The following is a 57,162-nucleotide window of genomic DNA, read 5'->3' on the forward strand; positions in this document are numbered from 1 at the left end:
CCGATGCATGGCGTAACAGCCTAGACCACTATCAAGAATTCGTTATCATCGTTGCACTTGACTTGAAAATTGAGGAATTGGATTTAAAAGTTGAAAGACATAGATCAGGAATGACATTAGCGTCCCAATCGATAAGGATCCCGCTGCCACTCGCTGCCCACCATACGCAAAAATGACAGCTACAGCTCCAAAGAGTGCTAATAACACAAGTGGAGAAGAAACGGCCTGCAGCCAATCGGCCTTTAGCGCTGAATTGTAAAGCCCTTGAAAGAGGCCACTGGCTGATGACGAGGCTTCTTCCTCTGCCGTACTGGCTTTTATTAACTCCGATTGTCGAAAGGTGGCAGTTAAGAAGGCATTTGTTCTCCCAGTCTGTTTCTGTAACCGCTCAGCATACTTTTCTGCAAGATTTGAAACAGGGACGACGACTAAAAGGACGACAGGTAGGCAAGCAACCAGTACCAGACTAAGGCGAACATCAAGCAAAACCAAGGCAATTAATGATCCGATGATAGTCACCACGCCTGCAATGAACTGAGCTAGGGTGCCAGAGAAAAAAGTACGAATACTATTGGCATCATTGATTACGTGAGACGTAAGATCTCCACTTTGTTGATGATCGAGGAAGGACATGTTGGCGTGAATTAAAGTATTAGTGAGGCGCTCACGCAGGGTTTCAACTTGTCTTTCTCCTGATTTAGCCATCAGATAGTCTCCAAGCACGACGAATCCAGTTTGAAACAGGAATGCAGCTAACAGAATACTGGCGTTGAAAAAAAGTTGGGGCTTTGGACCATCAATCAGTCGCCTGAGTAACAGGGGAATGCTCACACCAACTAGACTGGAAAACACTGTAACGGCTGCTGCAGTGATTACTAATAGATCGATTCTTAAGACTTTATTCATGGGACCTGCTTCTTTCCAAGGGCCGTCGGGATTAAATGACCCATCTATAGTTCCCCAATCAGGGATAGAACGTGAGAGACAGAAGTTTGATGGCTACTATAACTTTGATTCTATTTGAAGTTCATTAGTTAACTCGCGCAGTTGAAGATTAGGCAAGATAAATTTAACAAGGAACAGAAACAGAGCAGCATCGGTCAGCTGATCTTTAAAGATCAGCTCATAACAGATTGCGAGTAAGATATAGTATCCGCTTTTTAAGGAAGCCATTTTTCGTAAAGCGTTGGAATCACGTAGGTTTGCCTCCTTTTTACAAATATGAGTGTATGATAATTCCAGCGGCTTCGGCTCGGATTGTACAGTTATCCGACAATTTGTGAGGAGGATTCGACGTGACACATGGACAATTAATCAAACAGCTAAGAAGGGAACGCGGATTAACACAGTCAGAGCTTTGTGAGGGCCTTTGTAGTCGGACTACATTAGCAACATTTGAGACGCGTGGTGTAAGGATAAACTTTGAACTTATGCAGCAACTCTTAAATCGACTTAATGTCACATTGAATGAATATGACTTCTTGTATCGAAAAGGAGTGCTGGATCAGAAACACGAATTAGGAAAACTTCTAGAACTAAACGACAATAAACAGGAGGCCAAAAAGGCAACTCGCTTGCTTTACGCTTACTTCATTGATACAAAAGATCAATACTACTATTGCCTGTTTGCGGAGCGAGAACTGCTGAACAGTATCTATTTTGATGGCCCGTACCAAACTACAGTTGAAGAAATAGCAACTAATCTTCATCAATACCTAGACCGTGTTCCCACATGGGGACGATTTGAAATTGGCATCTTTTCATCCTGCATGTTCGTATTTTCTACAGAATACATACTTGCTGTACAAAAAAATGTAATTCCACGCGCAGCCGCCTTTCAGGAAGACGTCTATCTCTCTACAGATATTGAAGTTCTAGTCCTGGACGGGATTGCTTTGGCTATCAATCGTGATAGTTTAGACCTGTTCCAAGCCTTCTCCGATCAGCTAAATATCCTCAGTCAAAGACAGCTGGTGGCATCTGAGATTAAAATTCTAAGTCTGGTAATCGATAGCTGGCGCTTGAAGGACCAAGATTCACTAACAGACAGGCTTAGGATGATGAAAGAACTTGGCTTTCCAAAATTTGCCGCCCAGTGCGAGGAATTTTTCGATAAGCATCCAGCCAGTTGACAGTCACGACGCAAAATAAGCATGCTGAGCGATATCGGTAATATCTGCCTGCATGCTGTCTCTTCTTTTTGATTTTCGATTGCGGTCAAAGCCCAATGCTATGGCCAAGAAGTACCCAGTGGTTACAAAGCACAAATGAAGTATACGGGCGGTGTAAACTATTTCATAACAAAAGAATCCCACTAGGACATATTCTGGGCTGTCGCTCAGCCTAAAGAACCCTAGTGGGGTTTAAAGAGTTTACCCTGCATCGTTCAGCTATCCGCAGTTAGCTCGTTATACGCCTAGCGTTTGGAATACATTGGGACTAATGGTCAAGATTTCAATCAAGCGACGCGCAGGTGCAACCGGGACCGTCCTACCAGCTTCACACGCTTTAACAGCTCTAGGAGATGCGGCTAGCTTACGCTCAAGATCTCGCTGTGAGACGTTTAAATTCTTCCGATTTCTTTGATCTCCTCTGCGTTGTACTCCGACGGTCTAGCAATGTTGACCGAATGAAAAGTCATCCGCAAAACATCACCCTTGTCATAGCACTTCACTGTGCAAGACGCGTTGTTTTATGTTGCGCCATCATTCAGAATGCCCCCAGCAGAAGGGCCACCCCCATGCCGGCGAACACAAGCCCGATGAAGAAGCTGTAGGCCAGCCCGAACGGCGAAAAGGTCGCGGCGTTCGGGTCCGTGCGCCGCGTCAGCGTGTGCCGAAACCGGAAGCTCAGATAAACTTGCCAGGCGCCCAGTAAAATCAGCGCGATGCCTGCGATAGTTTCCCACATGATCATCACTCCCTTGCCCGTGGTGCAAATTTAAAACTGCATGAAGAACGTCGCAATGCCGATCCCCACAAACATGACGCCTAGGTAAAAGCTGTCCGCCAGCGCCAGCAGCGAAAACGAGGAGGTCGACGCATCCCCGTGCTTCGTGACATGATGACCATAGCGCTTGCTAATGTAAATCTGCCAGATCCCCAGCAGGACGAACAGCACCCCAACAATTCTTTCCCACATGTTACTTCCTCCTTCTAACGACCCAAGCATAGTGCTTTTTAGAGCCGTTAAATCAGTCCTTAGTCGCAATTTTGCCCAGGCCTAGGGCGGAGGAAAGCCGGCTTATTTTACCGGCTCAACAACGCCAAAACAGGCCCGCACAGCGTACTGCGAGCCTGTTTGGAAATCTTTTCAACTGCTACCGGTTCATCGCCCCGGCGTGGTTCATCAGCGCCTTCACCTCGGCGTCGGTGTTCAGATTGATGTCGCCTTGGATCGTCAGCTTGAGGACCGAAGCCGCGAGTGCGTAATTGATCAGCGGCTCGCCGGTCAGACCTTGCCGCATCGCGTGCAGCAGCCCGGCACCGAACGCATCCCCGGAGCCGACGCCTTCCATCACGTGGAGATGGTGGGTAACGGCGCGGCTGAGCGTCCCATCCTGCAGCAGCAGCGCGGTCCAGTCCGAGTCCTCAACCGAGCGAATGTCGCGGAGAATCGAGCCGACGGTGTGGATATTTGGATACTGGCGCTGGACCTCGCGCATCGCCGCCTCAAAGTTGGCCACTTGCTCGATGCCGCGAGTCTCGTCGCCGTCGAAGGCTTTGATCCCCAGCGTTGCCTCGAAGTCCTCGTCGTGAGCTAAGACCACCGACACATGCGGCAGCAAGGTCTTCATCGTCGCCTGCGCCTGCTTTGGCGTCCACATTTTACCCCGGTAGTTGGTGTCCAGCACCACGGTGATGCCTTGCGCCTCGCAGTACTCACAGGCTGCTTGAAGGGCGCTGGCCATCGCCGGCGACAGCGCCGCCGTGATACCGGAAAAGTAGAACGTGTCGACGTCTTCAAACAGCTTCGGCCAGTCGAACTCTTTCGCCTGTGCCAAGGCAAAACTGCTGCCGGCGCGGTCGTACACCACGCTGGTCGTACGCACGCTGGCCCCTTTTTCAAAGTAGTAAATCCCCAGGCGCGGGCCGCCGCGCAGGATGCGCGTGGTGTCGACCCCATAGCCGCGCAACGTATACAACGCCGCGTCACCCAGCGGGTTTTGGGGCAGCTTGGTCAAAAAGGCCGCGTCCTCGCCCAGCAGTGCCAGGCTGGCGGCGACATTAGCCTCGGCGCCGCCGTAATTGGCCTCAAAGCTGGTGGTCTGGATGATTCGCTCGTTGACCGGCGGCTTCAGGCGCAGCATGATCTCACCCATTGTCAGAACTTTTGTCATGATGATCCTCCTTGATTGCAAAAACCGGTGCAGGCGCAATCACGCCGCACCGGTTTTCCTCATTGTGCGTCCTGACCGATGACCGCAAGCTCGGTCAGCGCCGGGAAAAACTCGGTGCCAAGCGCGCGCTTCAAGTCGGTGAGCCGGACCCAAGTGACCGTCTTTGCCTCAAACGAGTACGATTGCGGTGCGGCCGTTTTGGCCATCTTCAGCGGCAACTGGCTGCCGTCAGAGAACATGGCGGTCCCGGCCGTCCAGTACGTATCGTGCGGATAGTCCGCCCGCAGCGTCAGGATCAGCGTGTCGATCCTGACCGGCCGGCCGAAGTCGACGGTCAGCTCGGCGTCCTCGCGCTGGTCGATGCCCCATGACTGGAACGGAAAGTTGCCATGCGACTCGTTAGCCACGTAGCCATCGATCGCATTGCGGGCAAAGAACACGTACTCGCCGCGCGTCTCGGCGTTGGCCGACGCGTGCGGAAAGGCGTGGTCGGCGCCGCGCAAGTCGTGGCTGTTGACCGCCAAGTTGCGCCGCGCGTGGATCTCATCCGCGGTGGCAAAGCGGACACTGGCATAATATCTGTGCTCGGCAAACGCACCGTCAGGGTATGGCCATTCGCGTTGGTCATTAAACGGGATTGAGTAACGCCAAGTCTTCTCGGTGACGTAAATCAGGGCCGGGCTGAGCGCCGAATCAAGCTGCACGACCAGGTAGGCCGGCGCCTTATCAACCTCGACTTGATAGTAGTCGCCACGCTTGTACCCATGCTGAAAGACCAGGTAGGCCGCCGCACCAGGAGTCGCCGCCTGTTCAAGGTGACCGCCATTGTACAGACCAAACTTCAACGTCTGCATGCTGCCACCTACTTCAGTTCATCCATTGCGACTTGATCCATGTCATCGTAAGTCTGGTTCTCACCGCACATCGCCCAGATGAAGGCGTAGTTCGTGGTGCCAACCCCGCAGTGGATAGACCAGCTCGGGTTAACGACCGCGGATTCATTGGTCATGACCAAATGCTTGGACTGGCTTGGCTGCCCCATGAAGTGGAAGACGCGGGTGTCTGGCGTTGGGAATTCAATGTAGAGATAGGTTTCCATGCGGCGGGCGTGCGTGTGCGCCGGCATGGTGTTCCAAGAAGAGCCCGGCTCCAAAACGGTGTAACCCATTTGCAGCTGGCAGGTGTCCATTTGGCTGGCGTCAATGTACTTGTAGATTGTCCGCTTGTTCATGTGTTCCTGGTCGCCGATTGGCTTCTTCAAGGCATTGGCAAACGGCAGCTTTTTGTCCGGATAGGTTTTGTGTGCCGGCGTGGAGACGGTGTAGAACTTGGCCGGATTTTGTGGGTCCTTTGACGCGAAGACCACGTGCTTGTGCCCCATGCCGACGTAGTACCCGTCGTGGGTGACCATCGGCTGCTCGTCGCCATCAATCGTGATCGTCCCTTCGCCGCCGATGTTGATCACACCGAGCTCGCGGCGCTGCAAGAAGAACTCAACGCCGAGTTCCTTGCCCAGAACGATCTCCAGCGGCTCGGTGGTTGGCGTCACCCCACCAAAAATCATGCGGTCATTGTAAGTGTACGTCAGGTTAATATCACCAGGCGTGAACAGATGCTCGACCTGGAACTGGTCACGCATCTCGTCAGTCGAGTAATGTTCAATGTCCTTGGGACTATGTGCGTAGTTTGTTTTCATTGAAAAAGCCATGGTTGATTTCTCTCCTTAGAAAAATGATTGATGTGAGCCCACAAAAAGGGCCGCGATACTGCCAGCATTCAGTTTGCACACTGCACTGGCGGATGAACTTAAGCGCGAATTTCCTTGAGCTTAGCAGCATACTGTTTTGCGGTCGCCGTGACGCCGGCAAAGTCGCCAGTCTTAGCCGCTGCGGTCAGGTTGGAGCCTGCCCCGACAACGGTGACGCCGGCCTTGAACCAGTCGGCCATGTTGTCCAGCGAAACGCCGCCGGTCGGCATGATCGACGCGTTCGGGAACGGAGCCAGCACCGCCTTGACCATGCCCGGTCCAGCCACGGAACCAGGGAACAACTTGACCAGGTCGACACCGCTTTCCAGTGCGTGCTGGATCTCGGTCGGGGTCAGGCAACCTGGGGTGTAAGGAATCGAGTACAGATTGCAGACCTTAGCTACTTCTGGGTTGAAGCTGGGACTGACGATAAACTCCGCGCCGTCGATGATCGCGATGCGCGCAGTGACCGCGTCCAGTACGGTGCCGGCGCCGATGATCACTTGATCATCATCGGCGTACTTTTCGGTCAGCTCGGTGATGGCCTGATCGGCATGCGGCACGGTAAAGGTCAGCTCGATGCCGGTGACGCCACCGGCGATGACTGCATCGGCCAACTTGACGGCTTTCGCTGCACTGTCCTCACGGATGACGGCAATCACGCCGGCTTCCTTGATGCGATTCAACAACTCCACTTTTTTCATTGAGATCCTCCTATACGACGGCTCGCGTCGCCGTTTTGATAAACTGCGTTAATCCCGCCTGATCCGGGTAGCCGTCGTTATCGCTGGGCGACTGAACACCCAGCGCCCCGATGGCGTTGCCGCGCTCAGTGGCCGCCGCCCAGTCCAGCCCTTCTAGCCGCCCAGTCAGCACGCCCAGCGCAAAGCCGTCGCCGGCGCCCACCGTATCGACGACGCGGTCAGCGACAAACCCCGGGACAGTGCCATGCGCGCCTTCACGCGTCTGAAAATAGGCGCCACGGCTGCCGAGTTTAATGACCACGACTTGGGTGCGCGAGCTTTGGTCAAAGTAAAACTGCGCGATGGCCGCCGGCGTTTGCGCGCCTGTCAGCGTGCGGCCTTCCTTGAGCCCCGGCAGCACCAGCGTGGCCTCCTGGGCCAGGCGGTTGAGTGTTTGCCGCATCACGGCCTCATCCGGCCACAGCGCCGGCCGCAGGTTCGGGTCGAAGCTGATCGGCACGTTGGCCTGGTGCAACCGAGTGATCAGTGCCTTTAACGTTTGGCGACTGGTGGCAGAAACGCCGGCATATATGCCAGTCAGATGCGCAAAACGCGTGGCCGTCAGATCCAGCGCTGGCAACTGAGCCGCGGTGAGGTTCGCGGCGGCCGAATCCTGCCGCATGTAAAACGTGGCCGGGTCGCCGACTGACGTTTTTTGCTTGAACATCACACCGGTCCAGTGCGCAGAGTCGACGGCGATATGATCAGTCTCGATGCCTCGCGACGCCAGTGCCTGTGTGATGAACTCGCCATTGGGCCCGGCACCGACTGCAGTCAGGTAATCCACTGAATGGCCAAGCCGGGTGGCGCCCACGGCCACATTAACCTCAGCACCGGCCAGGTACTTATGAAAATGGGTGGCCTGCGCCAGGCTTTGGTCTTCGTCTTCTGAGGCGAACAGCACTAGCGGCTCGCCGATCGTGACGATTTCTGCCATTTTGTCACCTCGCGAACGGAAAAATTAACGAACCAGGTAGCCGCCGTCAACTGGGATGATCGCCCCGTTGATGTAGCTGGAAGCATCACTGGCCAGGAACACGGCGATGCCCATCAGTTCGTAAGGCTCTGCCCAGTGGCCAGCCGGGATCCGGTCGAGGATCTCCTTGTTACGATCTTTGTCGGCGCGGATCGGCGCGGTGTTTTCCGTCTTGATGTAGCCAGGGGCAATCGCGTTGACGGTGATGTTGTAGACGCCCAGCTCAGAGGCAAAGGCCTTGGTCAGACCGGCGACCCCGTGCTTGGAGGCAGTATAGGAAGGAATGAACTTCCCGCCTTGGAACGACAGCATCGAGCCGATGTTGATGATCTTGCCGTACTTCTGCTTGGCGAAGACCTTCGCGGCGGCCAGACTCATGTGGTAAACGGCACTGAGGTTGATCGCGATGACCTGGTCCCAGTCCTTATCCTTGGATTCGAGCAGCGGGTTGCGGCGGATCATCCCAGCGTTGTTGACCAGAATGTCGATGTGGCCCATTTTTTCAACGGCCTCGGCAACGACCTGCTCGGCCACACCAGCCTTCGTCAGGTCGACGTCAGCGAACTCGACTTTGCGGCCGCGCTTTTCGATCAGGCGGCGGGTGTTGTCCCATTCTGCTGTCCCGAACGTCGGGATAAAGATGTCGGCGCCGGCTTCCGCCATGGCCACCGCGTAACCCTGGCCCAGCCCGGTGTTGCCGCCGGTGATGACGGCCACCTTGCCGCTCAAATCGAACTTGCTCATCTTAAACTGGTCAAGTTCGGCCTCGTGCTTCTTGATTTCTTCTTCTGTCTGATGGATCTCTGCCATTAAACTCAGCTCCTATCGTTTTAGTGTGAAAATATCGTTTCTTTATAGGAAACTCTATTTCCAAAAACAATCAACACCGTCAATATACGGCATCGCGGCTGATTTTGCAAGCGATTACCCTCCGCCACCGCAAAAAAATAGCAAGGCCGCAGCCTCGCTGATAAAATGCTGATGGTTAAAGCGCCGCCTCAATCGCGTGCTGTGTGTTGAGCATCAGGCGCACAAACTCCGTCCGCCGCTCCTTGGGCAGCCGGTACTTCGGTGTCGAAATTGAGAAAGCGCCATACAGCTGGTGGTTCTTGTGAATGGTGGCGCCCAGGCAGAAGACCTCGGACTCGTTTTCCTCGTTATCGATGCTGACGCCGGTTTGCTGGATCTGCTTGAGATCCGCTTGCAGCTTGGTCTGGCTGGTAATGGTGTACGGCGTCAGCGGCGTTAGCTTGGTCGCGTCAAAATACTTTCGCAGCTGACTTTGCGTGTACGTGGCCAGCACCGCCTTGCCCATCGCAGACGAGTACAGGTTCATGGTCCCGCCGATGATGGATTGGAGCTTGATCGAGGTGGGGCTTTCCAGCTTTTCGATCAGCACGATCTTCGAGTCGCGCAGCACGCCGAGGTTGATAGTCTCCCCAGTCTCGTCGCGCAGTTTTTGCAAAAACGGCCGCGCCGCCCCAGCGATATCAAAGCTGGCTATGGCTTTTTGCGCATACGCGATCATCTGCGTGCCAATGTAGTAGCGCTTGGTTTGGTCGTCGCGGCGGACCATCCCCAGCTGGTTCATCGTGGTGAGAATCTTCTGCGCGGTCGGCTTGGCCATCCCCAGCCCGGCGCTGATTTGCGCCAGTGATGGCGCGTCCTGCGTGTGCAACAAGTAGTCAAGAATCTCGTTGGCTTTAATTAAAACCGTTCCGTATGGTTTCCCAGTGTTTGATTCAGTCATCTGGGTTGCCCCCTCTGGTGTTTATTATTTGGAAACTACGAGTATTCTATACACATTTTAAAAAATTAACAAGTCTCCTTGCCGGCCATCACGCGCTCAGTTGGACTACCAGCTTGGCAAAACAATGGTCTTTCCTCAGCCGAGGAGGCTGACAAAAGGCCATTGATCAATCCTTTGAGTGTTTAATGTTTCAAAAAGTCCTCCCGAATGGGCGTGAAAGAATCCAGCAACTGACTGTCATCTTCCAGCGGAATGCAGCCGTGATAAAGATTGGCCGGAAAATAGATGCCGTCACCGGCCTTGACCACTTGAATGTCGTCATGATCCGGATACTTAATGACGAACTTGAAGGCGCCCTTCAATACGTATGTCGTTTGCACATGCGGATGGTTATGGACCGGAATCTCAGAATCAGAATCAAGCCCTTTTTTGAAAAAAATTCGCGCGTTCATTAACTGGTCCCCATACGCTAGGACTTGGCGCGAGGAGTTCTCGTCAATTTGATCAATGGGTAAGTTTACTTGCTTGAAGAACATGACTAACCGCCTTCCATTGGCTGACCTTAGGCTTTGCGTCCACAATCAGCTAGACATGGGTTCATTATAGCCGAACGTGTCGACAGCCTAATAGCGAAACTGCCAGCTGGTCTTCAGTTGGTAAGGACTGCCTGGCATGAGCGTGATGCCAGACCAATCCTGGCCGCTCGGCGGGGCAACTTGCGCCTCGAGCGTCACCCCACTGTGCCGCTTAAGATGGCTGGCGACCCCGGTTTCTTCGTCCCAGTGATTACCCGTATAGACGACCACAGCTGGCGCAGAGGTTGTCATGTCAACTGACCTGCCACTGTCCCCAGTTAACGTTGCCGCCTTATCATTTTTGAGCAAAAACGGATGATCGAACCCTGCGCCTCCTAAGACCTGTGGCATAACATCACCTAGTCTTTGCCCCTGCCGAAAATCAAACGGGGTCCCCGCCACTGGTTGCCAACCGCTCATGGGCAGATGGTTTTCAGCCAACGGTCCGTAATAGTCGCTGGCCAGCTGCAGCGTGGTCTGATCAACCGTGGAGCCTTGGCCATCCAAGGCAAAGTACACATGATTCGTCGCATTGAAAAGCGTCATCTGATCGGTCTCAGCGGTCAATTCGTATTGCAGCCGGTCCTGATCGTCTAGGGTGTATGTCACGGTCACCTTCAAGTTACCTGGAAACTGGTTATGCCCGGCAAAGTCAACCAGGGTAAACGTGACCTGATCGGCTTGCGATTTTTCGCGATAGGCGACGTTCCACGCCTGCATGTCGATGCCATCCGGTCCGCCATGAATCGTATTATCGCCTTCATTAGCCGGCAGTTCGAGTGATTTCTCGCCCTGATGCGGCCAATTGTGCCGCCCAGCAAATTTCGTTCCTTACTGTAGTCCTCTGGTGACGCCAACGTCAGGATCACATCGGTCTTTGTGTCGCCGTCTGGAACCATTACGCGCTCAAGCGTTGCCCCATAATTCAACACCTTAACCACCATCCCGTTGCGATTAGTCATCGTCAGCTCGTACAGCGGTTCTCCTTTAAACACACCGTACCGCCTCATCACGACTGTCATGTCTTCTCTCCTCCTATCTTTTTTGTCATTATCCTATTCTGTGCGGCTTTATTAGATTACGAATGGCAACTAAAGCCGCCCAGCATCGCTAGACGGCCTCAGTAACTAATCTTCAGCTTGCAGCAAACCCGCCGTGATCGGCCACGTTGCCACGTAAACATCGTGATAGAGCTTGTAGTACCGGTTGTACCGCGCCACTTGTGCCGGATTCGGCACATAAGTCGCCGCTTCCTTCACGAACTGCTTGGCACAGTCCTCAAAGCTGGCAAACCAGCCAAGTCCGACTGCGGCAATCATCGCAGCCCCAATACCGGGGCCTTGGTTGTTGGCCAGACTAACAATCTTGAGATTCAGAATATCCGCCTGGATCTGCAGCCAAAGTGGGCTCTGCGCCCCGCCGCCGATCGTAATCGCCGACTTAAAGGTGCGCCCGCTGTCTTGGTAGATTGCGAGCACATCACGAAACGAGAACGTGATGCCTTCGATTACCGCCCGGACAAAATCCGCGCGGGTCTGCCGGCTGTCGATTCCGATAAAACTGCCACGAATTTTGGCATCGGCGTACGGCGTGCGTTCGCCGACCAGGTACGGGGTGAATAACAGTCCGTTAGCGCCTGGCTGCGACGCCGCTGCACTGTCCACTAAAGTACTGAAATCCTCGTCTGGCGCGAAGGTCTTCTTGAACCAGTTCAGGCTGTGCCCGGCTGCCAGCGTGACGCCCATCGAGTAGTGCTGCCCTGGCACGACATGGTCAAAATAATGCAGCTTGCCGTTGTAAGTCGTTTTGGCGTCAGGTTCATAGGTCAAGACGACCCCGGAAGTCCCAATGCTGAGCAGCAACTGCTCCGGGTGCAAGACCCCGGCACCGACTGCCCCGCACGCATTATCGGCCCCGCCGCCAAAGACTTTAACGGTCTTCGGCAGGCCGACTGCTGCGGCGAACTCTGGATCGAGCGTACCAACGCAGTCAGTGGCCTCAATCAGCGGTGGGCAGAGGCTCGCCGGAATGTTGAAAGTTGCGAGGATGGCCGGCGACCAGCGCCGCTTTTCCTCATCCAACATCACCGTTCCTGCGGCATCCGAGTAATCCATTCCAACCGTCCCGGTCATGCGGTAGCGCACATAATCTTTGGGTAACAAGAACATCTTGGCCGCGGCAAAGTTGTCCGGCTCATGCTTTTGGACCCACAGGAGCTTGGGCAGTGTGAACCCTTCCAGCGCCCGGTTGCGCGTGATCTCAATAAATCGCTGACCCATCGTCTGGTTGATCTGGTTGACCTCAGCGGTCGTGCGCGTGTCATTCCACAAAATAGCTGGGCGCAGTGGCCGCATGGCGGACGAAAGTAGGACCAACCCGTGCATTTGACCGGAAAAGCTCAGTCCCGCTACTTGGCTAAGATCAGCTTCGGGCTTTTTCCCCAGGGCGATGATGGCAGCTTTCACCCCGCGGATCCAGTCCTCGGGATCCTGCTCACTGTAACCAGGTTTAGGCTGCTGCAACGGGTAATCTTCGCTCGCCGTCGCCAAGGTTGTCCCGGTTTCATCCACCAGCAGGACCTTGACTGCGCTGGTGCCCAAATCAACTCCAATTACGGTTGCCATGGTGTTCCTCCGTTACTTCAGCGTCTCAATGATGTAGTGGTTCAGCGTGTCTTCAAGTTCTTCCCAGCGGCCGGATTTGGTGGCTGCGCGCAGCTCACTTTGCGGCTTGTCAATCACATACTTGTTCAGCGAATTGAAGTCTTCCTTGCCCGCTTCGATTGAAGCGCCAATACCGGAATCGTAGCTGCTGTAGCGATCGGTGATGAAGTCTTCAAAGACCTTATCCTGCTTCAGCTTCAGTGCCACCTTCAGCCCGGCAGCATAAGTGTCCATGCCCACAATGTGGGAGTAGAACATGTCTTCTGGGGTGAAGGAAGACCGCCGCGGCTTGGCATCGAAGTTCAAACCGCCCTTGTTCAAACCGCCGTTTTCAACGACTTCGTACATTGCCATGGTGGATTCGTACAGGTTGGTCGGGAACTGATCCAGATCCCAGCCGATCAGCTTGTCGCCCTGGTTGGCATCCAGGGAGCCGAGCAGCCCAGCGGAGCGTGCCACGCGGATCTCGTGCTGGTAGGTGTGGCCAGCCAAGTTGGCGTGGTTGCCTTCCAGGTTCAGCTTGTACGTGCCGTCCAGGCCGTATTCCTTCATGAAGGCGATGGTGGTGGCCGCATCAAAGTCGTACTGGTGCATCATCGGTTCTTTCGGCTTTGGCTCGAGCAGCAGCTGGCCCGTGAAGCCGATCGACCTCGCGTAGTCCGCCGCCATGTTAAAGAACTGGCCCAGGTGATCCTGCTCGCGCTTCATGTCCGTGTTCAGCAGGGATTCGTAGCCTTCACGGCCGCCCCAGAACACGTAGTTCTCAGAGCCGACCTTCTTGGCGGTATCCAGGCCTTCCTTGACCTGGGCTGCGGCAAAGGCAAAAATGTCAGCAAACGGACTGGACGCCGCGCCGGCAACGAACCGGGGGTTGGTGAACATGTTAGCGGTGTTCCACAGCACCTTCATGTGAGACGTCTTTTGGTAGTCCACAAACATGTCAGTGATTTCTTCGATGTTCTTGTTGGTTTCACGCAGCGTGTCGCCTTCCGGGGCGATGTCACGGTCGTGGAAGCAGAAGAAGTCAACGCCCAGTTTGTCATAGAATTCAAAGGCCGCATCCACGCGCGCCTTCGCCAGGTCCATGCCAGTCAAGCCGTCCCAAGGGCGAATCGCGGTGCCGTCGCCGAAGATATCGTCAAGCTTTTGGCCGAAGGTGTGCCAGTACGCAACGGAGAAGCGCAGCCAGTCGCGCATCTTCTTGCCGCCGACCACTTCGTCTGGGTTGTAATACTGGAACCCCATCTTTGACTTAAGTGAAGTTGGCCCAATATAACTGATTTTTGAGACATCAGGAAAATATTCCTGTTTTGCCATGTTAAAACCTCCTGTTTGGTTTGTTTGTATAACTTACTAACTACGGGACAAAACTACCACACCCAAAACGCGTAGTCAACAACGATGGCAACGATTTCAGTGATTCCTGAACCGCAACTGTCGGCGTCCCATGCCTAAGACCTGATGCACAATCAGCGCCGTTCCCCCCAGGGTCACCGCATGGTCAACATCCTGGCAAAGTGAAAGCCGGACATGCCCGCCAAACCGCTGCACCTCACGCGCGATTGCTGCCAGCATTGCTGAGTTTTGAGCCACCAGTTTTGAGTTAATGACCACGACTTTGGGATCATAGCTGGCAACAAGATTATGAATCACCATGGCCAGCCTGGTGGCAAAACGGTCAAGTACTTGCTGCATTTTCGCATCACCTGCCACCATCCGCGAGCCCACTTCTTCCTCGGTCAGCGAAGGCTCGTGCAGCGTCTTCCGCAGCTGAGCCATCACCGCATCCTCAGAGCAAAGTGCTTCGATTTTGACTGGTTCCCCGTTGGGAGCGAGCTCAACAAAAGTCCGGCCAACTTCCCCAGCACCGCCTTGTGCACCGCGGAACAGCTGACCGTTGATCACCACGCCGGCCCCAATGCCCTTGTGGATGCTCAAGGCAACGAGATCCTGCTGAGCAGCGGCAAGTTGGGTGAAATCACGCGCATAAAGGGCGGCTAAGTTTGCCTCGTTTTCCAGGAATACCGGCACCTTCAGCGCCTCCTGGAAATACGCCGCAATATCGACATTCTCTGTCGAGAAAAAAGGCGAATCTAGGATCCGGTTGTGGTTGACGATTCCGTGAATACCAATTGTTAGCCCCATCAGGCCGTGGCGAGTCTTGGTCACTGGTTGCCTTTGATAAGCCTCGATCTTAGCCAGCATTACTGCGAGACGCTTCGAGATCGCCGCGCCTTCCCCCCAGAAGTTGTCGCTATGAAGGACCTGCCCATCCAAAGTGCTGACGATCATATCTGTGGCATGAAAGCCGAGATCAAAACTGATGACGTAACCAAAGCGTTCGTCAAATCGATATAAAGTCGGTTTGCGGCCGCCCGCCTGCGAGCCGGTGCCCGTCCCCACTTCTTTTAGGTAGCCAGCCTCAATCAATTGACTGAAAATGTCGGAAACCGTCACCTTATTCAGTTTTAGGTCTTTTGCGACCTGGCTGCGCGAAGTTGGGCCGGTGTTTATCACCGCCTGAAGCACGTTTTTTTCATTGTTCTTTCGTACATCGTTTTTACTAATTTCTGCCATTGCAAATGCCCCACATGTGCTTTTCTTTAGAATGCACGCTTCAGGGCAGGAATGCAACTGACTGCAAACTGAACTGGCAGACTGCCGGTATCGGGAAACGGTGAGCTGACCACTCACATTTTCCTGGCTTTGAGGTGCCCGGTGGGGATTATGAATAGCAACCCAATCCCGCCACTGATGAGCAGTGCAATCGCAGCGTGAGTCAGCTGTGCGTCCAACTGCGCAGCGACCAAAACATATGATGCTTTCCTGTGCTTCAATGATTTAATGGCCTTTGGCATTTACCAGGCTGCGCAACATTATGGCAAACGAGTCGGCAAAGACATCAGTGTCGTTGGCTTCGACAATTCTCCTGCCTCGCAGGTGGTTACCCCACCCTTGACCACTGTGGATGTCGACCACGACCTTTGGGCCAATCGCGTGGTGGAAGAATACTTTCGGCTCCGCAATCACACCTCCCAGCACAACCTGATCCGCATCACCCCGCGGCTTGTGGAACGTGAATCGGTCAAGTTTAACTGACCTTGGATCAGCAAAAACCTGCAGCGGACAGCAAAAAAAGGCGTCCCAGCCAGTGGGTACAACCCCGCTCTGCTGGTACGCCTTTACTGTGTTATCGTGGCTTGGCCGTCGACCCGCGCGTAATCAGCTTTCCGGACAGCACGATACGCCGCGCAATGCCTGGGGACTTGATGCGCGAAATCAGCGTATCCAGCCCCGTTTCACCCATTTCTTCGGTGAAGATTTTAACCGTGGTCAGCGGCGGATCGAGGTACTGGGCCATCATGAGGTCGTTAATGCCAACGACCGAGACGTCTTCCGGCACGCGAATGCCGTGCGTCTGCAAGGCGTTGATCACGCCGACGGCCATCAAATCGTTGCCGGCAAGGATCGCGGTCGGCAGGTCATCACCCCAGTCCTTCAGCTTGCGCTCAGTCAGCGCGCGACCGACTGGCACCGTCAAATTTGAATCGGTGTCCACGGCAAAGTAGCGCTCATCAAAATAACCGTAATAACGCATAATATCGCGATAGGCGTTGATCAGCGGGGTCTTGTAGGTCCGGTAACCGTACATGTTCAGCTGCTCCTGAGCTGAGATCAACGCAATTTTCTTGTGGCCCAAACTAAACAAGTGGTTCAGCGCCAACTCGGCCGCCTGCTCGAAATCACCGTTGATGGTATCCGCATCGACCGTGGGAAAAGTGGTCCCGACAAAGACGGTGTTCGGACTGACGTTAAGAATCTCCTGAACCGTTTTTTCGTCAAACTTGCCGATTGCTAAGCTCCCCTGAACGTCGTTGAGCACGGCATCGTCAGTGGCCGTCGCCCGGATCAGATTGTAACCACGCTGCGCCGCGCGTTTTTCAACCCCCATCCGCATGGACAGGTAATAAACGTCACCCAGCTCCTCGGCCTCAGTCAGCCACTGGAAGAAGGCAATGTTGTTCTGGCGCGGGGGCTTGCTGGCAGCGCGCTTTTTGGCCTGCCGCTTCTTCTTATACTTGGTGTAGTTCAGCTGCTCAGCCGTCTCAAAAATACGCCGCCGGGTCGTGTCTGCCACTGCCAGGCTCTCATCATAATTCAGGACGCGCGATACGGTGCTGATCGATACCCCAGCTTGTTGCGCAATGTCTGTGATCGTGGATGCCATAATTTCCACCCTTTCGAGGCCGTGATGTGGATCGTCGGGTCATAAAGTATGCTTTCAAGTATACATCAGATCGAATCGATTTTTACTAAAAATTTTATACTCAAGCCGGCTGCACCGTGAAGGCGAACTCGCGGTCCACCGCTGCGCTGAGCCGATACGGCGGTTCAACGTCGCTGCCCCATGTGTCGATCCCGCCAACGCCGCGCACCGCGCCCATGATGGTCAGCACAGTTCGGCGCACCGGCGGCAGCTCGTTTGGATGCGTTGCATTTTCCAGCTCGGCCGGCGTGTAAGGGAGGCAACTAAAGGCAAATGGCGCATTGTCCACCATCCCCACTCGCAGGCCAAAGGAGGTCTGCTGGTGGTCCGCATTGTTTTGAGTCGTTGCCCGGGTGACCGTCAGTGCTGAGGTCTGCATGTGCACGCCGCAATCCTGGGGGCGGACATATGGCGTCACTGGCATGCCCGTCACCTGGTAAGTCCCGAACGCCCCGCCGGCCATGCGGTCCGGATAGGTCTCGTCAGATAACCCGGTGTAGGTAAAACCGCTGGCCGGCGTCGGGACAATCAGCCGCCAGCCAAACACCGGCAGTTCCGGCAGCGCCGCGTTGCCGGTGAAGCGGACCCGCACCGTCATGATTCCGCCAGGCCCAACGGTGTACGTCACCGCCACCCTGGTGCTGGGCACAGTGGCCGTTTGGTAAGTGAAGCTGACAGCGACCTGACCCGCCGAAAGCGGTCTTGACCATTGATTATTCACCGGGGCAATCGGTAGCGGCACCGGCTCGCCATCGATGACGACACTTTGCGCGGTCACTGGGCTGAACAGGTCGGCCCCCAGCCACTGCGCTGAGGTCACGTCAAAGTGCATGCCCCGGTCGTTGTCCGTGGTTGCGCGCCAAAAGGCCGGGCGCGGCGGGCGGTAGCACCACTGTCGGCCCCCGTAATTCAGCGACTCCAGGCCGTGCTTATCAAAGGAAAACAGGTATTCAAACCCGGCACCGGCGACCCCCAGCGTGCAGTCGCCAAAGGTCAGGCGTAGTTTAGCTTGTGAATTGGCCATAGTAATAGCGCACCTCCTGCAGGGCCGGTTTCGGTGTCCGGTCCGCAAATACCAGCCCGTCTGCGGAAAATTCGTAATCGGCGCAGCGCTCATCGAAATCGCCGCCGTACTGCATGACCGGCTGCCCGGTCAGGGGGTCAGACACCTCAAGCGCCTGGTCGATGTAGTCCCAGATGAAGCCGCCCAAGAAGTTGGGATACTTTTTCAGTAGTGCCATGTACGAGCCCATCCCCCCACAAGAATTGCCCATATCATGCATGTACTCGCACAGCACAAACGGCTTGCTGGCGTGCTGCAGGTAATCCTCGACCCCAGCCGGCGGCAAATACATCCGGCTTTCCAGATCCGAGATTTGCCCTTCTAGCGCGCGGTTTTGACTGACCCCTTCGTAATGCGTCAGCCGCAGCGGATCAACGCGTTTAAAGTAGGCATTCATGGCGGCAATGTCTGCGCCGGCATAGGATTCGTTGCCAAGCGACCAGAACAAGATCGCCGGGTGATTTTTCAGCGTTTCGTAATTGCTCTGCGCCCGATCCATCACCACCGCCTGCCACTGCGGTAAATCACCAGGCACGTTGTAAGACGGCTCGACTGCACTCATTTTTTGCCACGAGCCGTGGCTTTCGAGATTACACTCGGCCATCACAATGATGCCCGCCTGATCGCACAGCCGATACCACGCCAGCTGGTCCATGTAATGGCAGGTGCGCACGGCGTTGATGTGGTTCGCCTTGAAGGTGGCAATATCTCGCACCATGTCTGCTCTGGTAATCGCGCGCCCGGTTTGGGCCGACCATTCATGGCGGTTGACGCCCGTCAGGATCAAACGCTGACCGTTCAGCGAGACCACGTTGTCCGCCACCGTCAGGGTGCGAAAACCGCACTCGGCAACGGCCACTTCAAGCGCTGACCCATCTTGGTTCAGCGGTTCAGCAGTAATCGTGTACAAGGCGGGCTGCCCCGGCGCCCACAGAGCAGGCGCGCCCACGGGGATGGTAAAGGTCACCTGCGGCTTTGCGGCCGCGGTGCGAGTCGCAATCACCGCCCCCGCTGGCTCCTGCACAGTCAGGCGCACGCTGGCGGCGCCTGCCGGCTCAAGCAGCTTAATCGTCGCCGTCAGCACGCCGGACCCATCGGCCGTCACCTGGGGACTCAGCGCAATGTCTTCCACATGCCCCGCCGGCGTCGCGAGCAGCGTCACCGACCGAAAAATGCCGGAGAAGCGAAACATGTCCTGGTCCTCGATGAACGCCGCCGTACTGCGCTTAAAAACCGCAACTGCCAGCACATTGGGGCCGGCCTGCAAGGCAGCGGTCAGGTCAAATTCCGCCGGGGCAAAGCTGTCCTCGCTGTAACCGATGAAATGGCCGTTCAGCCACAGGTACATCGCCTCTTCCACCCCGCCAAAATGAATGCGGACAGAAAGGCCGGCCCACGCCTTGGGCACTGTGAAGGTTTTACGATACAGGCCAACGGGATTATCCTCAGCCTGACTAAATAAGCCTTTGACCAGTTGCGTTTGCCCTAAGGTGTACGGCGGCCGGCGGAAGTGGCGACCGTCCCACGGGTACATCGTGTTGATGTACTGATTCTGCGCGTACCCCGCAAGTTCAATGTGCTTAGGCACTGGGATCAGATGCGGCAGCGGCCCGTGGTCAGGCAGGGCAAACCCCGCGTCGAAGTCTTTGGCGCTTTGAACAAAATCGAACTCCCACTCACCATCCAGACTGCGCTCAAAGCTGCTGGTGCCTGTCTTCACCGCTTCGGCATTTTCGAACCAGCGGTGATCAGAGTGGGCGGGCAGCTTGTTGACGCGAAAGACCTCCGGATCGTCGAGCCAGGTTAAACTAGGCGTGATCGTCATGGTGAGCCTCCTTAAGTGTCGCCGTGATGGTGGCGGTCTGCTTATCCGCACCGCCGTAATCGGTCAGAATGCGATATGCCTGGGCCGGCTTGCCATCATGATCGCGGTAGCTGACTGGCACCACGCGCGGCGCGGCGGCCCCAAAGTCCAGCTCACAGGTCTGACCGCCACTCGTCAGCAACACCGTATGGCCAGCCAGGGCCGGCTCAACTGCAGTGATGAGCTGCTCAGTCAGCGTGTGGCGGCCCGCCTGAAACCAGGCGTCATCGGTGATCGTGAGCCGCCGCATTTGGACATCCAGCGAAAGCCTGCGGGTCAGCTGTGAAAGTGGCGTCTTTGGGTACAAGGCCGTCAGGTCAAGTTTCAGCGTGGTGCCTTTTTGCTGCGCTGTCGCCTCGTAGGCACCAGGGGTCTGCCCCACGCCGTCAATTAGCGGCACACTGTGCGCCTGCGTGCTTGGCACGAAGTACGCGTAACGTTTGGCATCGTTGAAGTAGTCGCGCGTGTATTCACCACCGCCGACGTCGGTCAAAAACAGCGTCTGGTCTGAGCCAAACACAAAGTTGCCGACATCCAAGTGGTTGTGGCTTTCATCGTTGCGCCCGCCGCGGCCGGCAAACGCCAGCTTCTGCTCAGGATCGCGGACCACGAGCCATTGCACATTTGCAAAATAGCTCGTCTGGGCTGGCAAGCTGGGCTGCGCATCCGCGCTGTCAGGCGTCCACGCCAGGTCACGGCTCAGCTGTGCAAACCGGTAGCAAGTATCATCATCCAAGTGCGCCGCGGCGGTGATGGGCGGTGTGGCGACCTTGAACTCGCGTCGGCAGTAGCCAAGCAGCCCACTGGGCAGCGTCAGCGGCGTGTAATCCGAAAACGGCACGAATTGGTCAGGCGCCAGCTGCGTGCGGGCCGGAAACCCTGCGATGGCTTGCACCTTGGGCCGCTTCAGGTACCGGTCATCCCCCAGAACCGCTTGGTAAAGCGCGGCAAAGTACGCGTAATAGCCAAACCCGTATGCCCAGTAACTGATGCCCTCGACTGAGGCACCGTCGTCACCAAAGCTGCCCAGGTAAGTGTCAAACGCCGTGTCCAACCGCTGCAAGAAGGCCTGCTGCCGCGCACTGGCTTTGGGCATCAAATACAGCGCGGTCATCCCCAGGCTGCCGCCAATCACGGCACTCCAGTTGTTGGCCTTGTGCTGCCAGGACCAATCATGCGCTTCAAACGGGGTGAAAATGCGTCTTTCGATTTGTTCGGCCACGCGCTGCTGGATCTCGGGATCCAGCGTGCTGCCAAGCGCGTGCATGATCTCGGCCAACGCCTCCCCCGTTTCGGCGGCGAACAAATCGATCGTCGTGGCCGAAGCCGCCCCATATGTGGGCCCGGTCAGCGGCATGTGCGCCGGCAGGCCCCAGGCGAATTCATCACAAACCGCCCACAGCACTTCCTGAAGCAGCGCTTTTTTTGCAGGGGTGGGGGCCAGCTGCTGGCTCAGCCCGAGCACGGCAAGCTGGCGGCGGCGCTCAAAGTACTCCCGCTCGTAGCCTAACCGGTCGCCGCTTTGCCGGTACGCCTGCCAGCCGCGGTAATGCAGCGGCTGCACCGTGCCAGCAGCCACATAGGCCGCGGCGGCGGTATTGATTTCATTGATCAAATTATCTTTTAACATGAGTCGCTCCTCAAAAATAGCCCGGCAGGAACCCGCCGGGCCAAATTCGCCAACCGTCAGTCTACCAAAGGTCCAACGCGGTGTGATTCAGTTTCATCAACGCTTCAATGAAGAAGTAGTCAGCATAAATGATTGGGTACTCGTGATGCGGTTCGTGATACTGCGCCGAGCAGCGCTTGACCAGCGCATCGTGATCCTTGTCCCAGTCCACCCCGTCATCAGCCAGCGCCTGCAGCAGTCGCACCGCGGTCCTTTGATAAAGCGGCGCATCCTTGGGTTGATCAGCCGCCAGTTCAAGCAGCCCGCTGGCCGCAATAGCCGCGGCCGACGCGTCCTCGTAGAACGGCGTCAGCGGCTGCCGGAAATCGACCGGGATCCGGCAGTCTGCCGGAATATTGGCAATAAAGTAATTGGCGATGCGCTGGGCGGTCATTAGGAAACTTGGGTCGTGGAAGTGGCGCGCTGCCAGCGCAAACCCGTAAATTCCCCAGGCCTGCCCGCGCGTCCAGGAAGAGCCGTGGGCATAGCCCTGACCGCCCTGGGAGTGCAAGTATGCGCCCGTTTCCGGATCGAATACGAGGATGTGCTTAACTGAGCCGTCACCGCGCACCATCAGCTGTTGGGCCATTTTGGCGTGGGCCAAGGCCAGGTGCTTGAACCGCGGATCTTGTTCGACCTGACTGGCCCAAACCAGCAGCGGCAGGTTCATCATGCAGTCGATGATGGCAAGGTCTGCGCGGTTCGTCCCATCCTCATCATTCCACGCCCGAAAATAGTGGCCAGCCAAGTTGAACCGGCCAGCCATGTTTTCGGCGGCCAAAAGCCCCCGTCGCCGCGCGTCGGGATCTTGGTCATCTTTGAAATGCGCGACCGCCGTTAGGCCCCACTTGAACCCATTGTCGTGGTCTAGGTGATCCACCGCGGTCAGGTTGGCGTCTAGTTTGCGCTCAACGGCGATGGCCTCTTCGCGAAACAAGTCCTCGCCAGTGAGGCGGTTCAGCTGCCACAGTTCCCCACCCCAAAAGCCGTTGGTCCACCAGAACGGGTCCTTTTGATACATGTCGCTAAAGTGCTGCTGGGCATCCGTCGTGTACGGAATGATGCCCCGGTTGCGGGCCACGACCGCCTTCATCTTCGCGCTGACTTGCGCCAGGGTTTTTTCGGCAAACGTCTCTGCGTTGTCCATCTCTTCACCATACTTTCTCAATTTAATCGTTCAGCTCGCGCAAGGTCACGGTCTTCTGAGCGCTCCCGACCGTGAACGTCAGCTGCTTGCCCACCAGCGACATGGCAACCGGCTGCGGTCCCGCCGTCTGGTCATGTGCGGCCCCCAAACAGGCGGCGGCGAGTTGATAATGCCCCGGCTGCAAGCTGGCGGTAAGCTCCGGCAGCTTGGTAAGCGGATAGAGCATGTTTGTGTTCGGTTCCGGCTGCTCGAGCTGGGCCTGCCACTGCGGCGACAAAGCGAGAATCCCCACCGTGCCCACCGCGCTTTGGTAAAACACGCCGGCTTGCGGCAGCGCAACCGGCAGGATCTGACCGCCGATCGGGGCGGAGAAGCTGCCTTCGATCAGGTTAAGCGGCCGGGCCGTTTCGATCACGTGAAGCCGCAGGTGCCAAGGGTACAGCGGCACGATAAAGGTTTTGATCATCACATCTGGCCACGGCTGCCACTTGCCGTACACGTAGTCGCTGTGCACCGCGTAGTCAGCATAGCCGAACACGGTGCGAAAATCGATGGCGGACTCAGAAACGGCCAGGGTGTTGTCAAACGCCCCTTGCTTGGGCAGAACGCTGCCTTTTTTCACGGAAAAGCCAAACGTGGTTGAGTAAACGAACTTTTCGTACTTCGATTCGCCCTGCGCGTGCTCGTGCGAGTGCTGGCCGGCCGTGAAGTCTTGCAGCTCCTGACCGTCGGCACTGTGGATCAGCAGCATGCGCGCGTGCGGATTAAGCGCCCGTTCCGGAAACGCCGGCACGGTTTCAGGTAAGGTCCAAAACGGATCGTCGTCTGGCAGCGCCAGGTGAATGAAACTCTTCAGCGCCCAATACGGTGACCCCGGCGCGTTATAGCCCTCAGCCATCACCAAGTTCGAATAGCCGTAACCGACAGTCAGCAGCCCATCGCTGGAGAAAATCGGCCGGTTGAACCACTGGTGCAGGTTCGCGCTGAGCAGGTACTTCGCCTCGGCAGCGGTCATACCCTCAAGCGGCGTGTGCGCCAGTGCCGCGACCGCCCACCAGCCCGCCTGCGCAAAGCGATAGGTCTGGCTGCGACCAAACGGGACCGCCGTGCCATCCTTGACGAACCAGTCCTTGAACGTCTGCCCAAACACTGCGGCCCGCGCCTTAAACTTGGCAACGTGCGGCTCGCTGGGGTCATACGCCAGTGCGCTGTAGAGGACCTGGTAGTACTGCATCCCAAACGGAATGTAGTAGTCGATTTGGTTCTTGTAGCCGTCAAAGTACCAGCCGTCCGCTAGGTAATAGCTGTCCAGCGCATCAAGGTCGGCTTGCGGCTGACCCTCTGGTATCGTTAGTCCGGCATACTGGAAGAACGTATTGACCAGCACGCGGAAAAACAGCCAGTTGTTCTTAGGAATGGTGTGTTGATTGATCTGGTTCAGCCAGGCGTACAGCTGCCGCTGCTGGGCCACGGGCAGCTGCTGATAAAAGAAGTCCCGCGTCAGGATCAGGAAGGTCGCCAAAGCGCCCATTTCCACAAACAACTGGTCGTAATCTTCCAGCTCACCCCAGTAAAATGGCGAGTCCGGATCGATCCCGGCCAGGATGCCCGCCGTGGCCGGTTCAAAGTACTGCCGGTACTGTTTGGCCCGCGCTGAGGTGCTGCACAGGGGCCCCACGCCCCAAAGTGTCCGCATAAAGCCTTCAACCTCGCGCCGCGGCTCGTTGTAGACGGAACCGGAAACACCCAGGCGCACTCGCCCTTGTTTGCCTTCCGCCGCCATCAGCGCGTACACGGGATCGAGCAGGTCCTCAAGGGCCGCCACCCAGTCGGCGCGGGACTGCAGCGGATTGGTTATCAGGGTGTCATTAAAGTGTGTCATTTATTTGCCTCTTTACTGGGCGCCTTGGCCTGCCAAAGTGCCCGTTTGCCCAGGAATTCACAGTTGACGTACAGCAAGAGACCAAGCAGACCCGGCGTGATCACCATGCCAAACTGGGGCTTGATGACCATCAGGACTGGAATGACCAGGAGCAGGACCGCGTTGGCCAGGGCGATGAACCAGCGCCGGCCGAGGAAGTACAGTCCGCGCTGCCAAATCGCCTTCATCGGCTGATCAGGGTTTCGCACCTGCAGGTAGGCTAGGCTGACGAAAAGCCCGAGGACCGCCGCGATGAGCAGGCTAAACAGTGGTAGCGTGACCCGGCCGATCACCCCTTTTGTCAGGAAGAACCAGGCGTCCGCCCCGAACACGGCGGTCAGACCCCACACCGGGAGCCAGTAGCCCAGGCCCTTGCCGAAGAACCGGATCAGGCCCTGCGCGTAGTCGCGCGCCGGGCTCACGGCCAGCTTTTCGAAGTGGCGGTCGCACACGTACAGCAGCGCCACCACACTCGGGCCAAACGGCACCATGGCCAACCCGAAGAACCCCAGGTTGCGCGGGTCGACGGCCAGAAACAGCGCACAAAGCACTAGCAGGATGTTCGTCAGCGAGAAAAGCAGGCTGACGACTAACACCCGGTACGCCCAATTCATCACCCGCATGAACGGGTTGTTCTCAAAGGTGAAATGCTTCATTGTGAATCCCCTTTTTCCAAAAACAAACGCGCCCTGGAGGCCAAAGGCTCGCCGAGCGCGTTTGCGTATTCGCTAGTTCTTCATCCCGCTCGTCGCAATCCCTTGCACAAAGTACTTCTGCAGGGCCAAGAAGACCAAGGCGACTGGCAGAATCGACAGCACGGAAGCTGCCATGATGTAGGCATATTGCGTATTGTACAGGCCGACGAACATTTTCAGGCCCAGTTGAAGCGTCTTATTCTCAGTGGAGGACAGATAAATGAAGGGCCCCATGTAGTCGTTCCAGGTGTTGACGAACGTGATGATCGTTAAGGACACCAGGGCGGGCTTGGTTAGCGGAAGCACGATTCGCCGGTAGATCCCCCATTCAGACAAGCCATCGATCCGGGCACTTTCAATCAGGGAATCCGGGATGCTTTCGTAGTACTGTTTCATGAGAAACACCCCGAAGGCGTTGAAGGCCTGCAGCAGGATCAACGACATCAGCGTGTCGGTCAAGTGAAACTGCCGCATCATGATAAACTGCGGAATCATGTACGACTGCCACGGGACCGCGATGGTCCCGATGTAGGCGAGAAACAGCGTGTCTCGCCCGCGGAAGTGCATTTTGGTAAACCCGTAAGCCGCAAAGCTCGACGTGAGCAGCTGAATGAACGTAATCACGACACTTAGAATAATCGTGTTTTTAAAGAAGGTCGCCAGCGGTATCTGTTGCCAGATGATTGAGTAATTTTCTGGGTGCCACACCTTAGGAATCCAGCGAATCGGCACCGTGAAGACTGAGTTGTTGTCCTTAAAGGACGCACTCAGCATCCAGATAAACGGGATCAAGGTCAGTAGCGCCAGAAGAATCAGAAGGAGGTAGAGCCCGATCGTTGCGATCACTGAGCGCTCTTTGCGGCTCTTCTTCCGCTTTGCGGCAGCCTGAAGTTCAGTTGATGCTTCCATATCGTCTCCTCCTTCCTATACGCGCTTCTGGTTCCACATGAACTGGATAATGGTGATCCCCAGCACGATGACAAAGAGTACCAGCGCGATGGCCGAGGCGTACCCAAAGTTAAACTTCACAAAGGCTTCCTCGTAGATGTCGTAAACCAGCACATTGGTCGCTCGCCCTGGGCCACCATCGGTCATGACCTGAACCAGATCAAAGACCTTGAAACAGTTAATGACCAGCATGATGGTGACAAAGAACGTGGTCGGTCGCAGGCTTGGCAGCGTCACATTAGTGAACTGCTTCCACTTGCCGGCCCCGTCCATCTCCGCGGCCTCGTACAACTCTTGCGGAACGCTTTGCAGCCCCGCCAGGTACAAGATCATGTAGTAGCCCATGAACCGCCAAATCGACACGATGATGATCGCCGTCAGCGCCCACTGGGAACTAGTTGCCCAGCCTGGTGGGTTGGTGATGAAGTGCCGCAGGAACTGGTTGATCGGTCCCATTGTTGGGTGAAACAGCATGTTCCAGACCACGGCGATGGCCACCAGTGAAGTGACGTACGGGAAGAAGAAGGCGGTCCGGAAGAACTTAACGCCTTTCAACTTCTTGTTGAGCAGGATCGCCAGCCCCAGTGAAATTACCAGAGTGGCCGGGACCACGCCGATCGTATACAGGAATGTATTTTTAAAGGAGATCCAGAAAGTGGTATCATGGATCATTTTCTGGAAGTTACCCAGGCCAACAAACTTCGGCGTGCTGAAGGAATCCCAGCTCATGAACGCCAACACAAACGAGAAGACGACGGGGATCAGCGTGAAGATGAAGAACCCGAGGAAATTTGGCGCGATGAACGAATAGGCGGTCCACCGCTGGCGCCGGGCAAGCCGGCTTTTATTTTTGGTGAGCTTGTCACCAGAAGACGTTACTTGCATATTGGTGCGTGCCAAGCGCGGGGCTCAACACGCCTTCCCCCTCTCCGCAAACTAGATCACTGCTCTTCGGTCTTAACCCGCGACTCCATGTTCTTAATGGCAGTGGTTGGGGTCTCATCGCCGGTCATGATCAGATCATGCTCTTCTTGCAGAATCTTATCGATGGCTGGACCGTCTTTAGCAACCGGGAATTCAACGGCGATCTTGTCAGGACTGAAGGCCTTCTTGGAAAGACTGTCGGTTGGCATCCCTTTGACCCCGAAGTACAGCTTGTTGATGGCAGCGGTCTTGTAGGAAGGCACGATCCCGATCTTAGCCAGCACTTCGGCGCCCTTCTTGCCTGAAGCAAAGTCCAGGAACTCTTGCGCGAGCTTCTGATTCTTCGACTTCTTATTGATTGCAAAGGCGGTTGGTGAACCGAACGTGGTCACTTTCTTAGCGTCAGTCTTCTGTGGGATTGGTGCAATGCCCCACTCAACATTGGTCGTGCCCTTATTGATGTTTTGAATCAGCGCACCCATGTACCAACTACCCATGTACATCATGGCCGTCTTGCTGCCTTCAAACTGAGACTGGTAGGTCACTTTAGTCGACTTCGCGGTCCCGTAATCCATTTGGGCCTTGCTCTTTTGCAGATCCAGGGCACGGTCGTAGTATGGCTTTTCAAAGGCGTACGACGGCTTCAGCAGGTTCTTGCCGTTTTGGGCCGCGGCGATTGCCTGGATGGTTGAACGCCAGATGTGTTGGTAAGTCCCGTACTGACCCTTAGAGGTGTCGGTCAACTGCTTGGCGTACTTCACATACTCGTCCCAGGTCCAAGTGTTAGGATCTGGAATGTTCTTCTCCTTGAAGAGCTTCTTGTTGTAGTAAAGGACCCAGAAGTCGGTCCGGTACGGCTGAGCGTATGTCTTACCCTTGATGCTGTACATCTTATAGGTGTCAGCCGCCGCCTTGGTGTCCAGCTTCTTGATGTGACTGGACTCGTCAACCAGCTGATCACGCAGCGCATAGTTGGAATACGAAAGCAGGTTCTTCATGGTCAGGATGTCGGTGGTGTCGCCTGAGGACATCATCGTTGTCACTTTGGTGTCATAGTCGTCAGCAGGGATATCGACGGCCTGCATATCCACATTCGGGTGTTCTTTTTCAAAAGCCTTGAACAACGCCCCAAATTCCGGGGTCTGATCGTAATTCCAAGTGGTGACTTTCAAAACGGTTTTGCCCTTGCTGTCCTTACTGCCCGAGCTCTTGCTACTGCTGTTGCCGCAAGCGGCCAGTGAAACTGCAGCAACGGCCACGGCCGCAACGGATAACGCTTTACTCCAGAGCTTCATTTGATTAACCTCCGTTTAGTTAAAATTCAGTTCCTTCCCCAACCAAAAATGCCAATAATACCTAGAAGCAGAAACGACGATGTGCGATTCCCTGCAACCCTCGCCTCCTTAGCCGGCTAGCTCGCCTAATGTGACCAGGTGAGCAAGCACGGCACGATTGATACCCGTTCAAATTACCGCGAGGGGAGCCGATCAATCAGGCTGCCCTTGACGAAGCCGTAATACTCACCGTAAACGGTGACGCGGTCCCCCACCTTGAGGGCCGTGGGTTGAAACTGGACCATCACCTGCACTTTGGTCTTGCCGTTCCGCAGGAGCAAGCGATCGTCCTTCTTGACCGTCTCCCCAGCGGTGTCTTTCTTCTGGATCCGGCCGGTGAACTTGACGTAGCTGTTCAGCGGGATATTCCCCTTGCTGAACGCTTGCGTCGAGTACCCCTTGGCTTTGACCCGGAGCCCGCTGGCGGATTTTTTAGTAAAGGTTTGGTTCTGCGTTGCTGCGGCCGAACCGCAGCCTGAAAAAGAAAGCAGCATCAGAAGCGCAAATGCCGAAATGATCGCTTTTCTCACGTGAATCCCCCCGTATTAAAGCGCTTTCTTTCTCGTTCTTATAATAGGTGCTGGGGCAAGCCCTTGTCAACGTTTTTTTACTGAAAAAACCATTCTCATCAACTTTTTACTTTTACCATTAGAAAGCATAAAAAATGTGCCGGCCCTAGGCCGACACTGTATGCTGAATCGATTCTTATGCTGGCTGGTCTTCCGCCGCTGCCTGTTCCACTGGAATTGGCGTATCCACGATTGTCATCTGGGTATCCTTGTCAAAGAAGTGCGCCTTGTTCAAATCAAAGCCCATCTTAACGTGGTCACCAGGACTGTGGAAGTCGCGCGCGTTCACGTTGGCGACGTATTCCTTGTCATCCAGCTTCAGGTACAGCTGCTCCGTTGCGCCCAGCAGTTCGGAGACGACGACATCCGAAGCCAAAACCGCATCCGGCCAAGTATCCAAAAAGGCCTGCTCGGAGTGAATGTCTTCAGGCCGAATCCCGAAGATGATCTCCTTGCCGTTGTATCCCTGATCATTAAGCGTCTTAGCGCGCCCTTCAGGCACCTTCAGGACCAAACTGCGCCCATCCGAAATCGTGCCGTCTTGGTAGGTCACGTTGAAGAAGTTCATGGCCGGGCTGCCCATGAATCCGGCGACAAACATGTTCCGCGGATTCTGGTAGACCTCTTCCGGGGTGCCGACTTGCTGAATCTTCCCAACAGACATGACGACTACCCGGTCCGCCATCGTCATCGCCTCAGTTTGGTCGTGGGTGACATAGATGGTGGTCGTGTTCAGACGCCGGTGCAGTTTGGCGATCTCAGCACGCATGGAAACGCGCAGTTTTGCATCCAAGTTAGACAGCGGCTCATCCATCAGGAAGATCGGCGCATCGCGGACAATGGCACGGCCCAAAGCGACCCGCTGCCGCTGGCCACCGGAAAGATCGGCCGGCTTGCGCTGCAAGAACTCCTGCAGGCCCAGAATATCAGCCGCGTTATCCACCCGCTTCTTGATGTCGTCGCTGGTGTAATGACGCAGCTTCAGCCCAAAGGCCATGTTATCGTAGACGGTCATGTGCGGATACAGCGCGTAGTTCTGGAACACCATTGCGATGTCGCGATCCTTTGGCGGCACATCGTTCATCACTTTGTGGTCGATTTCAAGGGTCCCCTTGGTGATGTCTTCGAGCCCGGCAATCATGCGCAAAGTGGTGGACTTACCGCAGCCAGAAGGCCCGACGAAAACAATGAACTCGCGCTCTTTAATGTGCAGGTCGAAGTCCATGACGGCGTAATCTTCGGCCTTGTCATACTGCTTGTACAGATGGTTCAAATCAATCTCAACCATAGAAAATTCCCCACTTTCGCAATTATCGAACTGTCATTCACGGACCAAACCAACTAACGGGGGGAAGCACCGCTGCCGGCAAGTGCAGCGGTGCATCAAGTGCCCGGGGGAATGGGCAACGTGTCAGGACAGCTGCCACACAGTGCAGCAGCGCGGCTGCAGCGGCAAGTCTGCAGGCCATGCGATCAATCCGTGCCAGGCCGGCTCGGCACGCCAAAATTTGCGCACGCGAATCGTCCTGATTCCTTTATCGCGCATTTTGCCTAAAAATGCAAGCGCTTTTTTACGCAAAAAATTAGAGTGGTTGTTCCCCACAATCAAATCACAGCAGTTGCCAATGCGTAACCACTTGCTGGCCGCGGCGGACAAACAGATTGCATGCCCCGTAAGCCGGGGTGCCATCAGCCAAGAATAGCTTGCGGTCGATGTCCTCACGCTCGGGCTGCAGCGTTAGCAGTAAATTCGTGCCCCCTTGCAGCGCGATTCTTAAGACCCAAGCTTCCGCTGGGGTGGCCTGCGCACCGCCAGTTGCGTATATTGGGGCAAGCTCCAGGATCTCCTGCACGCGCCCAGGCGCGGCAAAGACCGTTGCCTCCTGGCTAAAAGCAGTCAAAGCGGCTTGCCCGGTCACGCGCGTCAGCGTTCCTTCGTGGTTATAGTGGGCCGCAAATGGGCCGGCGCTCGTTGCCGCCGCCATCGTCGTGAACAATTCAGCAGCCGTGCCTAGGGTCAGGTGATGCGGGGTCAACGCTGTCACCTCAAGGTCCGGGCTGATCTGCCAGTGCGTCTGCCAGGTCCCTGGCTGGGCGCCTGCCACCTGATCGGCCATCACCCAAAGCCCATACGCCGGCAGACTAAGCCAGCGTCTGGTCACAATGGCCGCCGGGTCGCTGCGATCGCGATAGACCATCTTGACCAAGGTGCCCGTCGCAAATTCCTGCACCTGTGTGGCCAGCGGGGCACTGACATAGGCGTACGTCCAGCTGGCAGTTGGCTGGCTCAAAGACCGCCCGTTGAGGGTAATGGTGTTGTGCGCAGTCGCGGCCTTCAGTCCGCGGCGTTTTGCCCCGTCGACATAAGTCAGTCGGCCGGGGTCGACCAGCACCGGCTGACCGTTCATAACCAGGTCCACATGCCCCAACGAGGCGTGACCGTGCCCGCTGCCAAGACTGCCGTTAAACACGTGCCAAAAATCGGCCTGGGCGCCCCAATCACTGCGCCACAGGTAGTTGCCAGACAGCGGCTCAAAAAAGGTCCGCGGCAGCGTCGGGCCAGTGGTCGGTTGCGGCCACTGGGTGTGTGCCAGTGCCAGCATCAGATAGTCAAAGCGCGGCGCCATGCGCGCCTGCAGCGCGGTAGGCAGTGCCAGCAGCGCACAGGAAGCGTTGTACAAGCTGTCAATGCGAATCGCGTCCGTGTCGCCCTGCTGCACCAGCGTCAAGTCGGGCCGCAAGAAATGTGCGGCGGCCGTTTGCAGCGCACGCAGCTTGGTCAGCAGCCAAGCTGGGACCGCGCGGTCATGTGCCCGACTTGCCGCCACCACGGTCAGTGCGCTGCGCCAGACCTCGAGCAGATACAGCGGTGATTGCTCCCAATGAACGCCTTGCTCGTTGACCTGCAGATCCAGTTGCTGCGCCAGTTGGGCCTGTGCCCAAGACACCAGCGCTGGCGCGATCACACTGGCATGCGCCGCATCGTAAGTCAAAATGCCCGTGACCTCCAGCACACCCCAGTTGGAAATCAGATCTTTTGGCCGGTAATGATCGTGTAAGTACTCCGCCTGCTGCTGGACCGCCTCGGCAAGTTCGCGCTGCTCGGCAGCGCTCAGCAGCCCCGCCTCAACCAGCGCAGCCACCGGCGCGGTCCAGTTGACCAGCCGGATGCCTGTATCGATCGTGCGCCAAGTCGATTCATCAGCCAGGTTGTGGTCACGCCAATCAAAAATCAGCTTCTTGATCCCACGCAGGTACCCCAGTTCGCCCGTGAGCTGATAAGCGCACAGCAGATCGAGTAAGTACTCCTGCCGCTTCAGCATGTACAGCCACTCCGGATCGCCGTTAGGACTATGCTGCCAGGTCGGCGGATCCATCGTATAAACGGTGGGCGCCGCCTCCATCGCGTACGCGTCTTCAAACGCAAATTCGCCTTTTAGCAACCTTTTGGCATTCTTCAGGTGATACGGATCGATTCCACCGTTTGCCGCCAGTTCCCGCAGATAGGTGGTCCAAGTTTTGGTCATGTTCTCTCCTCCTTGCGCTCCATTTTAGGGGTAATGGATACGCAAAATGCAAGCGCTTTATTTTTTCATCAAAGAAAAATCGCGCTAAAACGCGATTTCTCTTGGCCCGTTCATCTGGCTTAAATCAGCGCCCGCACGCGCTGCCGCAGGTCCGGCACCACTTGGTCTTCAAACCACGGGTTCTTCTTCATCCAGCCGTAGTTCAGCGGCGAAGGGTGCACTAGCGGGAAGTATTGCGGCAAATAATCCTGATAGTGCTGGACCGTGGCCGTCAGGGTCCTCTGGCGGCGCTTGCCCAGGTAGTATTTCTGAGCGTACTGACCAATCAAAAGCGCCAGCTCGGCGTGCGGCATCAGCTTGAGCAGCGGCGCGTGCCACTTTTCCGCAAAGACCTTGCGCGGCGGCAGGTCGCCGGACTTGCCCTTGCCCGGATAATAGAAATCCAGCGGCAGGATGCCGATGCGGCCAGTCTCGTAAAACTCCTCGCGGGTCACGCCCATCCAGTCGCGCAGCCGGTCGCCGCTGGGGTCGTTCCAGAAGCTTTCAGTTTCCTGAGCGTTGCGGCTGGGTGCCTGACTGATAATGAGCAGCCGGGCGGCCGGGTCGATTTTGTACAGCGGCTTGATCCCGGCCGCGGTGTACGCGGCGTTTTGCGGGTCGGCCATGATGGCGTTAAAAATTTCATTAGCGGTTTGCATGCTGATGCTGTTTGGCCTCCTTGCGGGCGAGCTTTTTCGACAGGCCGTGCTTGTTGGGCTTGGCGACGCGCTTGTGCGGCCGCTTTTCCGCGTAAAACACGAAGTAGCCATCGCGCTCGGTCACCTGCACGAAGCCGAAGACGCTTCGAATCTTGTTTTCGTACCAGGTGCGGCGCTTGGTTACCATGTAAAGCTTCCCAAAGTCGGTCAAATGCTGGTGTGCCCCTTCGATGAAACCCTTGGCCACTTTGAAATCCGTGTGGTACGGCGGGTTGGACAACACCGCGTCAAAGGTCTGGCCGTTGAGCTGACCCCAGCCGTCGCTAACCAAAGCGCGCACGCGGACCCCATTAGCGGCGGCGTTTTGCTGCGTCAGCCGCACCGCATCCGGATCGACGTCGACCGCGGTCAGCGCCGAGTCGGGCAGCGTTTTGGCCAGAAAAGTGGCGACGAATCCGAAGCCGCAGCCCAAGTCGAGGATGCGGCTCCCGTTGTTCAGCTGGGCGGCGTCGAGCATCGCCGCCGTGCCGCGGTCCAGGCCGTGGGGCGAGAACACCGTAGCATCCGTTTCAAAAGTGAGTGAGACATCGTGGTAATCGATCTGCATGAAATTCCTTCCATCTCGCTAAATGACGGTCGCGAGATTATCCTTCAGGACCTGCGCCGATTCGGTGAGTCTGGCGAGGTCATCCGCGTTTAAGTCCAACTGTAAAATACGATCCAACCCCTGGCCGCCGAGCAGCACCGGCACGCCGATCGACACGTCGCGCAGGCCGTACTCGCCTTGCAGGTGCACGGACATCGCAAACGCCGCGTGGTCGTCGTTCATGATCGCCGCGGTCAGGCGCGTCAGGCTGGCAGCGATGCCGTAAAAGGTCGCGCCTTTTTTATCGATGATCGAGTATGCCGCCGTTTTGACCTGGTTGCTCAGCGCGTCAAAATCACGCGCCTGCTGGGCCTTCGGGACAAAATCGCACAGCGGCTGGCCGCCGATCGTCGCAAAATCCCACACCGGGAACTCGGAGTCACCGTGCTCGCCCATGATGTACGCGTGCACGGTCCGGACATCGACGTTGTAGCGCCGACCAATCTCCGAGCGCAGCCGGGCGGAGTCCAGCGCCGTGCCCGAGCCCAGCACGCGGTTGCGCGGCAGACCGGACAGACGCAGCACCAGCTCGGTCAGCACGTCGACCGGGTTGGACGCCACCAAAATGATGCCGTCGAAGTGGTTGGCCATGATGTTCTTGGTGATATCCGTGATGATGGCCGCGTTTTTCGCCAGCAGCTGCAGGCGCGTCTCGCCAGGCTTTTGCGCGACGCCGGCCGTGATCACGACCAGGTCGGCGTACTCGACATCGGCGTAGCTCGCCGCGTAAATGCTTTTCTGCGCCACGTACGGCAGCGCGTCGGACAAGTCCTCGACGTCGCCCTGCACGCGGGTCATGTTGACGTCGATGATGCCCAGGCTGCCGCCCACCCCGCTGGTGAGCAGGTTAAAGGCGTAGCTGGAACCAATCGCACCGTCGCCGATCAAGACAATATTGGCTGATTTCATGAGGAATGCCTCCTTATGGACTGAGTGAAGTGACCACTGCTGCATACTGGCCTATAGGCGCCTGGCAGCTATCTCATTGCGTCTTCAGTATACAGGCCGGTACGGGGAAAAGAAAACTTTTGGTGTCGAGCTGCCGCCCTCGGATGGAGGATGAATTCTTTTGAACGCTGCGCTGACAGATGATATAATTGACATAGAAAGAGTGGCGCGCTTGCAACACGCCACTCCTACAGTCAGCCCACAACGGTTGGCGTGAAAATGACGACAAAACGACCGTCACTCAGCCAAGAGTGTTATCGACGGTCGTTTTTCTTGTCGTCAGTCATTGCTTTGACAATGACAATCACTAGAGTGAGCAGGCCGACAATAAAGCCGCCAAACTCAATCATCATCGAGATTGCATCAGCAACGGAGATCAACAAGGCACCTCCCTTCACTCAGCGTTTGTTGGTCGCTCATAGGCCACCACCTCGCAATGTGATTGGATTTGCCAACCGTCATCAACTTTCTGCCGTTCTATCTTATCAGGCCAGCCTCATTCCGCATAGACCCCGATCCAGCGTCGACTATTCGTAACACTAATAATGCGGTAAAATAAAAGCGCATACAAAGACGACCTGTTCACTGTGCTGACTGCATTCTTTCGTCTGTTAAATTCAGACCCCTGTAGCTGTTCAGAAGGAGGAAAAAGGTTGAAAAAAATCCTCGTTGTCTTAACTAACACGACTCAGTTCACCAAAAAGCCCGAAGCCACTGGTCTCTGGCTCGGTGAGGCGACCGAGTTTGTCGACGTCATCGCTTCGCATTACCAAATCGATTACGTCAGCCCGCAAGGCGGCTACGTGCCGCTGGACCCGCGCAGCCTGAAAGTGGCCGACGCCGCCGTGCTCGCGCGGTACCGCGACCGTGAGTTCCAACGCAGCGCCTTGTGCGACACGTTAGCCCCTGGCGTGATCAATCCCACCGACTACGCGGCCATTTACTACACCGGCGGCCACGGCGTGATGTTTGATTTTCCGGAGAACGCGGCGCTGCAAACCATCGCGCAGCAAATTTACACCTCGGGCGGCTATGTGACGTCGGTCTGCCACGGCATCGCCGGCCTGTTCAACCTGCAAAACAACCAGGGCCAGTACCTGATCGCCGGCCGCCACGTGACCGGGTTCACGACTCAAGAGGAAATCCTGTCGCAAAAGCGCGGCCTCGTCCCGTTTTTGAACGAAAAAGTCGCGAGCGACCGCGGCGCCCACTTCGATAAAAAAGTGCCGTTTCGCCCGTTTGCGATCAAGGACGGCCAGCTGATCACGGGGCAAAACCCGTGGAGCGTCAAATCCGTCGCCAACACCTTGCTGCAGGCGCTGGCCGGGACAAATTAAAACCCGCGCCGCAGGATCTGCACGGGTATTGAACCTTTACTGATAGAGACGAGCGGCCTTGCTTGCTTCGGCAAACTTGGCGCCCGCCTTTTTGTTTGCACTTTTCAGGGCAGTGAGTTCCTGGCTGAACACATCGACCTCACCAGTCAGCGCGGCCAGGCGCTTGGCATCGACTGCCAGCTCGCTGGGGTGCAACGCGTGCAGCGCAAACAGGATGTCCAGCCCGACGTTGAGCAGTTGCGGCTGCCACAAATGCTGCAGATGGACCTGAATGCCCTGGCAGACCTCACCCTGGTACTGGCCTGACAGCGGCTTGAACACAGTTGGCCGGTAGTGCACCTGGCCGCTTTGCCCGGCCAGGGTCTGGCTCAGCATTTCGCTGAGTTTTTGGCTGTTCAGCCAGGGCGCGCCAAACTGCTGGAACGGCAGCGCGGTGCCGCGCCCGACCGAAACATTCAGTCCCTCAAGCAGCCCCAGTCCCGGCAGCAGCGCCACGCTGGCCAGCGCTGGCAGCGTCTGCGCCGGGGCGATCCACGGCAGGTCATTTTCCGCCACCGTGCCAGTGACATCCCAGTCCGTCACCGGCACCACCCGCAAGTCGCACTCGATTTGCGAATTCGCTTAGCGCGCCAGCTCGCCAGGCGTCAGGCTGTGTAAAATGGGTAGCCCTGCCACGCCATCAGCAGAAGCCAGCGCCGCCGGCATCGGCGTGCCCTCCGGATCCAGGCGGCCAAGCGGCAGCACGCGGTCAAAGACGACAAACGGCAGATCCGCCTCAGCGGCCGCCCGCATGCCCGCCAGCTCCAGCGCCACACTGGGGTCGAACCGCACGCCCGTACCCGCGATATCGTAGGCCAGCACGTCCACGTCCGCCAGCGCCGCTGTGGGCAAATTGGCGCCGTTCAGGGTCACGACCGGCACCGTCGAACCTGACGCAATCGCGTCCTCCGGGCAGAACAGTTTAACGACTATCCCGAGCGTGTTCAGCACCTGCGCGTCAGGAGTGAAATCCTTAGCGACCCCGGTCTGATTGGTGATCAGCCCAATGCGCTGCCCCTTCAGTGTTTTTTCCGCCATTTTGCTGTTGTCGATCCCGTTGTTGGCCATCAGTATTCCTCCGCATTTTGATAATTCCACCCTACCTCAACCCCGCCCAAAAACAAACCTTTGTGGCCTGCCTGCACCTAGCCGCTCCGAAAAAGATTCGCCTTATACTGCCGGTCATGATTAAATATCACTTAGGCAATGGAGGGGAAAAACATGATGAAATGGCAAAAAATGTCCGCCAAAGCGCGCTGGGTGAGCTTAGGCAGCATTGTGATCGCACTGATCCTACTGATTATCGGCGTTTTCGCGCTGCGAGCTCATCAGCGGCAGAACGATGCCGGCAAGCAGGTGACCCAGGCAATCACCAAAAGCGCGGACTTGGATCGCAAAATCAACGACCACTGGGTCCAACCGAACGTCTATATCACCGCCAACACGACAAGCCACCAGGTGACGGCGCTGACCGCTCAGTCGGCCGCGCTGACTAAGCAAGTCGCACCGTATCGGAAAAACGCGCGCCGCACCGTCGCCAACCAGCTCAAGCAGTTCGACGCTGCGGCCACCAAGCGCAAGCACGCGCTCAAGCTGCTTCGCCGGGCCACCCAGGCCACTGAACGGGTCAATGCCTTGACCAAGCCCAAGGCACTGCAGGGCAAGCAGGTCAACTCAAAGGCGTTGATCAAAGCCGGCACCAACCAGGCCAAAATCGCCAAGGCGACTGAAACCATCGCCACCAGCAGCGCCATCCTCAAGCATACCCTGACCCGGGTGCTGGCGACCTGCACGACCCAGCTGAAGGAGCGCACGGCGCTGGTCGCCGCCACGGCTAAAATCGCCAGCGCGGGTAAGCTGAAAGCCAACCCGAATTACGAGGATCTGGCCGCTTACCTGACCTTTATCAAGCAGATGAAGTACCCAGGCCTGGCCGATCAACAGAAAAAGCTGACCGCGGCGGCCACCAAGGCGCTGGCCAGCATGAACATCAAGGGCATTTCTGAAGCAGAGCTCCAGCGGCGAATCTTCTACGTTTACAGCGACGGCAAAGCCGCGGACGCCGCCTACATCGACACCGCCAACGGCATGACCGGGTTCAGCGGCGACACCTACACAGCCGACATCTGGGGCAATTACGTCGACGCCGCGGGCCCTTCAAGCCACGAGCTGGCCACCATCAGCGTCGCCCTGAACGGCGACTACACCATGACACACGATGCGACCACGGTGAAAACCGGCAACCTGCTCAAAGATGTCTCAGCCGCTCAGCTCAAAACCGTGCGTGCCGATGTGACCAAAGGCAAGGAGCCAAAGGAGAAGGCGCTGACCGCCGTCTTCCCAACAGTCCAAGATTTCTACGATTGGGCAATCAGCCAGCTGACGCCGCCCAACCCAGAGCAAGACGAGCTGAAAACCAATACTACCGCAGTGTTTACCCTCTCTGACGATGAGACAGATGATGAGAGAAATACCAGCGTCGCCGCCCAGTATGACGTCTCGTTCACCTACACACTTGATTTAGATGAGGAGCTCAGCGACTACGGTCGGGTGGTACTGGCCAAAGACGGTACCGTATACTCCGGTATGCCATGGGGCGTGCTGAGCAAGGAGTCCAGTCTCACCGCTAATGTCATGGGCAAGCGCTACGCCAGCAACTAGCGAACCTAGCCGGATGTTCGAGCGATGGGGCTTGTCGGCCAGACTCTGGCACATTCCAATCACGCTTTTAAGGACAATCGCCGACTAGCACAAGTGCCGCCCCCTTCTGTTCAAAGGGAGCGGCACTTTTTTGGTATCAGATCGAACTGAAATCCTTCATAGTTCAACAGCAGATGAGACGTTCCGCCCCCCTGTCGCAGGGCTATTGAATCTGATTTTTTACCGCCTTGACCAGCTTTTCATAACCATGGTCAGTGACATGAAGACCATCTTTGAAATCCGCATCATCCAGCTGACCCTTCTCGTCGAATAGCGCATCGAACATATCAATCATATGCACATACTCGTATGGGATCACGCGCTGATATTCTTCAAAAACCATCCTCAGGGTGTCGTTGCGCCGTAGCGTTGTGCCCTTCGCCATATAGCTCTGAACCGACTCCACACATGGAATGCAGCTCAGCAGATTGATCTTGGCTTCAGGTAAGTTATAGTGGATAATTTCCACAATTTCTTTGACGTTCAACGCAATTTGTCTGGGACTCATCATGATTGTGTTTCCGAGATCATTCGTCCCAACCATCAAATACACCAACTTCGGCTGGTACTTGAGCACGCCTTCATCAATGAAGTGCAGGAGCATATCTGAAGTAATTCCTGCAATGCCACAGTTATAGGCCAGCGGATACTCAGGAAAAAACTTCTTCAAGTTCAGAAACTGCGTAAGTGAATCACCGAAGAATACCACTCCTCCAGCCTTAGCCGTCCGATTACTCTGGATAATCTCATTCATTCTCTCCACGATGTAGTCACGAAGCTGATACTGGTCAGTATCGTATATCATTCCCTCACGCATTGTTCTTCCCCTTATCTCGAATTCATATTACTTATCTGAAGCTTCTGCCGCTTGTTGTTCAAGTTCCTTTTCAGCAACCCTATCGTTGATTTTGACGAATGGGGTATAGATGAGCACCCCAGCAACTAGAATCAATAGCTGGATCACAACGGCCCGCCAATCACCGGCCGTCGCCAAGAATGCGCTGATTCCAACTGGCGTAGTCCATGGAACGAGGGTCACACACGGATTCATCCAACCCATGACCGTGGCAAAATAGCTGACAAAGACCCCCAGAGCAGGAACAACGATAAATGGGAAAATCAACGAAATGTTGTAAACAATTGGATAGCCAAAGATGACAGGCTCGTTGATGTTGAAAATCCCAGGAGCGACAGAAAGCTTCGCGACATTGCGAGAGACCTTGTTACGGCTAAACAGGAAGGTCGCAATCAATAGACAGAGTGTCGAACCAGATCCACCGATCAGGCCAAACGCAGCAACTTGCGACACGTTGATGATGTTTGGAATCGCCCGACCAGCACTGTAAGCAGCGATGTTCTGGGTAATGTTGATAATCAACAATGGCTCCAGGATAGAGCTGTAGATAACTGAGTGGTGAATCCCAAAGAGCCACAGCATATTCCCAAGACTGTAAAGGAGCAGGACACCCCAGATACTAGTCCCAACATGGCGCAATGGTTCTTGAATGAACGTCGTGATTAAATTGATCAGATTCATTCCTGTAAAGTCATTAAGAAGTGCTGAAACAATCGCAAAGCCCGACAAAACTAAAATGACTGGAATCAAAACATTAAATGAATTTGAAACTGCGGGCGGAATATTGTCGCCTAGGTTGATCTGGAGCTTTTTCATGTGCGAAATCCGAATAAAGACTTCGGTTGCTGCCAGACCCATGATGATACCAGCAAACATAGCACCAGTCCCCAGGTTCGTATACGGTAGGACAGCGGAAATAGATACCGCTTTTTTTGCCCCATCGGGAATCAATTGAACGGTATTCGGCATCATGACGATCAATGCCGCAATTGAGACCATCGCCGCTGCGATTGGGTTTTCAAAACGGCGGTTCTTCGCCAAACAATACCCAATCATTGCTGCAATCATGACCCCTGAGAAGTTCAACGTCGCATTACTCAGCGTTGTGCCCCAGTATTGAACATTGGCTAACGTCTTACCTTTAAAAATCCAGGTAAAGACGGTGTTATTCAACAACGTAGCGAGACCTGCAAGAATGTATAGCGGCATAACGGTCGCAAACGCATCGCGCAATGAGCGCAAATGTATCTGGTTGCCAAGCTTGGCTGCAAAGATTGCAAATCGATCACCAATCTTAGAGTTCTCCAAAGACATCGTACCATCTCCCTTATCTTGGCAATTCCCAACTAGCACGAAATTGTCAAAAATGCGTAAGCGGTTTCCCCACTTACGAAGGCAAGTATATACCTGTATAATTATATGTCAACAATATTTTTAACCCATGTATATACCTAAAAATAACCGGTCAAGCATATCTGACAGAACACAGAAAAAGCACACCGTTAAGTGTGCTTGATTGCTTCTCTTTTGATGTCGATATAGGTGTACTTGTGATGTGCCGCATAGGGATGATGATCCACGGACATTTCAAACGGCCGCCCATCGTTCAGATAAACGGTTTGCGCAACCTGGAGGATTGGCTCGTCTTCTTTTGACTGCAAATACTGGCGATCGAACTTATCTGGCTTCTCGGCTGAGATCGAGCGGTTCGCTCCACCAATGGTCAGGCCATAATCTTGATGAAGTGCCCTGTAGAACGACCCTTCAAAGACCTTACGATTTAAATGCGGAAATAAATCGGCGTTCAAAAAAGTATGTTCAAGCCCGTATGGTTTTCCGTTAACTAGCCGGAGACGACGAATTTCATACACCGGCTGGTTTTCTTCAATCTCTAGCGCCTCCTGCACATCAACGCCAGGAAACTCGATGTCAAACGAAATTACTTTACTCTCGACCGGCACTCCAAGATCGCTACTCAATCCCCCATATGAACTCAATGGTAGTGAATTGCTCTGACGGACCGCTTTCGGCCGAACGAACGTACCGACCCCGCGTTTTGGCATCACCAAACCATCGACAGTGAGGATGTCTAAAGCTTTCTTGACAGTCATCCGGCTGACGCCAAGCTCCTCGGCAAGGTCTTCCTGCTTCGGAATCACCTCGCCGGTCGGGTATTTGCCATTAGTGATGCGCTTTTTTATTTCCTCGACAACTCTAATATATTTAGGTTCCACCGTTTCATCTCCAAAGCTGAGCAGCCATCATCCGGGTCAAGTCTATACTTGAACTATATGCTTTACGCCATTGCCGTTCAAGCCCTACGTCGTATGAGCAAGATGTGTCTTTGGCCTCCGTCGAAAAAAACTGACAACCATACGACAACAAGCTCGATAGTGTGAAAACTCTGCTTATCTTATTTGGCGTGTCCGCCTGCGTATCGGCAAAATACCTTCAAACGCGCAAAAGCGCAAACCGACAGCCATCAAAAAAGCGGCACACGGCCGCTTCAGTGCATGAACGCAATGATTTTTACTTCTTGAGCGCGATGGCTTTGATGATCCGCTCGCCCAGTTCGATTTCCGTGTTGGCGGCCATGAACTGATCCTGTGCGTGGATCAGGAGGATCGACTTTTGAATCATCTTCCCGTTCATTTCCTGGGTCATCAGCGAAGTCTGAATATTGTGCGCGCCGTTGAGTTGTTCCTTGGCGTCCGCAATCTTCTTCGTGGCGCCGTCGTTGTCGCCGGCAAGAGCGGCATCGATCGCCTCAAGCGCGGTCGACTTGGCATTACCAGCTGATAAAATAATCTGCATTGCAGTTTGTGCGACATCTTCATCCAATCTAATATACCTTCTTCGTCTAAGTTGATTTTGTAACCACTTTCAGTATGTTGTTGAAAGCGCCGTCTGTCAAGGCGTTTCGTGACGTGCAAAAAGCAGTGCACAAGCGTCAGAACAAAAATGCAGCCCCACCGCCAGCGGCAGCGCCACATTTTTCACAAGCAATCAGTTGGTTAAACCTCGCTGAAATCGATATCGAGGTCTTTCTTCGCCGCGGCTTGTTCCTCGCCGAGGTACTGCTTATCGAGCATTTTGACAAATGGGTAGTAAATCAGGATCCCCAAAATCAACTCGAACAGCTGCAGCACCGACGCGGTCCACGACCCGGTCGCCAGCCACCCGGAGATAATCGGCGGCGTGGTCCATGGCAGCAGCACGCCGTTCGTGCGCGGCACCCAGCCGGCGGTCATGACCAGGCCGGAAATCAGGGTGTTGAGCACGGGCACGGTGATGAACGGAATCGCGATGATCGGGTTCAAAACCACCGGCAGGCCGAAGATGATCGGCTCGTTGATGCCAAAGATCCCAGGCAGAATGGCCAGCTTGCCCAGTTCGCGAATCCGCTTGGACTTGCAGACCGCAAACATGACGATCAAGAGCGACAACGTGGAGCCGCCGCCACCGTATGTGGTGAAGATATCAATGAATGGCTGCGTGTAAATGTGCGGCAGCGGCAGGTGGTTCTGGAACGCCTTCAGGTTGTCCTGCGTCAGAACGAAAAAAATTGGTGACCACACCGAGTTGGTGATGGTCGGCCCGTTGATCCCGAAGCACCACAGCAAGGACGCCAGGAAGTTGTACAGCAGCACTGATGGCAGCGAGTTGCCGACGTGCTTCAGCGGCGATTGCAGCATCGTATAAATGAAGTTATACGCCGTTTCGAATGAGGTCAGAGAAAACAGCACGCGCACCAGGAAGAACGCGAGAATGACGAACGCCGATGGCACCAGGGCGTCAAAGGATTGCGACACGGCCGGCGGCACGCCATCGGGCATCTTGATCGTCCAGTGGCGCCGCACCACGAAGCGATAAATCTCGACCGAGAAAATCGCGATGAAGATCCCCAGGAAAATCCCGTTGGGGCCAACGTACATGGTCTGAACCGCAGATACTGCAGTTTTGCCCACGTTGAAGCTGGTCGGCGTCAGGATCAGGAAGCTGACCAGGGCGACAATGGCCGCGTGGATGGCTTCCAGCCCGCGGTTTTTCCCGTAAGCATACCCGATACCGATAGTCGACAGAATCCCGGTAAAGCTGAACACGGAATTAGAAACGGCGCTGAACCACTCCATCCAGTGCGGGCCGAGGATCCCAGTCCAGAAATTCTCCCAGCCAGGGATCGGGAAGTTGCCGATCAACAGGAAAATCGAGGTGACAATGATCAGTGGCGTGATGATCAGAAAGCCGTCACGCAGCGATCTGAGCACCACGTTATTGCCGAGCTTGGTGGCAACAGGCATCAAGACCGACTCAAATTTCTTTTGCATAGCGTTCCCCTCCTTTGAGTGTTAAAAGCAGTAACTGGTCTTAAAGGCGCCGAGATCTTCCCCCTTGGCGAGCAAAGCGGCGCCTTCCGCCAGGTGATCAACGGCGTCGGACAGGCCGGTGCCGCCCTTCTTCGGCGCGCGCACGATCGTCAGGTGGTCCTTGTACTGCGCGATCAGGTCCGCGTTTTTCTCCTCGGCGATCGCCGCGATGGCCGGAATCTTGGTTTGCGTCTGGAACGTCGTCGCCACCTCACAGGCCATTTGCGCAAATTCCGGGTAGTCATAGGTCGGCCCGATCACGACCACATCGGCCCCCATTTTCTCGGCCATCTTGGTGAACTTGCGCTGCACCAGCTCGCGATTTTCGGCGTAATAGTCCGTCCCGCAGTAAAACGTGCCCAGCAGCTCGCCGTCATTTTTCGCCAGGGCTTTCTCCGTCGTGTCGGCCGAGCCCATGGCCACGCGCTGGCCGCCAAGCGGCGTGTCCGCGCGCTCTTTGCCGCCGAGCCCCGCCTGCATCTGATCCAAAATAATAATTGCTTTCATGGTTTTCCCCCCTTCACCTAGTGAACTAACTGCTAACTTAAGTTTACTCAATTGGTGCGTGGATCCGCTTCTCATACGCATCGAGCCGTTCCTGGGTGACCGGTTCGATGATGGTGGTGTGATCCGGACCCGGGTTGGCCATCAGGATCCGCGCCGGCTCATCAGCCGTCGCGACGCTGAACGTGAACTCCACGTTGGTGGCCGTGCCCCACTCGCCCTGGTTGTTCATCGCGACCAGTGAAAATTCGCCGGCCTTGCCGTAACGTTTCTTCAGCTTTTCGATGAACGGGTAAACGGCGTGGTCACAGGCGTCCTGCGGCGTTTCCCCTTCGCCCATGCGCCGGACGATTTCGTAAGACAGCACACCTTTCATGATGTCCTCGCCCAAACCGGTCGCCGCGGCGCCGCCGATGGTCGAATCCACGTAGTAGCCGGAGCCAGACAGCGGTGAGTCGCCGACCCGCCCAGCTTTTTTCATGAATAGTCCGGACGTCGAGGTGCCGGCGGCCATGGAGCCGCTGGTGGCCAAGGTGATCGCACCGACCGTATCATGGCCGTCGTACGGCTTGTCCGTGGCCTGCAGCTCCTTGAGCCGCTTTTGCCAGCGAGCCTTGGCGCGGTCCGTCAGCATGTTGGTCATTTCAAAGCCGTTTTTCATGGCGAACTTGGTCGCGCCTTCGCCGACTCGGAAGCTGTTGTAATGCTGGTGGCTGAGCGCCCGCGCCACGGAAACGGCGTGCTTGACGTTTTGAATGCCGCCGACTGCGCCTTGTGCCAGCGTGTCGCCGTCCATGAAGGCCGCGTCCATTTCGACCACGCCTTCCTCGTTCGGCAGCCCGCCGTAACCGACGGATTTGTAGAACGGAAACGCCTCGACTTCATTGATCAAGGTCTCGACCGCATCCCCGGCGCTGCCGTTTTCAGCTAACAACTTGCTGGCCTTCACGACGCCTTCGTGCGCCATGCGCCAGGTGGCAATTGTGCCCCATTTGCTCATCAGAAAATTCCTCCTTTACTGCTGGTTGCCCATTGCGATGATGGCGCTCATGTAAACCGCCATGTTCAGCATCAGGTCCTTCTCATCCATCCATTCGTCCTGCTTGTGCGCGATCCCTTTTTGGCCCGGAAAACTCGGCCCGTACGCCACGATGTTCGGCATGGCCCGGGCGTATGTGGCGCCGGTGGTGGTCAAAGGCGTCCCATCCAGGCCGGTGACGTCTTCGTAGACCTTAGACAGCTCGGCGATGAACGGGTCGTGCTTGTCATGCATGACGCCAGGAATGCTGCGAACGACGGTAATCGTGCTTCCCGCCGGTACAGCCTTCTTCAGGCCGGCCGTGACATCAGCCTCGGTGAAGCTGACGGAGTAGCGCATCGCCACTTCCAGCACCATCGCGTCATCCTGCTTGGTCAGCTTGTACGGCGTGACGATCAGCTTGCCAGAATCGGCGTCTTCAAACGCGATGTCCAAGCCTTCGCCGTAGTGCTTTTCATGCAAGGCGTCAACCACCCACTGGAAGTAATCCTTCAGCGGGCCTTGAACCAGGTCATCATCGACGGCGTGCTTCGCCAGCCAGGTGATCGCATTTTCGCCCATTTCCGGGGCGTTGGTCGGCGTGCGCTTGCCCTTTACAGTCAGCGGCTTACCGTTCAGCGCCGCGGTCAGCTCGTCGGGCACGTGATCCATCGCCTGGTCGCCGACAATGTCGCTGAGCTGGTCCATCGTTTGGGTCGGCAGCGGTGTTTTGATCTGGTAGTTCACAATCCCGCGTTCGCCATACACCACCGGCCACTTGCAGTCCGGCGTGAAGCCGAAGCGCGGGGCCTTTTCCTGCTTCAAATACAGTGGGACATCGGAAGACCCGCTTTCCTCGTCCGAGCCGAAAATCAGGCGGACGGTGCGGTGCAGCTTGACGCCAGCGTCCTTCAGCAGCTTCATGCCGTACAGGCTGGCGATGCTGGCGCCTTTGTTGTCGAGCACGCCGCGGCCGAAGAAGCGGCCGTCCTTTTCGCTCAGCTTGAACGGCGGGTATGACCAGCCGTCGCCGGCCGGCACCACGTCCAGGTGGCCGACAATGCCGACGTAATCGTCATTGTCGTCGCCCCACTGCACGTACGCCATCGCGTCGTTGACGATGCCGGTTTGAAACCCGTACTGCTGGCCGAGCTTCACGACGGCGTCCAGCACGGCTCGCGGACCTTTGCCGAACGGCGCATGCGGCGCGGGTTCCCCTTTCACACTTTGAATCTGCATGATTGCATCCAGCGCCTTGAGAAACTCATCGCGATGCGCTGCAATCAACTGCTTAATTGTCTCGGTGTCCATAGCTACCTCCTTAAAAATTGCGAGTCCGACTGATATTGGGCTAATAGCTTGTAGTTGCGCTCCAGGTTCGCAACGCGGGAGCAGCTAGCTTAAGCCCTCACCGGCAAAGAGCGCCGGCAATGCGTTAGGCTAGCTGTCCCCCTAAAACCGCGAGCCCTCCGCAGCCTGGTTTAATGTCCCTGCCGCGTCAGTGTTGACTTAAACGAATATTTATCGGCGCGGTAGTACGACGTGTCGTAGAAAATCGGCTTGGCATCAGCCGTGTAGGTGACCGAGTTGACCCGGAGCAGCGGGTCGCCAAGGTGCACGTGCAGCAGGTCCGCCAACTCCGAATCGACCAAAATGGCCTCGATTTCCTGGTGGGAGTATGCAATCGGCACCTCGCGTTCGATCAGGTCAAACAGCGATCCGGTAAAGTCTGACGCCTTGCGATCCGCAACGTACTCATGGCAAATCGCGATTTTCTCGATGGTCATGGGGTCATCGTCCCAAAACCGCCGGCGCACCAGCAGGTCCACCCGCTGGTCATGCCGGTTTTCCAGCTGCAGCGCCTGCGTGACGACGGGCGGCAGATGGTCGGCTGGTCCGAAGCTCAGGACTTCAGTGCGGCTGACCTTCCCGTAGGCCTTAGCGGCTTCGGTGAAACCCTGCAGGCCTAGACGCCCGCTTTCGACTTTTTCCGGGGTCGCCATGACGTAAGTCCCTTTTCCCGGGTCCTTGACCAGCACTTGCTGACGGATCAGCAGGTCGATCGCCTTGCGGACCGTCAGCCGGCTGACGTCAAATTCCTTGGCCAGGTCGTATTCGGACGGCAGGCGCTGCGCCGTCGAATACACCCCTCGGCGCACGCGGTCGGCCAGCTGCCCGGCCACCTCTTCAAATTTGGTGATCATGCCAGCGCCTCCTTTTGCCAATCGGTTTGGATCCCATCCATCAGCGCGATCAGGCGGGTGCCGATCTCCTCGTACTGGCTGGTCGCCAAGTTGGCCAGCGACACCCGCACCGCCCAGGGACTGCTGCCAAAGGCACTGGTTTTCAGGAGCATGACGTGCTGCTGCTTGGCCAGCGCGACTAAGAGCTTGGTCACGGTCCAGCGCTTTTGCACGTACTTGGCAAAAGAGGCGCCATACCGGGTCGTGATCCACTTCAGCAGGTCGATGTCGCAGTAGTACGCCGTGTCCAGCGCGGGCAGCGGCTGGGCCAGGCCCATCACCGCCAGCAGCTGCTTTTCGCGGGTACGGCAGATGTTGATCACCTCACGCTTGTAGGCCTGGCCTTCCGTGGCCATGCCATACAGGGCGAACAGCGCGCTCATCACTTGCTGCGGCCCTGACAGCCCGGCCGCGTGATTCAGCGCGATGTCCCGCGAATCGGCGACCAGCCGGTCGATGAAGCCCAGGTCGTCCGGGTCGGTTGTGACCGAGGCGTAGCGCGCATCGACGCGCGTTTTGACGTCACTGGGAAGTTTGGCAATCAGCTCATCGAAAATGTTGTCCTTGGCCACCGCCAGCGCGCCAACGCGCCAGCCGGTCGCGCCGAAGTACTTGGAAAAAGAATACAGCAGCGCCGTGTTGTGCGGCAGCGCGGCAAACACGGACAAAAACTGCGGTACAAACGTCCCATACACGTCGTCGCTGAGGATCATCAGGTCCGGCCGCGGCCCGGCAACCAGTTGTTGCAAGGTTTTCAGCGTGGCCGGGGCCAGCGCATTGGCCGTCGGGTTACTAGGATTGACGATGAACGCGGCTTTGACCCGCGGATCGCGCAGCTTGGCCAGTTCCTCATCGGCGTACCAGTAGCTGGTGCGCCCGCCGGCCTCCTGCACCTGGTGCGCTCGGATCTTCACCACGTCAAAATGGTAGTGCGGGAGCTTGGGCAGCTCCAGGTACGGCGCAAACGTCGGCAAAAACAGGGCGATCCGGTCGCCGGCGTCCAGCAGCCCGGTGTGCATCAGGGTGTCAAACAGGTAACAGATGCCGGCCGTGCCGCCTTCCGTGGGAAACACGTCGAAAGCCAGCGGCCGGTTTTGAAACAGCTCGCGGCTCAGGTACGCCTTCAGCGGCTGTTCGGCCACCGGCAGGCACCGCACCGGCGCCGGATAGTTATCGCCGATGATCGCGTCGCAGGCCTGGGTCAACCAGTCTTCAAACGGCTCGCCGAGTTGATTCTCAGGCGCCTGGCTCACCGTCTTTAGAAATTTCGCGCCAGAGCCGCGATGGCCCGCCAAAAACTCGGTAAATCGCGCCACCCGCTGAACGCTGGGCTGAATCTGCCGCGCGGTCAGCTGCGGCGTGCTGCGCAGGGTCTCCTGCACGGCAAACTGTCCAAGCAGGAAAAACGCTTCGCGCGGGGTCGGCGCCGTCCAGTTGGGGTTGCCGCGGCCCGCATTCAGCAGCGGCAGTCCTTGGTGCGGGTCGATCTGTCGCTCCAGGTACAAACTCAGTTCAAATGGGGACAAGGTTTCAAGTTCTGACTCGGCCAACCTTGCTCACCTCACTTCTACCAGATTTTAGGATAATCTCTATGGTATATACTAGGCGCTACGGAAAGCGATGACAAGCCCGTCTGATAGGATTTTTGCGTATACCAACGGACCGCACGTCGGCCAACCCGTGTGTCGGCGCGGTCGCTATGCTAAAGTACAATTAGATTAATTTATCCGCGCACGCCGGGAGGCCCACCATGAACACCCAAACGCTCCTCATCGAACAACAATTCACCCTCTGGGTCCTGTACTTTTTCGCCTACGCCTTTGTCGGCTGGGTGTGGGAGTCGGGTTATGTCAGTTTCAAGAAGCGGCAGTGGGTCAACTCAGGATTTCTCAACGGCCCGGTGATCCCGGTTTACGGGTTTTCCATCACCGCTGTGCTCGCGCTGCTGCGGCCGGTTGAGGATAACCTGCTGTGGCTCTACTTGGGGTCGGCAGTGCTGATCACCATCATCGAATATGTGACCTCCTGGCTGATGGAAAAATTGTTCCACGCCCGGTGGTGGGACTACTCGAACATCCCCCTGAACTTTCAGGGCCGCGTTGCCCTGCCGATCTCTGCGTTTTGGGGCATCGGGGTCGTGTTCGTGGTCAAGGTCGTGCACCCGTTTGTGGCACGGTTCGTGACCCACCTGGACGTCAAATACGGCATTTTTGCCGCGATCTTGTTCCTGGTCCTCTTCATGTTCGACTTCGGCTTCACGCTGGCCAACGTGCTGGCCATGGGCGCGGCGACCAAGCGCATCGGCGACGCCATCGACCAGAAGAAGCAGGAACTGCGCACCTCGGTCGATACCGCCGCAGCCAAGCTGGAAAAAGAACACGGCTGGCTGGAGGATTACCGCCAGCACCAGGCCGATATGGCCAAGCTGCCGAGCCTGAGCTGGGTCCAGCGGCGCCTGCTGAATTCCTTCCCGCACCTGCAGCTGCACGACACCAAGACGCCGCCGAAGGACATCGCCGATTTGGCCGAACTGCTGAAGCGGCGGCGCAAGCAAGGCAACTAACAGCAAAAAACAGGCGGCAGCGGTCCGAATCGGATCACTGCCGTCTGCTTTTGTGGTGTGCTCATTGATCATCCGCGGCGGTCTGCGCCTGTTCGCGCAGCGCCGCCAGCAATTTATCCGTCGCCTTCATCGAGGGGTAAAACTGGCGCCGGCCCGGCCGCGTCATCTTGAGGTCCAGGGTGCCGTACTGCGGGGTGTACTGCTTCAAATCTGCCGCAGTCAATCCCTGCGCATCGACTAGCCGCCAGATCTCATCGAGCTTTTGGTCCAACGCGCGCAGACGCTGCTTGTTGTAGCCGGCCGAAAGCAGCAGCCACATCACCCACAGCAGCATTCCCAGCCGCGAAGAGTTGCCGCCCAGCGCCACGGCGATCACCAACGTCACCAGCATTAAGGCTGCGTACAGCAGCCGCGATTTTGTCAGACTCATCCCACTGCTCCTTTACTGGGTCTACTTGCGATGGTGCTTCTTCACCGGCGCCTGCTGCCTCGGCAGCTTGGCGGTGAGCGTTGAGATAGCGGCCTTGCTCATCAAAAAGCGGTGGTTCTCCGGCCGCGATTCGTCCAGATCATGCTCGGAGTACTGCGGCACCAGCTGGCGCACCGCGGCGGTCGTCAGCCCGCGGTCATCGGCCAGCTCCCAGAGCTTGGCCTGCGCGCGGTAGCGGCTCATCGTGACGCGGCTTTGCCAGACCTGCGACCCGATCAGCCAGACAAACAGGCCGATCCAGGCCAACAGGCGCGTGTGCGGCCCGGTCAGGATGCGCGTCAGGATGAAAATCAGTGCGACGCCGACCGGCACCGCAATGGTAAAGATTGTGTTCCACTTTTTTACACTCATGCAAAAGCCCCCCTGAAGCTATTGGTTCAATTATCGCAACCCATGCAAGCGAATACAACCCTAGCGGTCAATATACTTGGTGCCTTCGCGCACCGCCAGCTTGCTCAGCTGGTGTCCGGAGATAAAGGCGCGCACCCATTGCGGGTCGGTTTTGCTGTACTGCCGCAGGGCCCAGCCAATCGCCTTTTGGATGAAAAACTCCGGCGTCTCGCGGTCGCGCAGGATCGCCTGCTGCAGCATCGAAAGGTCCGTCTGGTCCTTGCTCATCAGCTGCAGATCCAGCGCGATGCGCCGCTCCCACAAATTAGCGCTGGCCTCAAACACGTCAAATAACTGCCGCTTGACCGCCGGCTCGGCGTCAGCGGCGCGGCCGTACACCACACGCCAGGCGTCGACGGTGTCCCACCAGGTTTTGGCCACGACCAGCGGCCGCAGCGCCAGCAGTTCCGCCACGGAAAATCTTCGCCAGTTGTGCTTGGCCAGGTCAATCGCGACGTACTGGTATTCGCGCTCGGGCCGCCGATACAGGGCTTGGCTCCAGGCCATCACCGCAGTCGTCGGCACCTGCAAACTGGCGTGCAGCAGCGCCTTGCTTTGAGCCAGGCGCGCCGGCGTCTTCACCCCGACGAATAGAAATTGGTTCTTCATGTATTTGGCCATTGGCGCCGCGTTGGCTGGCTCGCCAACCAACTGAAACCTTGAAATTTGAGGGCTGTTTGTCATCTCTCGCCTCCTTGTCGGCATGGTTTTGCTGAGTCAACGATCACCCCGCTCGCCAGGTGGCTCAACCGTTTTTATCACAGGCGCGGGTTGTTCAGCAGGCGTGTGCGATACACCGCCGGAATGGCGTTTAGCTTGGTCAAGAGCGCCGCAGCGTCGGCCTGATTCAGCGCGTCGATGTCAATGACAGTGTACGCCGTTTTGGCCAGCGCCGCGTTGCTCATGCCCTCAATGTTAATGCCCTCATTGGCCAGCAGCGTCGTGATCTGACCGACCATGTTCGGAATGTTTTGGTGCATGACGGTCAGGCGAAAGCGCGTGGTAAACGGCACATCCAGGTGAGGCAGGTTGACCGAGTTGACGACGTTGCCGGTTTCCAGAAACTGCATCACCGTCTCGGCACCTTGCACTGCCCCATTGTCCTCAGCCTGGGCGGTTGAGCCGCCAATGTGCGGCGTGACCAAAATGTCCGGCCGATCCAGGATGCTGTCTTCGCCAAAATCGGTCAGGTACCGCTTGAGCCGCCCGCCATCCAGCGCTTTGAGCACCGCGGCGTTATCGACAATGCCCAGCCGGGCAAAATTCAACAGCACGGCGCCCGGCTTCATTTCGTTCAGCGCCTTTTCCCCGATCAGGCCAGTGGTTTCCTCGTTTTTCGGGGTGTGGACCGTGACGTAATCGGCGTCCTTCAGCGCCTCCGCCAGCGTTTGGGCGCGGATCGCTGCGGTCGGGATGTGCCAGGCGCTGTCGGCGGACAGGTACGGGTCGTAGCCGATCACTTTCATGCCCAAGGCACTGGCGGCTGCGGCGACCTTGGCCCCGACGTGGCCGACGCCGATGACGGCCAGCGTTTTACCGACCAGCTCGGTGCCGTTGAACTGGGTCTTTTCCTTTTCCGTGCGGGTGGAAATGTCGGCGCCGCTGTTGTGCTCCGCGTAGGTCACCGCGGAGTACAGGCTGCGCGAGGCAATCACCAGCATCCCCACGACCAGCTCCTTGACCGCGTTGGCGTTGCTGCCAGGGGTGTTGAAGACGGCGATGCCGGCCTCGGTGGCGCGGTGCAGCGGAATGTTGTTGTAGCCGGCGCCGCAGCGGACGATCACCTTCAGGCTTGCCGGAAACTCGGCGTCGCGCAAATTGACCGATCGGATCAGGTACGCGTCCGGCTGGTCGCTTTGGTTAAGCGCAAAATCTGCGGTGAAGCGGTCGAGCCCGGCCTGGGCGATCGCGTTATATGTTTTCACTTGATACATGTCGTTTGCCTCCTAGTGGTGCTGCTCAAAATCGTGAAGAAAATCGATCAACGCGTCGACGCCGGCCTCCGGCATCGCGTTGTACAAGCTGGCGCGCAGGCCGCCGACACTGCGGTGGCCCTTGAGGTTCATCAGCCCCGCCTGCGCCGCGGCGTCCACGGCCGCTTGGTCCAGTTTGGCGTCGCCGGTGACAAACGGCACGTTGGTCAGCGAACGGTCCTCCGGCTTGACTAAGTTATGGAACAGCTTGGACTGATCGAGAAAGGCGTACAGCTTCGCGGACTTTTGCTCGTTGCGCGCCTGCAAGGCATCAACGCCGCCTTGGGCCTTCGCCCATTTGAGGGTGAGCCCCAGCGCGTAAATCGCGAACACCGGCGGCGTGTTGTACAGCGAATCCTTTTTGATGAATAGGTCATAGTCCAGCATGCTGGGCAGGCCAGTCAGGTGGTGCACCAGCGCCTTTTTCACAATGACCAGGGTGACACCGGCCGGCCCCAGGTTCTTCTGGGCGCCGGCAAAAATCTCAGCGAAGTCTTCGACGCGGTAGCGCTGTGCCAAAATGTTCGAAGACATGTCCCCAATCAGCGGCGTGCCGTTGGCGTTCGGCAGGTCGCGGTACGCGGTGCCTTCAATGGTGTTGTTGGTCGTGATGTGCAGGTAGTCGTATGTGTCCTTCGCCAGCGGTGCGGCGAGGTGTGGCAAGTGGTGATAGTGGTCCGCCAAACTCGACCCCACCGTGTCGGCCGTCACCCCGAGGTTAGCCGCCTCGTCTCGTGCGCGGGTCGCCCACTGGCCTGAGTCCAGCACGGCGATGTGGTGGTACTTGCTCGCCATGTTCAGCGGTGCGGCCGCGAATTGACCGGTGCCGCCGCCTTGGAAGAATAGGATCGCGTAATCATCGGGAATGGCCATTAGGTCGCGCAGGTCTTGCTTGGCGGTTTGCAGAATGTCATCGAACTGGGCCGAGCGATGCGAGATCTCCATGATGCTCATCCCCGACCCGTTCAGCGACGGCAGTTCCTTTTGAATCTGGTTGACGACCGGCACCGGCATGACGGCCGGGCCGGCAGCAAAGTTATAAACTGGCATAATTTCTCCTCCTCGAATGTCCCAATAAAAAACGTCCTCACAGCTGACTGTGAGGACGTGAGATGAAGCAGTCACGGTCTCACAGGATTAGCACCTGCGAGACCATTTGGTTTGAAGGAAGCTCAAATCACGGTCTACGCAAATGCATGCGAGATGACCGTGATGATGAAATGAGGTTGTGAATCTGTTGGGTTGTCATAAAATAACCTCCTGCTCCCTTGAATGCTCACACTGTATCATGATTAAAATTTGATGTCAACTTGATGAAGTGTGCCATAATAACAGCAACAGCAGTCAGGGAGGATAACATGACCACTTTTTACTTTATTCGCCACGGCCAAACCACGGCCAACACACACTACATCAAGCAAGGCATCATCAACGACGAGCGGACCCACCTGACTGAGACTGGCAAGCGGCAGGCCGAGCGCCTCGCGGCCAGCTTCGACATCAGCGGGTGCGCCGCGATGCTGGTCAGCCCGCTGGCCCGCACCCAGGAGACAGCCGCCATTTTAAACGCCAAGGCCCACCTGCCAATCACGCTGGACCAGCGGCTGGTGGAGATTTCCTACGGGAAGTGGGACGGGCAAAATAACCACGAGCTGGAGCGGCAGCATCCCGACGTGTACGACCCAATCCTACACGACGTCCTGCCGAGTTACGTGAAGTACGCCACAGGCGGTGAGACGTTTGATGCCGTAGTGGCCCGCGTGGCTGACTTCATGGCCGCCCAGACTGAGAGCTATCCCGACCAGAAAATCGTGGTCGTCACCCACGGCTTCACGGTCAAGGCCGCCGCGCTGGCGGTGCTGCAGCCCAGAGACCCCATGAGCTTGCCGGAACCGGACAACACTTCAGTCACTAAAATCACGCAAACCGCCGGTCGCGCCGCACACCTGTGGTACTACAACCGGTTTGACGCGCAAACGTATTAAGGAATCGCCGCCAGCGGCGATTTTTTTGGCCGGTCTAGCTGAATCGGCGCTGATAATGCCACAGGTAATAGGTGAAAAAGATCGCCATGATGGTCAGTTGGGCAAAGTAGCTTGAGTCACTGGCAGCAATCACATTATGCCCCTGAATGGCGTAAAACACGATCAAGATGATGTCGATCAGCGCAATCATTTTAAAGGTGGCGGCCGCGGCGTTAGTCACGATCAAGTGGCGCCGCTCATCCCCGCCGCGATACAGCGCGAGCATCATCACCACGATGGCAATGAGCGATAAACCCAACAGTCCCCAACCAAGTACAGCTGCAAGTATCATCACGATTCCCCCTTAAACAACTCGTCCACAGTCGTCCCCAGACTCCTGGCCAGCGCGAAGGCCAGCCGCAGGGTCGGATCGTATTTATCATTTTCGATCGCATTGATGGTTTGCCGCGAAACGGCGCACTGCTCGGCCAGCGCCTGCTGGGTGAGCCCCAGCGCATTGCGCCGCCGCAAGATTTGATTTTGCATGAGGCTCCTTTCTGGTGTCAAAAGGATTTGACACCCAGAGCATATCAGCGCTGGGCCCAGATGTCAAACTTTTTTGCCATCAGCATCAGTTTGGTCTGAGCAATTGTGGCAGCTTCTCACCGCGGCCAACCCGCGAGCCGGTGCGCAAGAATCATATAGTTGACTAAGTAAGCCAATGATAATGTAACCGTTCACACCATCCTTATGATATGCTGAAATCATTAAACGGATTGTGGCTGTTTTAATCGACGGCAATCAAAAAAGGATGGTTCAACAGATGAAAGTGATCGTAGTTGGTTCTTCCCACGGCGGATACGAGGCGGTGCGCGGCATCTTGCAAGAAACGCCGGAAACCGAGATCCAGTGGTACGAAAAAGGGGACTTTATCTCATTTCTCTCCTGCGGCATGCAGCTGTACCTGGAAGGCGTCGTGAAAAACGTGAATGATGTTCGCTACGCCACCCCAGACAGCGCTCGGGCCAAGGGCGTCGACGTCTTCGTGCGCCAGGAGATCACAGCAGTCTCGCCACTGCAGCACGAAGTCACCGTGCATGACTTAAATGACGACATCACCCGCACCGAGCACTACGACCAGCTGGTCCTGGCCGTTGGTGCCGAGCCCGCAAAACTGGCCGTGCCCGGCGCGGATCTTGCCAACGTTTACGCCATGCGCGGCCGCGACTGGGCGATCCGGTTGAAGGCCAAAACTGTGGACCCAGACGTGGCGAATGTGGTCGTGATCGGCGCCGGCTATATCGGCGTTGAGGCAGCAGAAGTGTTTGCCAAAGCCGGCAAGCATGTCACCTTGATCGACATTTTGCCGCGCGCCTTGCAGCTTTACCTCGACGAGGAATTTACGACCCGGCTGACGGCAACCCTGGTGGCACACGGCATCACCCCAGCCATGGGCCAAAGTGTGGAGGAATTCACCGGTAAAGACGGTCAGGTCTCGGGTGTGCTCACTGATAAGGCGGAGTTTCCCGCTGACCTGGTGATTCTCTCCGCCGGGATCAAGCCGGCCACCCACTGGTTGAAAGGCGCCGTCGACCTTGACGCCAAGGGCCTGATCAAGGTGAACGACTACCAGCAAACCTCAGCCGCGGATGTCTTCGCCGTGGGCGATGCCACCTTGGTCCCTTACGCCCCGGTCGGCGGCAAA

57 protein-coding genes and 1 pseudogene (1 of these 58 only partly in view) are annotated in these 57,162 nt (G+C 56.6%); 7 read left to right on the top strand and 51 right to left on the bottom strand.

The features are described from left to right. Positions 1–45: 45 nt before the first annotated feature. A complete protein-coding gene (locus JUF21_RS01800; protein WP_203662770.1) occupies positions 46–906 on the bottom strand; it encodes an ABC transporter transmembrane domain-containing protein in 861 nt (286 codons plus the stop codon). 389 nt (positions 907–1,295) lie between these two features. Here JUF21_RS01800 and JUF21_RS01805 point away from each other — a divergent pair, with 389 nt between their 5' ends. Continuing rightward, positions 1,296–2,132, top strand: a complete 837-nt coding sequence (locus JUF21_RS01805) for an Rgg/GadR/MutR family transcriptional regulator (RefSeq protein ID WP_203662772.1) — start codon at positions 1,296–1,298, stop codon at positions 2,130–2,132. A gap of 577 nt (positions 2,133–2,709) precedes the next feature. On the opposite strand, the gene JUF21_RS01810 is transcribed toward JUF21_RS01805, so the two are convergent. The 14 genes and pseudogenes from JUF21_RS01810 to JUF21_RS01875 form a co-directional block, all read right to left on the bottom strand. Next, complete coding sequence (locus tag JUF21_RS01810; RefSeq protein WP_203662775.1) at positions 2,710–2,910, bottom strand: hypothetical protein; 201 nt, start codon at positions 2,908–2,910, stop codon at positions 2,710–2,712. A gap of 30 nt (positions 2,911–2,940) precedes the next feature. Beyond that, positions 2,941–3,141, bottom strand: a complete 201-nt coding sequence (locus JUF21_RS01815; RefSeq protein WP_203662777.1) for a hypothetical protein — start codon at positions 3,139–3,141, stop codon at positions 2,941–2,943. A 178-nt stretch (positions 3,142–3,319) separates the two neighbouring features. Continuing rightward, positions 3,320–4,339 (bottom strand): sugar kinase, encoded by a 1,020-nt coding sequence (locus JUF21_RS01820; protein ID WP_203662779.1) that lies wholly within the window; start codon positions 4,337–4,339, stop codon positions 3,320–3,322. A 59-nt stretch (positions 4,340–4,398) separates the two neighbouring features. Continuing rightward, positions 4,399–5,193 (bottom strand): hypothetical protein, encoded by a 795-nt coding sequence (locus tag JUF21_RS01825; RefSeq protein ID WP_203662781.1) that lies wholly within the window; start codon positions 5,191–5,193, stop codon positions 4,399–4,401. An 8-nt stretch (positions 5,194–5,201) separates the two neighbouring features. Beyond that, complete coding sequence (kduI, locus tag JUF21_RS01830; RefSeq protein WP_203662783.1) at positions 5,202–6,047, bottom strand: 5-dehydro-4-deoxy-D-glucuronate isomerase; 846 nt, start codon at positions 6,045–6,047, stop codon at positions 5,202–5,204. A 98-nt stretch (positions 6,048–6,145) separates the two neighbouring features. Next, the gene (locus JUF21_RS01835) at positions 6,146–6,790 is read right to left on the bottom strand and encodes a bifunctional 4-hydroxy-2-oxoglutarate aldolase/2-dehydro-3-deoxy-phosphogluconate aldolase (protein ID WP_203662785.1); all 645 of its coding nucleotides are present in this window, start codon (positions 6,788–6,790) and stop codon (positions 6,146–6,148) included. A 10-nt stretch (positions 6,791–6,800) separates the two neighbouring features. Beyond that, positions 6,801–7,766 (bottom strand): sugar kinase, encoded by a 966-nt coding sequence (locus JUF21_RS01840; protein ID WP_203662787.1) that lies wholly within the window; start codon positions 7,764–7,766, stop codon positions 6,801–6,803. A 24-nt stretch (positions 7,767–7,790) separates the two neighbouring features. Beyond that, positions 7,791–8,615 carry a 2-dehydro-3-deoxy-D-gluconate 5-dehydrogenase KduD gene (gene kduD, locus JUF21_RS01845; protein WP_203662795.1) on the bottom strand — a complete coding sequence of 275 codons (825 nt, stop codon included), beginning with the start codon at positions 8,613–8,615 and terminating at the stop codon, positions 7,791–7,793. A gap of 175 nt (positions 8,616–8,790) precedes the next feature. Further along, positions 8,791–9,555 carry an IclR family transcriptional regulator gene (locus JUF21_RS01850; RefSeq protein WP_203662797.1) on the bottom strand — a complete coding sequence of 255 codons (765 nt, stop codon included), beginning with the start codon at positions 9,553–9,555 and terminating at the stop codon, positions 8,791–8,793. A 182-nt stretch (positions 9,556–9,737) separates the two neighbouring features. Continuing rightward, positions 9,738–10,007, bottom strand: coding sequence for a cupin domain-containing protein (locus JUF21_RS01855; RefSeq protein WP_239061419.1), 270 nt, complete (start codon positions 10,005–10,007; stop codon positions 9,738–9,740). Between the two features lie 171 nt (positions 10,008–10,178). Continuing rightward, positions 10,179–11,152: pseudogene (locus JUF21_RS01860) on the bottom strand (aldose epimerase family protein). 105 nt (positions 11,153–11,257) lie between these two features. Then, the gene (gene xylB / locus JUF21_RS01865; RefSeq protein WP_203662801.1) at positions 11,258–12,754 is read right to left on the bottom strand and encodes a xylulokinase; all 1,497 of its coding nucleotides are present in this window, start codon (positions 12,752–12,754) and stop codon (positions 11,258–11,260) included. Positions 12,755–12,766: 12 nt separating this feature from the next. Continuing rightward, positions 12,767–14,110 carry a xylose isomerase gene (xylA, locus tag JUF21_RS01870; RefSeq protein ID WP_203662803.1) on the bottom strand — a complete coding sequence of 448 codons (1,344 nt, stop codon included), beginning with the start codon at positions 14,108–14,110 and terminating at the stop codon, positions 12,767–12,769. 96 nt (positions 14,111–14,206) lie between these two features. After that, positions 14,207–15,370: an ROK family protein gene (locus tag JUF21_RS01875; protein WP_203662805.1), complete on the bottom strand. Its 1,164-nt coding sequence runs from the start codon at positions 15,368–15,370 to the stop codon at positions 14,207–14,209. A 249-nt stretch (positions 15,371–15,619) separates the two neighbouring features. Here JUF21_RS01875 and JUF21_RS01880 point away from each other — a divergent pair, with 249 nt between their 5' ends. Continuing rightward, entirely contained in the window at positions 15,620–15,892 is a 273-nt protein-coding gene (locus JUF21_RS01880; RefSeq protein ID WP_255559817.1) for a substrate-binding domain-containing protein, read from the top strand. A gap of 91 nt (positions 15,893–15,983) precedes the next feature. Here the strand turns inward: JUF21_RS01880 and JUF21_RS01885 are convergent, their stop codons facing one another. From JUF21_RS01885 to JUF21_RS01965, 17 genes are all read right to left on the bottom strand, one after another. Next, positions 15,984–17,021 (bottom strand): LacI family DNA-binding transcriptional regulator, encoded by a 1,038-nt coding sequence (locus JUF21_RS01885; protein WP_203662809.1) that lies wholly within the window; start codon positions 17,019–17,021, stop codon positions 15,984–15,986. Positions 17,022–17,121: 100 nt separating this feature from the next. Next, a complete protein-coding gene (locus JUF21_RS01890; RefSeq protein ID WP_203662811.1) occupies positions 17,122–18,084 on the bottom strand; it encodes a beta-galactosidase small subunit in 963 nt (320 codons plus the stop codon). After that, positions 18,065–19,948 carry a glycoside hydrolase family 2 TIM barrel-domain containing protein gene (locus tag JUF21_RS01895; protein WP_374706426.1) on the bottom strand — a complete coding sequence of 628 codons (1,884 nt, stop codon included), beginning with the start codon at positions 19,946–19,948 and terminating at the stop codon, positions 18,065–18,067. Before JUF21_RS01895 ends, JUF21_RS01890 begins: the two co-directional genes overlap by 20 nt. Further along, a complete protein-coding gene (locus tag JUF21_RS01900) occupies positions 19,932–21,617 on the bottom strand; it encodes a heparinase II/III family protein (RefSeq protein ID WP_203662813.1) in 1,686 nt (561 codons plus the stop codon). Before JUF21_RS01900 ends, JUF21_RS01895 begins: the two co-directional genes overlap by 17 nt. A 61-nt stretch (positions 21,618–21,678) precedes the next feature. Beyond that, the gene (locus JUF21_RS01905; protein WP_203662815.1) at positions 21,679–22,803 is read right to left on the bottom strand and encodes a glycoside hydrolase family 88 protein; all 1,125 of its coding nucleotides are present in this window, start codon (positions 22,801–22,803) and stop codon (positions 21,679–21,681) included. A gap of 22 nt (positions 22,804–22,825) precedes the next feature. Next, positions 22,826–24,685 (bottom strand): DUF2264 domain-containing protein, encoded by a 1,860-nt coding sequence (locus tag JUF21_RS01910; protein ID WP_203662817.1) that lies wholly within the window; start codon positions 24,683–24,685, stop codon positions 22,826–22,828. Beyond that, a complete protein-coding gene (locus JUF21_RS01915) occupies positions 24,682–25,380 on the bottom strand; it encodes a hypothetical protein (RefSeq protein ID WP_203662819.1) in 699 nt (232 codons plus the stop codon). The genes JUF21_RS01910 and JUF21_RS01915 overlap by 4 nt, the downstream gene beginning before the upstream one ends. A 72-nt stretch (positions 25,381–25,452) precedes the next feature. Further along, positions 25,453–26,193, bottom strand: coding sequence for a carbohydrate ABC transporter permease (locus tag JUF21_RS01920; RefSeq protein ID WP_374706430.1), 741 nt, complete (start codon positions 26,191–26,193; stop codon positions 25,453–25,455). Positions 26,194–26,343: 150 nt separating this feature from the next. Then, positions 26,344–27,252: a carbohydrate ABC transporter permease gene (locus tag JUF21_RS01925; protein ID WP_203662941.1), complete on the bottom strand. Its 909-nt coding sequence runs from the start codon at positions 27,250–27,252 to the stop codon at positions 26,344–26,346. A 56-nt stretch (positions 27,253–27,308) separates the two neighbouring features. Further along, positions 27,309–28,586 carry a sugar ABC transporter substrate-binding protein gene (locus tag JUF21_RS01930; RefSeq protein WP_203662823.1) on the bottom strand — a complete coding sequence of 426 codons (1,278 nt, stop codon included), beginning with the start codon at positions 28,584–28,586 and terminating at the stop codon, positions 27,309–27,311. A gap of 173 nt (positions 28,587–28,759) precedes the next feature. Further along, positions 28,760–29,155, bottom strand: a complete 396-nt coding sequence (locus JUF21_RS01935; RefSeq protein WP_203662824.1) for a hypothetical protein — start codon at positions 29,153–29,155, stop codon at positions 28,760–28,762. Between the two features lie 175 nt (positions 29,156–29,330). Beyond that, the gene (locus tag JUF21_RS01940; RefSeq protein WP_203662826.1) at positions 29,331–30,482 is read right to left on the bottom strand and encodes an ABC transporter ATP-binding protein; all 1,152 of its coding nucleotides are present in this window, start codon (positions 30,480–30,482) and stop codon (positions 29,331–29,333) included. A 322-nt stretch (positions 30,483–30,804) separates the two neighbouring features. Then, positions 30,805–32,721 carry a heparinase II/III family protein gene (locus tag JUF21_RS01945; protein ID WP_203662834.1) on the bottom strand — a complete coding sequence of 639 codons (1,917 nt, stop codon included), beginning with the start codon at positions 32,719–32,721 and terminating at the stop codon, positions 30,805–30,807. A gap of 119 nt (positions 32,722–32,840) precedes the next feature. Beyond that, entirely contained in the window at positions 32,841–33,419 is a 579-nt protein-coding gene (locus JUF21_RS01950; protein ID WP_203662836.1) for a uracil-DNA glycosylase family protein, read from the bottom strand. Next, entirely contained in the window at positions 33,406–34,026 is a 621-nt protein-coding gene (locus JUF21_RS01955; RefSeq protein WP_203662838.1) for a class I SAM-dependent methyltransferase, read from the bottom strand. Before JUF21_RS01955 ends, JUF21_RS01950 begins: the two co-directional genes overlap by 14 nt. 18 nt (positions 34,027–34,044) lie before the next feature. Continuing rightward, positions 34,045–34,974, bottom strand: coding sequence for an L-lactate dehydrogenase (locus JUF21_RS01960; protein WP_374706427.1), 930 nt, complete (start codon positions 34,972–34,974; stop codon positions 34,045–34,047). Positions 34,975–35,267: 293 nt separating this feature from the next. Continuing rightward, complete coding sequence (locus tag JUF21_RS01965) at positions 35,268–35,393, bottom strand: putative holin-like toxin (protein WP_239061420.1); 126 nt, start codon at positions 35,391–35,393, stop codon at positions 35,268–35,270. 273 nt (positions 35,394–35,666) lie between these two features. On the opposite strand from JUF21_RS01965, the gene JUF21_RS01970 reads away from it, so the two are divergent. Next, complete coding sequence (locus tag JUF21_RS01970; RefSeq protein ID WP_203662845.1) at positions 35,667–36,350, top strand: type 1 glutamine amidotransferase domain-containing protein; 684 nt, start codon at positions 35,667–35,669, stop codon at positions 36,348–36,350. A gap of 36 nt (positions 36,351–36,386) precedes the next feature. Here the strand turns inward: JUF21_RS01970 and JUF21_RS12110 are convergent, their stop codons facing one another. Further along, positions 36,387–36,932 (bottom strand): exo-beta-N-acetylmuramidase NamZ domain-containing protein, encoded by a 546-nt coding sequence (locus JUF21_RS12110; RefSeq protein WP_203662846.1) that lies wholly within the window; start codon positions 36,930–36,932, stop codon positions 36,387–36,389. A gap of 39 nt (positions 36,933–36,971) precedes the next feature. Further along, positions 36,972–37,457, bottom strand: a complete 486-nt coding sequence (locus tag JUF21_RS12115) for an exo-beta-N-acetylmuramidase NamZ domain-containing protein (RefSeq protein WP_203662847.1) — start codon at positions 37,455–37,457, stop codon at positions 36,972–36,974. 153 nt (positions 37,458–37,610) lie between these two features. On the opposite strand from JUF21_RS12115, the gene JUF21_RS01985 reads away from it, so the two are divergent. Then, positions 37,611–39,050, top strand: coding sequence for a hypothetical protein (locus tag JUF21_RS01985; RefSeq protein WP_203662848.1), 1,440 nt, complete (start codon positions 37,611–37,613; stop codon positions 39,048–39,050). Between the two features lie 202 nt (positions 39,051–39,252). On the opposite strand, the gene JUF21_RS01990 is transcribed toward JUF21_RS01985, so the two are convergent. The 10 genes from JUF21_RS01990 to aspD all read right to left on the bottom strand — a co-directional run bounded on the left by JUF21_RS01990 (position 39,253) and on the right by aspD (position 49,627). After that, the gene (locus tag JUF21_RS01990; RefSeq protein ID WP_203662849.1) at positions 39,253–39,906 is read right to left on the bottom strand and encodes a GDSL-type esterase/lipase family protein; all 654 of its coding nucleotides are present in this window, start codon (positions 39,904–39,906) and stop codon (positions 39,253–39,255) included. Positions 39,907–39,933: 27 nt separating this feature from the next. Further along, positions 39,934–41,253, bottom strand: a complete 1,320-nt coding sequence (locus JUF21_RS01995) for a PTS sugar transporter subunit IIC (RefSeq protein ID WP_203662945.1) — start codon at positions 41,251–41,253, stop codon at positions 39,934–39,936. 194 nt (positions 41,254–41,447) lie between these two features. After that, a complete protein-coding gene (locus JUF21_RS02000; protein WP_203662851.1) occupies positions 41,448–42,179 on the bottom strand; it encodes a GntR family transcriptional regulator in 732 nt (243 codons plus the stop codon). 295 nt (positions 42,180–42,474) lie between these two features. Beyond that, positions 42,475–42,786: a PTS lactose/cellobiose transporter subunit IIA gene (locus JUF21_RS02005; RefSeq protein WP_125755651.1), complete on the bottom strand. Its 312-nt coding sequence runs from the start codon at positions 42,784–42,786 to the stop codon at positions 42,475–42,477. Positions 42,787–42,959: 173 nt separating this feature from the next. Further along, on the bottom strand, positions 42,960–44,273 hold the full coding sequence (locus tag JUF21_RS02010) for a PTS sugar transporter subunit IIC (protein WP_125755653.1): 1,314 nt from the start codon (positions 44,271–44,273) through the stop codon (positions 42,960–42,962). A gap of 21 nt (positions 44,274–44,294) precedes the next feature. Continuing rightward, positions 44,295–44,819 carry a GrdB-related putative oxidoreductase gene (locus tag JUF21_RS02015; protein ID WP_203662853.1) on the bottom strand — a complete coding sequence of 175 codons (525 nt, stop codon included), beginning with the start codon at positions 44,817–44,819 and terminating at the stop codon, positions 44,295–44,297. Between the two features lie 43 nt (positions 44,820–44,862). Beyond that, positions 44,863–45,816 carry a N(4)-(beta-N-acetylglucosaminyl)-L-asparaginase gene (locus JUF21_RS02020; RefSeq protein WP_203662855.1) on the bottom strand — a complete coding sequence of 318 codons (954 nt, stop codon included), beginning with the start codon at positions 45,814–45,816 and terminating at the stop codon, positions 44,863–44,865. A gap of 15 nt (positions 45,817–45,831) precedes the next feature. After that, positions 45,832–47,145 carry a Sapep family Mn(2+)-dependent dipeptidase gene (locus tag JUF21_RS02025; RefSeq protein ID WP_203662857.1) on the bottom strand — a complete coding sequence of 438 codons (1,314 nt, stop codon included), beginning with the start codon at positions 47,143–47,145 and terminating at the stop codon, positions 45,832–45,834. 170 nt (positions 47,146–47,315) lie between these two features. Beyond that, on the bottom strand, positions 47,316–48,035 hold the full coding sequence (locus JUF21_RS02030) for a GntR family transcriptional regulator, LSA1692 subfamily (RefSeq protein ID WP_203662947.1): 720 nt from the start codon (positions 48,033–48,035) through the stop codon (positions 47,316–47,318). Further along, a complete protein-coding gene (gene aspD, locus JUF21_RS02035) occupies positions 48,035–49,627 on the bottom strand; it encodes an aspartate 4-decarboxylase (RefSeq protein WP_203662864.1) in 1,593 nt (530 codons plus the stop codon). Before aspD ends, JUF21_RS02030 begins: the two co-directional genes overlap by 1 nt. A 200-nt stretch (positions 49,628–49,827) precedes the next feature. Between aspD and JUF21_RS02040 the strand changes: the two genes are divergently transcribed. Beyond that, positions 49,828–50,640 carry a putative ABC transporter permease gene (locus tag JUF21_RS02040; protein ID WP_203662866.1) on the top strand — a complete coding sequence of 271 codons (813 nt, stop codon included), beginning with the start codon at positions 49,828–49,830 and terminating at the stop codon, positions 50,638–50,640. A 61-nt stretch (positions 50,641–50,701) separates the two neighbouring features. Here JUF21_RS02040 and JUF21_RS02045 read toward each other — a convergent pair whose 3' ends face one another. The 5 genes from JUF21_RS02045 to serC form a co-directional block, all read right to left on the bottom strand. Further along, positions 50,702–51,070, bottom strand: coding sequence for a hypothetical protein (locus tag JUF21_RS02045; RefSeq protein WP_203662868.1), 369 nt, complete (start codon positions 51,068–51,070; stop codon positions 50,702–50,704). Positions 51,071–51,091: 21 nt separating this feature from the next. Beyond that, positions 51,092–51,481 (bottom strand): hypothetical protein, encoded by a 390-nt coding sequence (locus JUF21_RS02050; RefSeq protein ID WP_125755669.1) that lies wholly within the window; start codon positions 51,479–51,481, stop codon positions 51,092–51,094. Positions 51,482–51,541: 60 nt separating this feature from the next. Beyond that, on the bottom strand, positions 51,542–52,204 hold the full coding sequence (locus JUF21_RS02055; protein ID WP_203662870.1) for a DNA alkylation repair protein: 663 nt from the start codon (positions 52,202–52,204) through the stop codon (positions 51,542–51,544). A gap of 74 nt (positions 52,205–52,278) precedes the next feature. Further along, a complete protein-coding gene (locus tag JUF21_RS02060) occupies positions 52,279–53,454 on the bottom strand; it encodes a phosphoglycerate dehydrogenase (RefSeq protein ID WP_203662872.1) in 1,176 nt (391 codons plus the stop codon). Positions 53,455–53,466: 12 nt separating this feature from the next. Then, a complete protein-coding gene (serC, locus tag JUF21_RS02065) occupies positions 53,467–54,543 on the bottom strand; it encodes a 3-phosphoserine/phosphohydroxythreonine transaminase (RefSeq protein ID WP_203662874.1) in 1,077 nt (358 codons plus the stop codon). A gap of 308 nt (positions 54,544–54,851) precedes the next feature. Between serC and JUF21_RS02070 the strand changes: the two genes are divergently transcribed. Continuing rightward, positions 54,852–55,478: a histidine phosphatase family protein gene (locus tag JUF21_RS02070; protein ID WP_203662876.1), complete on the top strand. Its 627-nt coding sequence runs from the start codon at positions 54,852–54,854 to the stop codon at positions 55,476–55,478. Between the two features lie 34 nt (positions 55,479–55,512). On the opposite strand, the gene JUF21_RS02075 is transcribed toward JUF21_RS02070, so the two are convergent. Beyond that, positions 55,513–55,809, bottom strand: a complete 297-nt coding sequence (locus JUF21_RS02075) for a hypothetical protein (protein ID WP_203662878.1) — start codon at positions 55,807–55,809, stop codon at positions 55,513–55,515. Beyond that, positions 55,809–56,003 (bottom strand): helix-turn-helix transcriptional regulator, encoded by a 195-nt coding sequence (locus tag JUF21_RS02080; RefSeq protein WP_203662880.1) that lies wholly within the window; start codon positions 56,001–56,003, stop codon positions 55,809–55,811. Before JUF21_RS02080 ends, JUF21_RS02075 begins: the two co-directional genes overlap by 1 nt. A gap of 277 nt (positions 56,004–56,280) precedes the next feature. Between JUF21_RS02080 and JUF21_RS02085 the strand changes: the two genes are divergently transcribed. Next, positions 56,281–57,162, top strand: the 5' portion of a protein-coding gene (locus JUF21_RS02085) for an FAD-dependent oxidoreductase (protein WP_203662882.1). It continues 489 nt past the right edge of the window; the window shows 882 of its 1,371 coding nt (coding positions 1–882); it begins with the start codon at positions 56,281–56,283; its stop codon lies beyond the right edge, outside the window.

This window comes from Lacticaseibacillus sp. 53-4 (assembly GCF_016861805.1).
Taxonomy (GTDB): domain Bacteria; phylum Bacillota; class Bacilli; order Lactobacillales; family Lactobacillaceae; genus Lacticaseibacillus.

Coding starts and splice junctions, on each gene's coding strand:
- JUF21_RS01930 (WP_203662823.1), bottom strand. CDS start 28,586: ATGAAGCTCTGGAGTAAAGCGTTATCCGTTGCGGCCGTGGCCGTTGCT.
- kduI (WP_203662783.1), bottom strand. CDS start 6,047: ATGGCTTTTTCAATGAAAACAAACTACGCACATAGTCCCAAGGACATT.
- JUF21_RS02025 (WP_203662857.1), bottom strand. CDS start 47,145: ATGGACACCGAGACAATTAAGCAGTTGATTGCAGCGCATCGCGATGAG.
- JUF21_RS01810 (WP_203662775.1), bottom strand. CDS start 2,910: ATGTGGGAAACTATCGCAGGCATCGCGCTGATTTTACTGGGCGCCTGG.
- JUF21_RS01855 (WP_239061419.1), bottom strand. CDS start 10,007: ATGAACGCGCGAATTTTTTTCAAAAAAGGGCTTGATTCTGATTCTGAG.
- JUF21_RS02010 (WP_125755653.1), bottom strand. CDS start 44,273: ATGCAAAAGAAATTTGAGTCGGTCTTGATGCCTGTTGCCACCAAGCTC.
- JUF21_RS01950 (WP_203662836.1), bottom strand. CDS start 33,419: ATGCAAACCGCTAATGAAATTTTTAACGCCATCATGGCCGACCCGCAA.
- JUF21_RS01925 (WP_203662941.1), bottom strand. CDS start 27,252: ATGCAAGTAACGTCTTCTGGTGACAAGCTCACCAAAAATAAAAGCCGG.
- JUF21_RS01835 (WP_203662785.1), bottom strand. CDS start 6,790: ATGAAAAAAGTGGAGTTGTTGAATCGCATCAAGGAAGCCGGCGTGATT.
- JUF21_RS01985 (WP_203662848.1), top strand. CDS start 37,611: ATGATGAAATGGCAAAAAATGTCCGCCAAAGCGCGCTGGGTGAGCTTA.
- xylB (WP_203662801.1), bottom strand. CDS start 12,754: ATGGCAACCGTAATTGGAGTTGATTTGGGCACCAGCGCAGTCAAGGTC.
- JUF21_RS01800 (WP_203662770.1), bottom strand. CDS start 906: ATGAATAAAGTCTTAAGAATCGATCTATTAGTAATCACTGCAGCAGCC.
- JUF21_RS02050 (WP_125755669.1), bottom strand. CDS start 51,481: ATGAGTGTAAAAAAGTGGAACACAATCTTTACCATTGCGGTGCCGGTC.
- kduD (WP_203662795.1), bottom strand. CDS start 8,615: ATGGCAGAGATCCATCAGACAGAAGAAGAAATCAAGAAGCACGAGGCC.
- JUF21_RS02060 (WP_203662872.1), bottom strand. CDS start 53,454: ATGTATCAAGTGAAAACATATAACGCGATCGCCCAGGCCGGGCTCGAC.
- JUF21_RS01960 (WP_374706427.1), bottom strand. CDS start 34,974: ATGAAATCAGCCAATATTGTCTTGATCGGCGACGGTGCGATTGGTTCC.
- JUF21_RS02075 (WP_203662878.1), bottom strand. CDS start 55,809: ATGATACTTGCAGCTGTACTTGGTTGGGGACTGTTGGGTTTATCGCTC.
- JUF21_RS02040 (WP_203662866.1), top strand. CDS start 49,828: ATGAACACCCAAACGCTCCTCATCGAACAACAATTCACCCTCTGGGTC.
- JUF21_RS02045 (WP_203662868.1), bottom strand. CDS start 51,070: ATGAGTCTGACAAAATCGCGGCTGCTGTACGCAGCCTTAATGCTGGTG.
- JUF21_RS01955 (WP_203662838.1), bottom strand. CDS start 34,026: ATGCAGATCGATTACCACGATGTCTCACTCACTTTTGAAACGGATGCT.
- JUF21_RS01920 (WP_374706430.1), bottom strand. CDS start 26,193: ATGCTGAGTGCGTCCTTTAAGGACAACAACTCAGTCTTCACGGTGCCG.
- JUF21_RS01885 (WP_203662809.1), bottom strand. CDS start 17,021: ATGGCATCCACGATCACAGACATTGCGCAACAAGCTGGGGTATCGATC.
- JUF21_RS01840 (WP_203662787.1), bottom strand. CDS start 7,766: ATGGCAGAAATCGTCACGATCGGCGAGCCGCTAGTGCTGTTCGCCTCA.
- JUF21_RS12115 (WP_203662847.1), bottom strand. CDS start 37,457: ATGGCCAACAACGGGATCGACAACAGCAAAATGGCGGAAAAAACACTG.
- JUF21_RS01890 (WP_203662811.1), bottom strand. CDS start 18,084: ATGGCCAATTCACAAGCTAAACTACGCCTGACCTTTGGCGACTGCACG.
- JUF21_RS01875 (WP_203662805.1), bottom strand. CDS start 15,370: ATGGCAGAAATTAGTAAAAACGATGTACGAAAGAACAATGAAAAAAAC.
- JUF21_RS01905 (WP_203662815.1), bottom strand. CDS start 22,803: ATGGACAACGCAGAGACGTTTGCCGAAAAAACCCTGGCGCAAGTCAGC.
- JUF21_RS02070 (WP_203662876.1), top strand. CDS start 54,852: ATGACCACTTTTTACTTTATTCGCCACGGCCAAACCACGGCCAACACA.
- JUF21_RS01915 (WP_203662819.1), bottom strand. CDS start 25,380: ATGAAGCATTTCACCTTTGAGAACAACCCGTTCATGCGGGTGATGAAT.
- JUF21_RS01850 (WP_203662797.1), bottom strand. CDS start 9,555: ATGACTGAATCAAACACTGGGAAACCATACGGAACGGTTTTAATTAAA.
- JUF21_RS01815 (WP_203662777.1), bottom strand. CDS start 3,141: ATGTGGGAAAGAATTGTTGGGGTGCTGTTCGTCCTGCTGGGGATCTGG.
- JUF21_RS01895 (WP_374706426.1), bottom strand. CDS start 19,948: ATGACGATCACGCCTAGTTTAACCTGGCTCGACGATCCGGAGGTCTTT.
- JUF21_RS01820 (WP_203662779.1), bottom strand. CDS start 4,339: ATGACAAAAGTTCTGACAATGGGTGAGATCATGCTGCGCCTGAAGCCG.
- JUF21_RS02020 (WP_203662855.1), bottom strand. CDS start 45,816: ATGAGCAAATGGGGCACAATTGCCACCTGGCGCATGGCGCACGAAGGC.
- JUF21_RS01940 (WP_203662826.1), bottom strand. CDS start 30,482: ATGGTTGAGATTGATTTGAACCATCTGTACAAGCAGTATGACAAGGCC.
- serC (WP_203662874.1), bottom strand. CDS start 54,543: ATGCCAGTTTATAACTTTGCTGCCGGCCCGGCCGTCATGCCGGTGCCG.
- JUF21_RS01990 (WP_203662849.1), bottom strand. CDS start 39,906: ATGCGTGAGGGAATGATATACGATACTGACCAGTATCAGCTTCGTGAC.
- JUF21_RS02055 (WP_203662870.1), bottom strand. CDS start 52,204: ATGACAAACAGCCCTCAAATTTCAAGGTTTCAGTTGGTTGGCGAGCCA.
- JUF21_RS01945 (WP_203662834.1), bottom strand. CDS start 32,721: ATGACCAAAACTTGGACCACCTATCTGCGGGAACTGGCGGCAAACGGT.
- JUF21_RS01900 (WP_203662813.1), bottom strand. CDS start 21,617: ATGTTAAAAGATAATTTGATCAATGAAATCAATACCGCCGCCGCGGCC.
- JUF21_RS02080 (WP_203662880.1), bottom strand. CDS start 56,003: ATGCAAAATCAAATCTTGCGGCGGCGCAATGCGCTGGGGCTCACCCAG.
- JUF21_RS01825 (WP_203662781.1), bottom strand. CDS start 5,193: ATGCAGACGTTGAAGTTTGGTCTGTACAATGGCGGTCACCTTGAACAG.
- JUF21_RS01910 (WP_203662817.1), bottom strand. CDS start 24,685: ATGACACACTTTAATGACACCCTGATAACCAATCCGCTGCAGTCCCGC.
- xylA (WP_203662803.1), bottom strand. CDS start 14,110: ATGGCAAAACAGGAATATTTTCCTGATGTCTCAAAAATCAGTTATATT.
- JUF21_RS02015 (WP_203662853.1), bottom strand. CDS start 44,819: ATGAAAGCAATTATTATTTTGGATCAGATGCAGGCGGGGCTCGGCGGC.